At 71.3% G+C, this 56,362-nt stretch carries 47 protein-coding genes and 1 pseudogene (2 of these 48 cut by a window edge); 19 read left to right on the top strand and 29 right to left on the bottom strand.

The window, feature by feature from the left end:
• Positions 1-691, top strand: partial view of a phosphate regulon transcriptional regulator PhoB gene (gene phoB, locus V3T34_RS28240; protein WP_060847928.1) — the 3' portion only. 11 nt of this gene lie to the left of the window's left edge; 691 of the gene's 702 nt are visible here — the last part of the coding sequence; its start codon lies off the left edge, out of view; its stop codon occupies positions 689-691.
• Positions 692-718: 27 nt separating this feature from the next.
• Here phoB and V3T34_RS28235 read toward each other — a convergent pair whose 3' ends face one another.
• From V3T34_RS28235 to V3T34_RS28205, 7 genes are all read right to left on the bottom strand, one after another.
• Entirely contained in the window at positions 719-1,741 is a 1,023-nt protein-coding gene (locus V3T34_RS28235; protein ID WP_305078333.1) for a hypothetical protein, read from the bottom strand.
• 325 nt (positions 1,742-2,066) lie between these two features.
• Positions 2,067-2,333, bottom strand: a complete 267-nt coding sequence (locus V3T34_RS28230) for a hypothetical protein (protein WP_305078332.1) — start codon at positions 2,331-2,333, stop codon at positions 2,067-2,069.
• Between the two features lie 182 nt (positions 2,334-2,515).
• On the bottom strand, positions 2,516-3,904 hold the full coding sequence (gene lpdA, locus V3T34_RS28225; protein ID WP_091882152.1) for a dihydrolipoyl dehydrogenase: 1,389 nt from the start codon (positions 3,902-3,904) through the stop codon (positions 2,516-2,518).
• A 3-nt stretch (positions 3,905-3,907) separates the two neighbouring features.
• Positions 3,908-5,314, bottom strand: a complete 1,407-nt coding sequence (locus V3T34_RS28220; protein ID WP_305078331.1) for a dihydrolipoamide acetyltransferase family protein — start codon at positions 5,312-5,314, stop codon at positions 3,908-3,910.
• Positions 5,315-5,317: 3 nt separating this feature from the next.
• Positions 5,318-6,331 (bottom strand): alpha-ketoacid dehydrogenase subunit beta, encoded by a 1,014-nt coding sequence (locus V3T34_RS28215; protein ID WP_091882158.1) that lies wholly within the window; start codon positions 6,329-6,331, stop codon positions 5,318-5,320.
• A 1-nt stretch (position 6,332) separates the two neighbouring features.
• On the bottom strand, positions 6,333-7,595 hold the full coding sequence (locus tag V3T34_RS28210) for a 3-methyl-2-oxobutanoate dehydrogenase (2-methylpropanoyl-transferring) subunit alpha (protein WP_091882160.1): 1,263 nt from the start codon (positions 7,593-7,595) through the stop codon (positions 6,333-6,335).
• A gap of 48 nt (positions 7,596-7,643) precedes the next feature.
• Positions 7,644-7,892 carry a hypothetical protein gene (locus V3T34_RS28205; protein ID WP_305078330.1) on the bottom strand — a complete coding sequence of 83 codons (249 nt, stop codon included), beginning with the start codon at positions 7,890-7,892 and terminating at the stop codon, positions 7,644-7,646.
• 102 nt (positions 7,893-7,994) lie between these two features.
• On the opposite strand from V3T34_RS28205, the gene V3T34_RS28200 reads away from it, so the two are divergent.
• Positions 7,995-8,549 carry an Lrp/AsnC family transcriptional regulator gene (locus V3T34_RS28200; RefSeq protein WP_305078329.1) on the top strand — a complete coding sequence of 185 codons (555 nt, stop codon included), beginning with the start codon at positions 7,995-7,997 and terminating at the stop codon, positions 8,547-8,549.
• 268 nt (positions 8,550-8,817) lie between these two features.
• Here V3T34_RS28200 and V3T34_RS28195 read toward each other — a convergent pair whose 3' ends face one another.
• Together V3T34_RS28195 and V3T34_RS28190 are read right to left on the bottom strand one after the other, a co-directional pair.
• A complete protein-coding gene (locus tag V3T34_RS28195) occupies positions 8,818-9,672 on the bottom strand; it encodes a prephenate dehydratase (RefSeq protein ID WP_305078328.1) in 855 nt (284 codons plus the stop codon).
• A 19-nt stretch (positions 9,673-9,691) separates the two neighbouring features.
• Complete coding sequence (locus V3T34_RS28190) at positions 9,692-10,435, bottom strand: 3-deoxy-manno-octulosonate cytidylyltransferase (protein ID WP_060847918.1); 744 nt, start codon at positions 10,433-10,435, stop codon at positions 9,692-9,694.
• Positions 10,436-10,722: 287 nt separating this feature from the next.
• Between V3T34_RS28190 and V3T34_RS28185 the strand changes: the two genes are divergently transcribed.
• The 4 genes from V3T34_RS28185 to V3T34_RS28170 all read left to right on the top strand — a co-directional run bounded on the left by V3T34_RS28185 (position 10,723) and on the right by V3T34_RS28170 (position 16,318).
• Positions 10,723-11,262, top strand: a complete 540-nt coding sequence (locus V3T34_RS28185) for a c-type cytochrome (RefSeq protein WP_060847917.1) — start codon at positions 10,723-10,725, stop codon at positions 11,260-11,262.
• A 169-nt stretch (positions 11,263-11,431) separates the two neighbouring features.
• A complete protein-coding gene (locus V3T34_RS28180) occupies positions 11,432-13,354 on the top strand; it encodes an extracellular solute-binding protein (protein ID WP_305078327.1) in 1,923 nt (640 codons plus the stop codon).
• Positions 13,354-15,207 (top strand): extracellular solute-binding protein, encoded by a 1,854-nt coding sequence (locus V3T34_RS28175; protein ID WP_305078326.1) that lies wholly within the window; start codon positions 13,354-13,356, stop codon positions 15,205-15,207. The genes V3T34_RS28180 and V3T34_RS28175 overlap by 1 nt, the downstream gene beginning before the upstream one ends.
• Before the next feature lie 4 nt (positions 15,208-15,211).
• On the top strand, positions 15,212-16,318 hold the full coding sequence (locus V3T34_RS28170) for a microcin C ABC transporter permease YejB (protein ID WP_060847915.1): 1,107 nt from the start codon (positions 15,212-15,214) through the stop codon (positions 16,316-16,318).
• A 341-nt stretch (positions 16,319-16,659) separates the two neighbouring features.
• Here the strand turns inward: V3T34_RS28170 and V3T34_RS28165 are convergent, their stop codons facing one another.
• The gene (locus V3T34_RS28165) at positions 16,660-17,295 is read right to left on the bottom strand and encodes a TetR/AcrR family transcriptional regulator (RefSeq protein ID WP_060847914.1); all 636 of its coding nucleotides are present in this window, start codon (positions 17,293-17,295) and stop codon (positions 16,660-16,662) included.
• Positions 17,296-17,401: 106 nt separating this feature from the next.
• Entirely contained in the window at positions 17,402-17,599 is a 198-nt protein-coding gene (locus tag V3T34_RS28160) for a hypothetical protein (RefSeq protein ID WP_060847913.1), read from the bottom strand.
• 167 nt (positions 17,600-17,766) lie between these two features.
• Here V3T34_RS28160 and V3T34_RS28155 point away from each other — a divergent pair, with 167 nt between their 5' ends.
• A complete protein-coding gene (locus V3T34_RS28155) occupies positions 17,767-18,333 on the top strand; it encodes a glutathione peroxidase (RefSeq protein WP_060847912.1) in 567 nt (188 codons plus the stop codon).
• 231 nt (positions 18,334-18,564) lie between these two features.
• Here the strand turns inward: V3T34_RS28155 and V3T34_RS28150 are convergent, their stop codons facing one another.
• The 3 genes from V3T34_RS28150 to V3T34_RS28140 form a co-directional block, all read right to left on the bottom strand.
• Entirely contained in the window at positions 18,565-20,379 is a 1,815-nt protein-coding gene (locus tag V3T34_RS28150) for an NADPH-dependent assimilatory sulfite reductase hemoprotein subunit (protein ID WP_060847911.1), read from the bottom strand.
• Positions 20,380-20,592: 213 nt separating this feature from the next.
• A complete protein-coding gene (locus tag V3T34_RS28145; RefSeq protein ID WP_305078325.1) occupies positions 20,593-22,365 on the bottom strand; it encodes a diflavin oxidoreductase in 1,773 nt (590 codons plus the stop codon).
• Between the two features lie 108 nt (positions 22,366-22,473).
• Complete coding sequence (locus V3T34_RS28140; RefSeq protein ID WP_060847909.1) at positions 22,474-22,965, bottom strand: Lrp/AsnC family transcriptional regulator; 492 nt, start codon at positions 22,963-22,965, stop codon at positions 22,474-22,476.
• 223 nt (positions 22,966-23,188) lie between these two features.
• On the opposite strand from V3T34_RS28140, the gene V3T34_RS28135 reads away from it, so the two are divergent.
• From V3T34_RS28135 to V3T34_RS28105, 7 genes and pseudogenes are all read left to right on the top strand, one after another.
• On the top strand, positions 23,189-24,022 hold the full coding sequence (locus tag V3T34_RS28135; RefSeq protein WP_305078324.1) for a phosphoadenylyl-sulfate reductase: 834 nt from the start codon (positions 23,189-23,191) through the stop codon (positions 24,020-24,022).
• Complete coding sequence (cysD, locus tag V3T34_RS28130; protein ID WP_060847907.1) at positions 24,019-24,954, top strand: sulfate adenylyltransferase subunit CysD; 936 nt, start codon at positions 24,019-24,021, stop codon at positions 24,952-24,954. The genes V3T34_RS28135 and cysD overlap by 4 nt, the downstream gene beginning before the upstream one ends.
• A pseudogene (gene cysN, locus V3T34_RS28125) lies at positions 24,954-26,262 on the top strand (sulfate adenylyltransferase subunit CysN); the annotation flags it as partial. The gene cysD and the pseudogene cysN, both read left to right, overlap by 1 nt.
• A gap of 137 nt (positions 26,263-26,399) precedes the next feature.
• Complete coding sequence (locus V3T34_RS28120; protein ID WP_236012759.1) at positions 26,400-27,374, top strand: sulfate ABC transporter substrate-binding protein; 975 nt, start codon at positions 26,400-26,402, stop codon at positions 27,372-27,374.
• On the top strand, positions 27,371-28,246 hold the full coding sequence (cysT, locus tag V3T34_RS28115; protein ID WP_091882189.1) for a sulfate ABC transporter permease subunit CysT: 876 nt from the start codon (positions 27,371-27,373) through the stop codon (positions 28,244-28,246). Before V3T34_RS28120 ends, cysT begins: the two co-directional genes overlap by 4 nt.
• On the top strand, positions 28,239-29,135 hold the full coding sequence (gene cysW / locus V3T34_RS28110) for a sulfate ABC transporter permease subunit CysW (protein ID WP_060847904.1): 897 nt from the start codon (positions 28,239-28,241) through the stop codon (positions 29,133-29,135). Before cysT ends, cysW begins: the two co-directional genes overlap by 8 nt.
• Position 29,136: 1 nt before the next feature.
• Positions 29,137-30,273 (top strand): sulfate/molybdate ABC transporter ATP-binding protein, encoded by a 1,137-nt coding sequence (locus V3T34_RS28105; protein ID WP_305078322.1) that lies wholly within the window; start codon positions 29,137-29,139, stop codon positions 30,271-30,273.
• A 135-nt stretch (positions 30,274-30,408) separates the two neighbouring features.
• On the opposite strand, the gene V3T34_RS28100 is transcribed toward V3T34_RS28105, so the two are convergent.
• From V3T34_RS28100 to V3T34_RS28065, 8 genes are all read right to left on the bottom strand, one after another.
• On the bottom strand, positions 30,409-31,503 hold the full coding sequence (locus V3T34_RS28100) for a protein-glutamate methylesterase/protein-glutamine glutaminase (protein ID WP_305078321.1): 1,095 nt from the start codon (positions 31,501-31,503) through the stop codon (positions 30,409-30,411).
• Positions 31,500-32,363 (bottom strand): CheR family methyltransferase, encoded by an 864-nt coding sequence (locus V3T34_RS28095; RefSeq protein ID WP_060847901.1) that lies wholly within the window; start codon positions 32,361-32,363, stop codon positions 31,500-31,502. Before V3T34_RS28095 ends, V3T34_RS28100 begins: the two co-directional genes overlap by 4 nt.
• Positions 32,353-32,820, bottom strand: coding sequence for a chemotaxis protein CheW (locus V3T34_RS28090; protein ID WP_305078320.1), 468 nt, complete (start codon positions 32,818-32,820; stop codon positions 32,353-32,355). The genes V3T34_RS28095 and V3T34_RS28090 overlap by 11 nt, the downstream gene beginning before the upstream one ends.
• 87 nt (positions 32,821-32,907) lie before the next feature.
• Positions 32,908-35,112 (bottom strand): methyl-accepting chemotaxis protein, encoded by a 2,205-nt coding sequence (locus V3T34_RS28085; RefSeq protein ID WP_305078319.1) that lies wholly within the window; start codon positions 35,110-35,112, stop codon positions 32,908-32,910.
• A 38-nt stretch (positions 35,113-35,150) separates the two neighbouring features.
• On the bottom strand, positions 35,151-35,648 hold the full coding sequence (locus V3T34_RS28080) for a chemotaxis protein CheW (protein WP_082742581.1): 498 nt from the start codon (positions 35,646-35,648) through the stop codon (positions 35,151-35,153).
• Positions 35,648-37,723 (bottom strand): chemotaxis protein CheA, encoded by a 2,076-nt coding sequence (locus V3T34_RS28075; RefSeq protein WP_091882210.1) that lies wholly within the window; start codon positions 37,721-37,723, stop codon positions 35,648-35,650. Before V3T34_RS28075 ends, V3T34_RS28080 begins: the two co-directional genes overlap by 1 nt.
• Before the next feature lie 464 nt (positions 37,724-38,187).
• A complete protein-coding gene (locus V3T34_RS28070) occupies positions 38,188-38,553 on the bottom strand; it encodes a response regulator (RefSeq protein ID WP_060847895.1) in 366 nt (121 codons plus the stop codon).
• Between the two features lie 17 nt (positions 38,554-38,570).
• Positions 38,571-38,861: an STAS domain-containing protein gene (locus V3T34_RS28065; RefSeq protein WP_060847894.1), complete on the bottom strand. Its 291-nt coding sequence runs from the start codon at positions 38,859-38,861 to the stop codon at positions 38,571-38,573.
• Between the two features lie 349 nt (positions 38,862-39,210).
• On the opposite strand from V3T34_RS28065, the gene V3T34_RS28060 reads away from it, so the two are divergent.
• A complete protein-coding gene (locus V3T34_RS28060; protein WP_139234868.1) occupies positions 39,211-40,293 on the top strand; it encodes a methyl-accepting chemotaxis protein in 1,083 nt (360 codons plus the stop codon).
• Positions 40,294-40,383: 90 nt separating this feature from the next.
• Here V3T34_RS28060 and V3T34_RS28055 read toward each other — a convergent pair whose 3' ends face one another.
• Positions 40,384-41,103, bottom strand: a complete 720-nt coding sequence (locus tag V3T34_RS28055; RefSeq protein WP_091882216.1) for a GntR family transcriptional regulator — start codon at positions 41,101-41,103, stop codon at positions 40,384-40,386.
• A 145-nt stretch (positions 41,104-41,248) separates the two neighbouring features.
• On the opposite strand from V3T34_RS28055, the gene V3T34_RS28050 reads away from it, so the two are divergent.
• The 3 genes from V3T34_RS28050 to V3T34_RS28040 all read left to right on the top strand — a co-directional run bounded on the left by V3T34_RS28050 (position 41,249) and on the right by V3T34_RS28040 (position 46,080).
• The gene (locus V3T34_RS28050; RefSeq protein ID WP_305078318.1) at positions 41,249-42,301 is read left to right on the top strand and encodes a TRAP transporter substrate-binding protein; all 1,053 of its coding nucleotides are present in this window, start codon (positions 41,249-41,251) and stop codon (positions 42,299-42,301) included.
• A gap of 269 nt (positions 42,302-42,570) precedes the next feature.
• Positions 42,571-44,133: a class I adenylate-forming enzyme family protein gene (locus tag V3T34_RS28045; protein WP_305078317.1), complete on the top strand. Its 1,563-nt coding sequence runs from the start codon at positions 42,571-42,573 to the stop codon at positions 44,131-44,133.
• A 210-nt stretch (positions 44,134-44,343) separates the two neighbouring features.
• Positions 44,344-46,080 carry a thiamine pyrophosphate-binding protein gene (locus V3T34_RS28040; protein ID WP_305078316.1) on the top strand — a complete coding sequence of 579 codons (1,737 nt, stop codon included), beginning with the start codon at positions 44,344-44,346 and terminating at the stop codon, positions 46,078-46,080.
• Between the two features lie 9 nt (positions 46,081-46,089).
• Here the strand turns inward: V3T34_RS28040 and V3T34_RS28035 are convergent, their stop codons facing one another.
• From V3T34_RS28035 to V3T34_RS28025, 3 genes are all read right to left on the bottom strand, one after another.
• Positions 46,090-47,322: a hypothetical protein gene (locus V3T34_RS28035; RefSeq protein ID WP_091882229.1), complete on the bottom strand. Its 1,233-nt coding sequence runs from the start codon at positions 47,320-47,322 to the stop codon at positions 46,090-46,092.
• A 5-nt stretch (positions 47,323-47,327) separates the two neighbouring features.
• Positions 47,328-49,349 carry a GumC family protein gene (locus V3T34_RS28030; protein WP_091882232.1) on the bottom strand — a complete coding sequence of 674 codons (2,022 nt, stop codon included), beginning with the start codon at positions 49,347-49,349 and terminating at the stop codon, positions 47,328-47,330.
• A gap of 383 nt (positions 49,350-49,732) precedes the next feature.
• A complete protein-coding gene (locus tag V3T34_RS28025) occupies positions 49,733-50,938 on the bottom strand; it encodes an acyltransferase family protein (RefSeq protein ID WP_305078315.1) in 1,206 nt (401 codons plus the stop codon).
• A 199-nt stretch (positions 50,939-51,137) separates the two neighbouring features.
• Between V3T34_RS28025 and V3T34_RS28020 the strand changes: the two genes are divergently transcribed.
• Complete coding sequence (locus V3T34_RS28020; protein WP_060847885.1) at positions 51,138-51,392, top strand: acyl carrier protein; 255 nt, start codon at positions 51,138-51,140, stop codon at positions 51,390-51,392.
• A gap of 209 nt (positions 51,393-51,601) precedes the next feature.
• Here V3T34_RS28020 and V3T34_RS28015 read toward each other — a convergent pair whose 3' ends face one another.
• The 3 genes in view from V3T34_RS28015 to V3T34_RS28005 are tightly spaced (at most 25 nt apart) and all read right to left on the bottom strand, a layout consistent with a single transcriptional unit that may run on beyond the window.
• Positions 51,602-51,979: a hypothetical protein gene (locus V3T34_RS28015; protein ID WP_236012545.1), complete on the bottom strand. Its 378-nt coding sequence runs from the start codon at positions 51,977-51,979 to the stop codon at positions 51,602-51,604.
• 25 nt (positions 51,980-52,004) lie between these two features.
• Positions 52,005-55,142 (bottom strand): efflux RND transporter permease subunit, encoded by a 3,138-nt coding sequence (locus V3T34_RS28010; RefSeq protein ID WP_305077731.1) that lies wholly within the window; start codon positions 55,140-55,142, stop codon positions 52,005-52,007.
• A 14-nt stretch (positions 55,143-55,156) separates the two neighbouring features.
• A protein-coding gene (locus tag V3T34_RS28005; protein WP_305077730.1) for an HlyD family efflux transporter periplasmic adaptor subunit crosses the window boundary here: on the bottom strand, positions 55,157-56,362 show its 3' portion. The gene runs 549 nt beyond the window's last position; the window shows 1,206 of its 1,755 coding nt (coding positions 550-1,755); its start codon lies off the right edge, out of view; its stop codon occupies positions 55,157-55,159.

Genomic DNA, 56,362 nt, shown 5'->3' with positions numbered 1-56,362 from the left:
CATCCTGATCGTCGAGGACGAGGAGGCCCTGACCCTCCTCCTGCGCTACAACCTCGAGGCCGAGGGCTTCGAGGTCGACGCCGTCGCCCGCGGCGACGAGGCGGATATCCGCCTGCGCGAGCAGGTCCCCGACCTCGTCCTCCTCGACTGGATGATGCCGGGTCTCTCCGGCATCGAGTTGTGCCGGCGCATCCGCGCCCGCCGCGAGACCGAGCGGCTGCCGGTGATCATGCTGACCGCGCGCGGCGAGGAGGGCGACCGGGTGCGGGGGCTCGCCACCGGCGCCGACGACTACATCGTCAAGCCGTTCTCGGTGCCCGAGCTCCTGGCCCGGGTGCGCGCGCTCCTGCGGCGCTCGAAGCCCGCCCACGTCGCCGACCTGCTCGTCGCCGGCGACATCGAGCTCGACCGGGTCAGCCACCGCGTGCGCCGCGACGGCCGCGAGCTGCATCTCGGCCCGACCGAGTTCAAGCTGCTCGAGTTCCTGATGCAGAGCCCCGGCCGGGTCTTCTCCCGCGAGCAGCTCCTCGACGGCGTCTGGGGCCACGACGTCTACATCGACGAGCGCACGGTCGACGTGCATATCGGCCGCCTGCGCAAGGCGATCAACCGCGGCCGCGACTCGGACCCGATCCGCACCGTGCGCGGCTCCGGCTACTCCTTCGACGAGATGTTCGCGCCCGAGCCGTGACGCCGGACGGCCGTCGGCCGGTCCGGGTCAGAACTCCATCCCGAACTTGACCCGCAGGCTGTGCCGTTCGAACTGGTTCAGCCCGAGGGACCGGCCGGCCAGGGCCGGGTCGGTGTCGCGGCCCCAGACCTGCCCGGCATAGGCCACGGTCAGCCAGACCTTCTCGGTGAACCGGTGATGCAGCGCGGGCCCCAGGGTGAGCGCCTCGCTCTCCAGCCGGTTCAGGAAGGCCCCTTCGTAGCCGCGCAGGTAGCGGACTTCCGGGCCGAGATAGGTGTTGTCTCCGACGCGCCCCACGAGAGCGTTCGACCACAGGAAGGTCGAGGAGCGATAGCCCGGGCCGCCCCGCTCGCGCCCGGCCGCCGGCTCGACGCTGAGGTTGCTGCCGTACCAGAGCTTGTCCGGCACCACCTGGACGTCGAGCTGGAGCAGGCTCTCGACGTCGAAGATGTCGGCGCCGCGGCCTTCGACCGGGAGGACGCGCGTGAAGCGAGGGCGCACCTCCAGGGCGAGACCGAAGGGCTGCTCCTTCGAGCCCTTCAGGAACTGGTACTTCACCTCGAGCGAAACGCCGTCGAAGGCGCCGTAGGACTTGTCGTCCAGATCGAGGATGTTGCGCTGGCGCCGCAGCGTGCCGAAGGCGCTGAGTTCGAGGCTTAGCCTGTCGATGGGGTTGAACTGGTAGGCAAGCCGCGTGTCGAGCACGCGGTAGGCCGACCGGCCGGGGCCGTCCCGGCGCTTGCCGATGCGCGAGACGGTGTCGACCACCGCTTCCCGCTCGCCCTTCTCGCCGGCATCGGCGCCTTCCGTGAAGCCGAACAGGTGCTCGGTATCGACGTCCTTCCCGTCGTCCGTCTTGCTGGACGAGTCCGATTCGCGGCTCCGGCCCTTGCCGCTCTCGCGCGCCCCACCTTGATCGGCTGCGGGCTCGCTCTTCGTCCCTGGCCCGCCGCCCGGCGCCGCCAGCACGGGGGCCGGAGCGGACAGGAGGAGGAGCAGGACGCCTGCCGCGGCCGACAGAGGCCCGACCGGCTCGGTGGTTCGGGTCATGATCGCGCGAGGGCCTCTGACGTGCCGTGCTCCAGCATGTCCGGTTAAAACGAAGCCGGAGGCGTTGGCTGCAGCAAAATGGCAACGCTTGTAAGACCTCCGCACGGGTCGGGATTAAGGACCGACATCGGCGCGTCGGGCGACGACCGACCGGACGCTGCGCATGCCCGATGCCACCGGGCCGCTCCCGGCGGCTCCGCGCGCGGTCGACAGGATTCGAGGTTTGCCGCGGAGCGAGCGCCGCGACGGGCCGGATCGGCGTGGATCGTCCCGGTCACGCCGATCCGGCCGCACCCCGGGCAATCCCGACGCCCGACACCAGGTCCTAGGCTCCAGCTTTCGTGGCGCGCGGAATTGAGCATTGCCGAACGACTTGCGCGTTCGTAAGGTAATCAAGTCTATAGGGGAGCAGTCCCGTGGAAAAAATCAGAAACATACTGATGATGTCGGCGCTCGTCTCGATCTCCGGTCTCGCGGCGGCGCCGGCCTCGGCATAGTCGCGGGCCGATCGCGAGAGATGCGCGGAGTCGGTCGGAATCCAGACCCACCACAACGGGCGGAACGTCTGGATCAGGAACAGGGTGCCGAGCAAGACTTACTACGCGTTCCTCCGCTGCACCGACGCTCTCGCCATGAAGCGCGCGGACGCCACGCCGGGTCGTCGCTGACCGGCGGCTGGCACCGGGGGCCACCTCGCGCCCCCATGTCTCCTGCGCCCATGTCTCGCACGCCGAGCGGCCGTCGCCGGACGGTTCCGTCCGGCGGGGCCTGCCTTCAGATGTGCAGCGCCTCGCCGAGCGCCCTGAGGTTCGCCTCGTGGAAGGCCTCGCCGAGGGTCGGGTGGGCGTGGATCGTGCCGGCGACGTCCTCCAGCCGGGCGCCCATCTCGAGCGCCAGGCCGAACCCCGCCGCCAGCTCCGAGACCCCGGCCCCCACCGCCTGGATACCGAGGATGAGGTGGTTGTCCGCCCGCGCGGTCACCCGCACGAAGCCGTCCTCGGCGCCCAGGGTCATGGCGCGGCCGTTGGCGGCGAAGGGGAAGAGGCCGGTGCGGATCTCGTGGCCGGCGGCGCGGGCCTCGTCCGGCGACAGGCCGGCCGAGACCACCTCCGGGTCGGTGAAGCAGACCGCCGGGATCGCCACCTTGTGGAAGGCACGGCGGCGCCCGGCCACGAGGTCGGCCACCATCTCGCCCTGCGCCATGGCGCGGTGGGCCAGCATCGGCTCGCCGGTGACGTCGCCGACCGCCCAGACGTTGCGCATCGAGGTGGCGCAGCGCTCGTCGATGCGGATGAACGGCCCGCTCATGTCGAGGTCGAGCCGCTCTAACCCGAGGTCGTGCGTCCGCGCCTTGCGGCCGACCGCGACCAGGATCACCTCGGCGGGGATCTTTCGGGGTTCACCGCCGACCTCGACGTCGAGCGCGTCGCCCGAGAGCCCGGTCGCCTTGGCGCCGAGCAGCACCTCGATCCCGAGCGCGCCGAGGCGTCGCGCTACCGGCCGGGTCAGCTCGGCATCGTAGGCCGGCAGGATCCGCTCGGCCATCTCGACCACCGTGACCTTGGCGCCGAGCTTGGCGAAGGCGGTACCGAGCTCGAGCCCGATATAGCCCGCCCCCACCACCGCCAGGGTGGCGGGGACCTTCGGCAGCGACAGCGCCTCGGTCGAGGAGATCACCCGCCCGCCGAAGGGCAGGTGGGGGAGCGCCGCCGGAACCGAGCCGGTGGCCAGGATCACGTGCTCGGCCCGTACCCGCTCGGGTCCGGTATCGGTCTCGACGAGGCAGGTCTTGCCGTCGACCATCTGCCCGCGCCCGCGCAGGATCTTGACCCCGCCGCGCTTCAGGAGCGACGCGACCCCGGTGTTGAGCCGCCCGACGATGCCGTCCTTCCAGGCCACCGTGCGGGAAAAATCGAGGCTCGGGGGGCCGGCCGAGAGACCGAAGGGCGAGGCGTCGCCGGCCTGCAGCACGGCGGCGTGATAGGCCTCGGCGGCGTGGATCATCGCCTTCGAGGGGATGCAGCCGACGTTGAGGCAGGTGCCGCCCAGCCGGTTCTCCTCGACCAGCACGGTGTCGATGCCGTGCTGGCCGGCGCGGATCGCCGCGACGTAGCCGCCCGGGCCGCCGCCGAGCACCAGGAGCTTGGTGGTGATCTCGCCCACGGGTCAGGCCTCCATGAACAACGTCGCGGGCGTCTCGAGCAGGCCTTTCAGCGCCTGCACGAACAGGGCGGCGTCGTAGCCGTCGACCACCCGGTGGTCGAAGGACGCCGAGAGGTTCATCGTCAGGCGCGGCACGAAGGCGCCGTCGCGCCAGACCGGGCGCATCACCTGCTTGTTGACGCCGATGATCGCCACTTCCGGCCGGTTGATCACCGGGGTCGTCACGATGCCGCCGAGCGCGCCCAGCGACGTGATCGTGATGGTCGAGCCCGAGAGTTCGTCGCGGGCGGCCAGGCCGTTGCGGGCGGCGTCCGCCAGGCGGCGCACCTCGGCCGCAGCGTTCCACACGTCGCGGGTCTCGGCGTGGCGGAGCACCGGCACCATCAGTCCGGACGGGGTCTGGGTGGCGATGCCGACATGGATGCCGGCATGGCGGTGGATCACCTCCGCCTCGTCGTCGTAATGCGCGTTCATCTGCGGGAAGTCCGGCAGGGCGCGCACCAGGGCCTGGACCAGGAACGGGATCAGGGTCAGCTTCGGCCGGCTTCCGCCGTAGCGCTGGTTGAGGGCGGCGCGCAGCTCCTCGACCGCCGTCACGTCGACCTCCTCGACGTAGGAGAAGTGGGCGACGCGGCGCTTGGCATCGGCCATGCGCTGGGCGATGCGCCGACGCAGGCCGATGACCTTGATCTCCTCCACGCCGGTGCGGGCGACGCGGCCGGCAGGCGCGGGCGCGGCCTCCTCGGGCGGCGCGTCGAGGTAGGCGTCGAGATCGTCGTGGCCGATCCGGCCGGCCGGGCCGGTGCCACGGACCTGGCGCAGGTCGATGCCGGCCTCCAGCGCCCGCCGGCGCACGGCCGGCGAGGCAACGGGCTTCTCGCCCGCCGGGCGTGGCGGGCCGGAGGAGGGAGCAGTCGCCGCGGGGCGCGGGGCAGGGGCCGACGGCTTTGCCGGAGCGGGCTTTGTCGGCTCGGCGGGCTTGGGTGCCGCGGCGGGCTTGGGTGCCGCGGCGGATTGCGGGGCGGGCGCGGGCTGCGCCGGCTCCAGACCGTCCGCGGCCGGGACCAGGGCGGAGGCGGGCTGGCCTGCGGCCGCGTCCTGCGCCTTCGCGACCTCGGGCGCCACCGCGACGCCGGAGTCCGGGGCTGAGGCGGGCGCGGCATCCCCGCCCTCGATCTCCAGCCGCACCAGTTCGGCGCCGACCGCCAGCATCTGGCCGGCCTCGGCGCCGAGCGCCGCCACGGTGCCGCTCACCGGCGAGGGGATCTCGACGGTGGCCTTGTCGGTCATCACGTCGGCGAGAGGCTGGTCCTCGCGGACCACGTCGCCGACCTTGACGTGCCAGGCCGAGACCTCGGCCTCGGCCACGCCCTCGCCGATGTCGGGGAGCTTGACGATGCGAAAGCCCATGGCTCAGCCCTCCAGCGCGGCGCGAAGGGCCCGGCCGACGCGCTCGGGACCCGGGAAGTAGGCCCATTCCTGGGCGTGCGGGTAGGGCGTGTCCCAGCCCGCCACCCGGACGATCGGCGCCTCCAGGTGGTAGAAGCAGGATTCCTGCACGAGCGCCGCCAGCTCGGCGCCGAAGCCCGAGGTCAGGGTCGCCTCGTGGGCGATGACGCAGCGCCCGGTCTTGCGCACCGAGGCCTCGATCGTCTCCATGTCGAGGGGGAGCAGCGTGCGCAGGTCGATGACCTCGGCGTCGATTCCCGTCTCGGCCGCGGCGGCTTCCGCGACGTGCACGATGGTGCCGTAGGCCAGAACCGTGACGGCCGCGCCCTCGCGCCGGATCGCCGCCTTGCCCAGCGGCACGGTGTAGTGCCCGTCCGGCACCTCGCCGAGGTCGTGGCGGGCCCACGGGGTCACCGGCCGGTCGTGGTGGCCGTCGAAGGGGCCGTTATAGAGGCGCTTGGGCTCCAGGAAGATCACCGGGTCGGGATCCTCGATCGCGGCGATCAGGAGGCCCTTGGCGTCGTAGGGGTTCGACGGCACCACGGTCTTGAGGCCGGCGACATGGGTGAACAGGGCCTCGGGGCTCTGGCTGTGGGTCTGGCCGCCGAAGATGCCCCCGCCGGTGGGCATCCGCACCACCATCGGGGCGGTGAACTGGCCGCCCGAGCGGTAGCGCAGGCGCGCGGCCTCGGACACGATCTGGTCGTAGGCCGGGTACATGTAGTCGGCGAACTGGATCTCGATGCAGGGCTTCAAGCCATAGGCCGCCATGCCGACGGCGGCGCCGACGATGCCGAGCTCGCTGATCGGCGCGTCGAAGCAGCGGCTCTTGCCGAAGCGGGCCTGCAAGCCTTGGGTGCAGCGGAAGACGCCGCCGAAATAGCCGACGTCCTCCCCGAACACGACCACGTCGTCGTCGCGCTCCATCGATACGGCCATCGCGTCGCGGATGGCCTCGATCATCGTGCGGCGCGGCATGTCAGTACCCCGCCTGCTGGCGCTGGCGGCGCAGGTGGGGGGGCATCTCGGAAAACACTCCTTCGAACATGTCGCGCGGGGAGGGCTTGCCGCCGGCATGCAGCGTGCCGTGGGTCTCGGCCTCGCGCTGGGCAGCCACGACCTCGTCGAGGATCTCGGCCTCGCCCTGGCGGTGGCGCTCCTCCGACCAGGCCCCGCGGGCGATGAGGTGATCCTTCAGGCGCTTGACCGGATCGCCGAGGGGCCAGGCGTCGAACTCGGTCTTCGGCCGGTAGGCGGAGGGGTCGTCGGAGGTCGAATGCGCGCCGGCCCGGTAGGTGACGTACTCGACGATGGTCGGCCCGAGGTTGCGCCGCGCCCGCTCGGTCGCCCATTTCGCCACCGCGTGGACGGCGAGGTAGTCGTTGCCGTCCACGCGCAGGGACGGGATCCCGAAGCCGTGGCCGCGCGCCGCGAAGGTCGAGGAGCCGCCCCGCGCAAAGCCCTGGAAGGTCGAGATCGCCCACTGGTTGTTGACGACGTTGAGCACCACCGGCGCCCGGTAGGTCGAGGCGAAGACCAGAGCCGCGTGGAAATCCGATTCCGCGGTCGAGCCGTCGCCGATCCAGGCGGCGGCGATCCTGGTGTCGTTCTTGATCGCCGAGGCCATCGCCCAGCCGACCGCCTGGACGTATTGCGTCGCGAGGTTGCCGGAGATCGAGAAGAATCCGTGCTCCTTCGACGAATACATCACCGGAAGCTGCCGGCCGTGCAGCGGATCGTTCTCGTTCGAGTAGATCTGGCACATCATGTCGACGAGCGGGTAGCCGCCGGCGATCAGCAGCCCCGCCTGCCGGTAGGTCGGGAAGTTCATGTCCCCGGGTTCGAGCGCGCGGCGGAAGGCGGTGCTCACCGCCTCCTCGCCGAGATGCTGCATGTAGAACGAGGTCTTGCCCTGGCGCTGCGCCATCAGCATGCGGGCATCGAAGGCGCGCAGCTTCATCATGTCGCGAAGGCCGGCGAGCAGTTCCTCGTCGGTGAGCGAGCCGGCCCAGGGACCGACCGCCTTGCCCTCGGAATCGAGCACCCGGATCAGCGTGTAGGCGAGGTCTCGGATGTCGGCCGCCGCCACGTCCACCTCGGGCCGGCGCACCGCACCAGCCTCCGGGATGTCGAGATCGGAGAAGCTCGGGTTGCCGCCCGGGCGGACGGCCGGCTCGGGGACGTGGAGGCTCAAGGGTGCGTGGGGATTGGGAGCGTGGGGGCTCGGGGCGTCTGGCGGCATGGGGAGGCCCTTACGGGGAGGGTGTCGCGGACGATGCGGGATGGAGTGTCAGGACGGCGCGCCGACCTGCGCCTCGACCACCATTGGATGGCGCGACAGGCGATCGGCGAGGACGGACGGGTCCGTCCCGTCGGGGACCAGGATCGAGAGGGTGACGGCGGAGGAGGTGGCGTCGAGCGTGAGGTGTCTCAGTCTGTCGCCGGCGCGTTCGACTTCGCCGAGCGGGCGCGTGACGCCGTCGAAGACGTGGAGGATCCGCGCCCGGACCTCCACCGCATGCTCTTGTTCAAGAGCCATCTGCGCCCTCCCGCGACGCTTGATTTCCCCGACTGTAGACCGGTCCGGCCGGATGGTCCTCGCCGATTTTCGCGGCTAAAGCGGGCGATCGGAGAACGCAGCATGGCATTGAAGGGCGAAACGCCGAACAAGCGTTCCGTGCGGGCGCAAGCGCAGCGGAAGGTCGCCGAGCCGCACCGGCTCGACGAGATCGACCGCAGGATCCTGGGCGCCCTGCGGGCGGACGGGCGGCTGACGATCGCAGGCCTCGCCGAGCGGGTCGGGCTGTCGCAATCCCCCTGCTGGACTCGGCTGCGGCGCCTGGAGGAGGCCGGGCTGATCCGCGATTACGTCGCCCTGCTCGACCACCGGGCGCTCGGCATCCCGGACGTGGTCTTCATCGAGGTGACCCTCGACAAGCACGACGACGCGGTGCTGGAGGCCTTCGGCACCGAGATCCTGCGCATCCCCGAGGTGCTGGAGGTGCACCTGGTGACCGGCGAGTACGATTACATGATCAAGGTCGCGGTCAGCGGCACCGCGCATTACGAGCGGTTCCTGCGCGAAAAGCTCTATCGCATCCGCGGCATCCGCCAGTCGCGCTCGGTCTTCGCCCTGAGGACCCTGAAGCAGGAGGTCTCGGTCGATCCCGTGGCGATCGCCCGGCAGGCGCCCTGACGCGGGTACGCGGGAACCGGTCGTCCCGGCGGCGGCGTCACGGGGGCATCCCGGGGCCGCGTCGCGGACGGCGCGGAAACCGCGGCGCGGGGTGTCCCGGATACCGGCTCTCACGGGACGTTCGGCAGGCTCGAAGGTCCCGAGCGCCGTCCGCCTGCGACGCGATCGGGCGAGGCTCCGAGGACCGCCCGCCCGGATCCCGGGCTCCCTTCGCGGTCCCGGAGGGACACGGACAGCGACCGGGCGTCGCCTCCGCGTCCCGGTCCCGTCACTCCGCCGGCGGCCGGGCGCTCTCGCGGAACGGGTGGGCCGGATAGGTGCCGATGATCCGGATCGCGCTCGAGAAGTAGGCGAGCTCATCGAGCGCCCGGCGCAGGGACGGCTCCTCCGGGTGGCCGTCGACCTCGGCGTAGAACTGAGTCGCGGTGAACTGGCCCTCGACCATGTAGCTCTCGAGCTTGGTCATGTTGACGCCGTTCGTGGCGAAGCCGCCCAGCGCCTTGTAGAGCGCCGCCGGGATGTTGCGGACCCGGAACATGAAGCTCGTCACCGTCGGGCCGGAACCCGCCGGGGGCACCACCGGCTCGCGGGAGAGCACCACGAAGCGGGTGGTGTTGTGCTCCTCGTCCTCGACGTTCTCGGCCAGGATCGACAGGCCGTAGATCTCGGCGGCGAGCCGGGGCGACAGCGAGGCGCGGGTGCGGTCGCCGGCCTCGGCGACCTGGCGGGCGGCGCCGGCGGTGTCGGGCGCGACCACCGCCTTGAGGCCGAGCCGCCGGATGATCTTGCGGCACTGGCCGAGCGCGTGGACGTGGCTGTGCACGGTGCGGATCTCGTCGAGCGCCACGCCCGGCAGGGCCATGAGCTGGAAGCGGATCGGCAGGAACTGCTCGCCGATGATGTGGAGGCCCGAGGCCGGCAGCATATGGTGGATGTCGGCGACGCGGCCCGCGATCGAGTTCTCGATCGGGATCATGCCCAGCGCCGCCGAGCCGTCCTGCACCGCCGTCAGCGCGTCCTCGAAGGTGGCGCAGGGCAGCGGCGTCCAGTCCGGATAGGCCTCGTTGATGATGATGTGCGAGTTGGCGCCGGGCTCGCCCTGGTAGGAGATCGTCTGGTTCATCGCGCAAGCTCTTCGGGGATCAGTTCAGGCGCCGGGCGGCCAGGACGGCGCGGGCGCGCTCGAGGTCGTGGGGGGTGTCGACGCCGAGCGGCACGTCGTCCACCACCACGGCGTCGATCCGCATTCCGGCCTCGAGCGCCCGCAGCTGCTCGAGCTTCTCGCGCAGCTCGAGCGGGCTCGGCGGCAGCGCCACGAAGCGGGCGAGCGCCCGGCGGCGATAGGCGTAGAGCCCGATATGGTGGAGGAGGGGGCCGTCGCCGTAGGGCGCGGTGGCGCGGGTGAAGTAGAGCGCCCGCAGCCGCCCCGGCGCGATCTCGGAGCCGACGAGCTTGACGACGCTCGGCTCGGTCCGCTCCTCGGGCCGGGTGATGACGGCGCACAGCGTCGCGATGTCCACCCCTCGGTCGGCCAGCGGCACCACGGAGGCGGCGATCGCCCTGGGGTCGATGGTCGGCAGGTCGCCCTGCACGTTCACCACCACGTCGTGGCGCCCCTCCGGATCGATCACCTCCAGGGCCTCGGCGAGGCGGTCGGAGCCCGACGGGTGATCGGGCCGGGTCATCACCGCCAGTCCCCCCACCGCCTCGACCGCCTGCACGATGGCGGGCGTGTCGGTGCAGACCACCACCGGCCCGAGGCCGGCCTCGATCGCGCGGCGCCAGACATGCACGATCATCGGCTCGCCGGCGATGTCGGCCAGCGGCTTCTCGGGCAGGCGGGTCGCGGCGAGGCGGGCGGGGATCAGGACGAGCGGGTCGGACATGCGGGGGGCTTCGCATCCTGCGGGGCGTCGGTTGCCCGGCGAGCCGCGGCTCTTAGCAGTGCGGGCGGGGCTTGTCATGACGGCCGGCTTCGGCGGGGCCCCTGATCGCGGCGGACGCCAACCGTGGCGCCGTCCACACGCCGGCGCTCTGCGACGAACCGACGATGTTTAGAGCCATTGTCAACGGTGTCGCAGAACGGCTAAGCACCGGCGGACTATCACTGCGGCGTGGCGCCGGGCCGCGCCTCGAATCGCCCCTGCTCACCGGAGCATCGGAGCTGCCGAGAATGGATTCCTTCGAGCTTAACAAGGTCGCCGGCGCAGTGCTCGGCGCCCTTCTCCTCGCGATGGGGACGGGCTTCGTGGCCGAGCTGATCTACAAGCCGAAGCCGGCGGGTGATCGCGGCTATGCCCTGCCCGCCGCCGAGGAGAATGCCGGCGCCGCCGCGCCCGCCGCCGCCAAGGAGGAGCCGCTGCCCGTGCGCCTCGCCAGCGCCGACGCCACCAAGGGCCAGGCCGCCGCCAAGAAGTGCATGGCCTGCCACAGCTTCGAGAAGGGCGGCCCGAACAAGGTCGGTCCCGACCTCTACGGCGTCGTCGAGCGGCCGAAGGGCAGCCACGAGGGCTTCGGCTACTCCGCCGCCATGAAGGCCAAGGGCGGCAACTGGACCTACGAGGACCTGGACCACTTCCTGCACGCCCCCAAGCAGTACGTGCAGGGCACCATCATGGCCTTCGCGGGCGTGCCCTCGGGCGCCGAGCGGGCCGACATCCTGGCCTACCTCAAGACCCTCTCCGACAAGCCGGTCGACTTCCCCAAGCCCTGACGGGCGGATGGGCGACCGCAGGACGAAGCATCGCGTGAACGCAAGGCCGGGCGAGAGCCCGGCCTTTCTCGTCCCGGGCCCCCTGCGCGGACGCGCCCGGGTTGGCGGAGCCGCACCCCGCGACCTAGAACGGGGGTGAAACCCGTTTCCAGCCGGAGGATCGCCCCGCGTGATCGCACGCCCCCTTACCCGCCGCGCCGCCCTCGCCCTCCTGGGAGCCGCCGCCCTGCCGGCGCAGGCCCCGGCCCAGACGCCGGGGACCGCCCCGGCAGGCAGTGCGGCCCCGGCCGGGACGGCCCCTCCCGACGGGGGCTGGCGCCACGGCCTGTCGCTCCTCGGCGAGCCGAAATACCCGCCGGGCTTCACGCATTTCGACTACGCCAACCCCGACGCGCCGAAGGGCGGGCTGGTGCGGTTCGGCTCCCAGGGCTCGTTCGACAACTTCAACATGATCGTGGCCGGGGTGAAGGGCGACCTCGAGAGCCAGATCCCGCTGATCTACGACACCCTGCTGGCCCAGGCGCAGGACGAGGCCTCGACCTATTACGGCCTGCTCGCCGACGGGGTGCGCCCGGCCGAGGACATCGGCAGCGTCGTCTACCGCCTGCGGCCGGAGGCGCGCTGGCACGACGGCAAGCCGGTGACCACCGACGACGTGGTCTTCTCCTTCGAGGTCCTGAAGGAGAACAGCCCGCAATACGCCGCCTACTACCACAACGTGACGAAGGCCGAGGCGACTGGCCCGCGCGAGGTCACCTTCACCTTCGCCGAGAAGGGCAACCGCGAGTTGCCCCAGATCGTCGGCCAGCTGCCGGTGCTGCCCAAGCACTGGTGGCAAGGCAAGGACGCCAGCGGCAAGACCCGCAACCCGACCGAGACGACGCTCGAGATCCCGCTCGGATCGGGCCCCTACCGCCTCGCCCGGTTCGACGCCGGCCGCACCGCCACCTACGAGCGGGTTCCGGATTACTGGGGCCGCGACCTTCCGGTAAACCGCGGCGCCAACAACTTCGACACCCAGCGCGCCGAGTATTTTCGCGATGCGACGGTGATGATCGAGGCGTTCAAGGCCGACCAGTTCGACTGGCGCACCGAGAACATCGCCCGCAACTGGGCCACCGCCTATGACGGCTTCCCGGCCGTGCGCGAGGGCCGGATCCTCAAGGAGGAGTTTCCGCAGGCCGGCATGGGCATCATGCAGGCCTTCACCCTCAACCTGCGGCGCAAGAAGTTTTCCGACGAGCGGGTGCGCCGGGCCTTCAACCTCGCCTTCGACTTCGAGGAGATGAACCGCACCCTGTTCTACGGGCTCTACAAGCGTGTCGACTCGTTCTTCTTCGGCACCGAGCTGGCCTCGTCCGGCCTGCCCGAGGGCCGCGAGCGGGCGATCCTGGAGAGCGTCAAGGACAAGGTGCCGGCCTCGGTCTTCACCGCGCCCTACAAGAACCCCGTCAACGGCAGCGCGGAAGCCGTGCGGGCGAACCTGCGCGAGGCCGTGCGCCTGTTCCAGGAGGCCGGGTACGAGATCCGCGGCAACCAGATGGTCGAGAAGGCCAGCGGCCAGCCCTTCACGGTCGAGTTCCTCGGCTACGACAACTCGGCCGAGCGGGTGGTGCTGCCCTACCGCGCGGCGCTCGAGCGCGTCGGCCTCAAGGTGAGCCTGCGGGTCGTCGATCCGGCCCAGTACCAGAACCTGGTGCGCGGCTTCGACTTCGACGCGCTGGCCCTGAGCAACTGGGCCGAATCGCTCTCGCCCGGCAACGAGCAGCGCGACTTCTGGGGCTCGGCCGCCGCCGACCGGCCGGGCTCGCGCAATTACGCGGGCATCAAGGATCCGGGCGTCGACGCGCTCATCGACAAGGTGATCTACGCCGGCGACCGCGAGGAGCTGGTGGCCGCGACCCGGGCGCTGGACCGGGTGCTGCTCGCCCATAACTACGTCGTGCCGCAATGGTCCTCGAACGTGTCGCGGACCCTGCGCTGGAACCGGTTCGCCCATCCGGCGGTGCTGCCGAAATACGGCGCCTCGGGCTTCCCGACGACCTGGTGGTACGACAAGGATCTCGCGGCCAAGACCGGGGCGGCGCGCTGATGCGGCGGCGCACCTTCCTCGCCGGAAGCGGGGCGGCCCTGCTCGCCGCCCGCGTGCCCGTCCCGGGCCCCGCCTTGGCGGAGGAGACCGAGCGCCACGGCCTGTCCGGCTTCGGCGACCTGAAATACCCGGTCGACTTCCCGCGCTTCGCCTATGTCGACCCGATGGCGCCGAAGGGCGGGACGTTCTCGGCCACGCTTTCGACCACCACCGGCAACCAGGCCTTCGAGACCTTCAACACCCTCAACATCTACGTGCTGAAGGGCGACGGCGCCGCCGGCATGGACCTGACCTTCGACAGCCTGATGGTCCGGGCCCTCGACGAGCCGGACGCCCTCTACGGCCTCGTCGCCCGCAGCGTGTCGGTGAGCGCGGACGGGCTGGCCTACCGCTTCGCGTTGCGCCCGCAGGCGCGCTTCCACGACGGCTCGCGGCTCACCGCCCGCGACGTCGCCTTCTCGATCCTGACGCTCAAGGAGAAGGGCCACCCGCAGATCGCCGCGGTCCTGCGCGACGTCGCCGGGGCGAGCGCGGACGGCGACGACGCCGTGGTGGTGCGCTTCGCCCCAGGCCGCAGCCGCGACCTGCCGCTCCTCGTCGCCGAGCTGCCGATCTTCTCGGAGGCGTATTACCGGCGCCGCGACTTCGAGGCCTCGACGCTCGAGCCGCCGCTCGGCTCCGGCGCCTACCGGGTCTCTCGCTTCGAGGTCGGCCGCTTCATCGCCTTCGAGCGCGTCGCCGATTACTGGGGCGCCGACCTGCCGGTGACCGTCGGCCAGAACAACTTTTCCGAGATCCGCTACGAGTATTTCCGCGATCGCGACGTGGCGTTCGAGGCGTTCAAGGCCGGCACCTTCACCTGGCGCGAGGAGTTCACCTCCCGGGTCTGGGCCACCGGCTACGATTTTCCGGCCGTCCAGGAGGGACGGGTCAAGCGCGAGACGGTGCCGGACCACACGCCCTCGGCCACTCAAGGGTGGTTCCTCAACACCCGCCGGCCGGTCTTTCGCGATCCCCGCATCCGCGAGGCGATCGGGCTCGCCTTCGACTTCGAATGGTCGAACCAGAACCTGATGTACGGCGCTTACACGCGCACCGCCTCGTTCTTCGAAAAATCCGACCTGAAGGCCGAGGGGATGCCGGCGCCCGAGGAGCTGGCGCTGCTCGAGCCGTTCCGCGGAAAGGTGCCCGACGAGGTCTTCGGCGAGCCGTGGTCGCCGCCGCGCTCGGACGGGTCGGGCCAGGACCGGGCGCTCCTGCGCCGCGCCGACGGGCTCCTGCGCCAGGCCGGCTGCACCCGCGAGGGCGGGGTGATGAAGCTGCCGGACGGCCAGCCGCTCGCCTTCGAGTTCCTGGATTCCTCGCCGGTCTTCCAGCCGCTGCTGCAATCCTACATCAAGAACCTGGCCCTGCTCGGCATCCGGGCGAGCTCGCGCCTCGTCGACGCGGCGCAGTACCAGGCGCGGCTCAAGGATTTCGACTTCGACGTGATCTCGACGCGGTTCGGCGGCTCGCCGACGCCGGGCGCCGGCTTGCGCGAAGTCTACGGCAGCCGGGCCGCCAAGGTGCCGGGGTCGCAGAACCTCGCCGGAATCGAGAACCCGGCCGCCGACGCGATGCTCGACCGCATCGCCGACGCGACCTCGCGGGCGGACCTCACCACCGCCTGCCGGGCGCTCGACCGGGTGCTGCGGGCCGGCCGCTACTGGGTGCCGATGTGGTACTCCGGCACCCATCGCCTGGCGCTGTGGGACCTGTACGGCCGCCCGCGCGACCTGCCCCGCTACGGCCTCGGCGTGCCCGCCCTGTGGTGGCACGATGCCGACAAGGCCCGAAAGATCGGACGGACCTGACCTCATGGCCGCCTACATCCTGCGCCGGCTCCTCCTGATGATCCCGACGATCCTCGGGATCATGCTGATCTCCTTCGTCATCGTGCAGTTCGCCCCCGGCGGGCCGGTGGAACGGGTGCTGGCCCAGCTCCAGGGCCAGAACACCGCGATGTCCCGGGTCACCGGCGGCGGCGGCGACCTCGCCGGGCGCGGCGGCACCTCCCAGGCCGGGGGAGGGGAATCCAATTCCCGCTACCGCGGCGCGCAAGGCCTCGACCCGGCTTTCATCAAGCGCCTGGAGCAGCAATTCGGCTTCGACAAGCCGGCGCCCGAGCGCTTCGCGAAGATGCTGTGGGACTACGCCCGCTTCGATTTCGGCAAGAGCTACTTTCGCGACGTCTCGGTGCTGCAGCTGATCCGCGAGAAGCTGCCGGTCTCGATCAGCCTCGGCCTGTGGATGACGCTGATCTCCTACGCGATCTCGATTCCGCTCGGCATCCGCAAGGCGGTGCGGGACGGCTCGCCCTTCGACGTCTGGACGTCGGGCGTCGTCATCGTCGGCTACGCCATCCCCGGCTTCCTGTTCGCGATCCTGCTGATCGTGCTGTTTGCCGGCGGATCGTTCTTCCAGGTCTTCCCGCTGCGCGGGCTCACCAGCGAGGGCTGGTCGCAATTCCCGCTCTGGCAGAAGGTGACGGACTACCTCTGGCACCTCACGCTGCCGATCGTCGCCATGGCGATCGGGGCCTTCGCCACCTCGACGCTTCTGACCAAGAACTCGTTCCTCGACGAGATCCGCAAGCAATACGTGCTGACCGCCCGGATGAAGGGTCTGTCCGAGCGCCAGGTGCTCTACGGCCACGTCTTCCGCAACGCGATGCTGATCGTGGTGGCGGGATTTCCCGGGGCGTTCATCTCGGCGTTCTTCGCCGGCTCGCTCCTGATCGAGACCATCTTCAGCCTCGACGGGCTCGGGCTGCTCTCGTTCGAGTCGATCGTGAACCGCGACTACCCGGTGGTGTTCGCCAACCTCTACATCTTCTCGCTGCTGGGCCTGGTGGTGAACCTGCTCTCCGACCTGACCTACAGCTGGATCGACCCGCGGATCGACTTCGAATCCCGGGCGGCGTGATACGATTTCCGCATCGCGAAGCGATCAACCGGAAATCGTCGGAGCCGTCCCGGGACGTTTCGGAGCCTGTTCGACCGATCGGCATACTGTATCCCACCGGCAACCTCATCCTGAGGCGTTGGCGAGCGGAGATCGCACGCGATCGATGATCGCCGGCATCTCAGGATGAGGTGAAGGGAAGGATAGGAAATCCCCTCGCGATCGTGACGTCGCAAGGCAAACAGGCTCGCATACGGAAGATCCTGCCGGGCGCATCCGCGGGTGCAAACGGGAGAGGCGGCGAACGGCCGGCGGGCCGGACCCGCGCACCACCGGGGCCGGCCGAACCGCCTTGCGGGGGCTCAGTGCGCCGGTGCCGCCCGCCCCGCCTTCAGCGCGCCGATCAGGAACGCGATCATCGCGTCGAGGTCCGGGACGAAATCGTCCGGGCACTGCACCACCAGCACCGGGTGGCAGTAGCGCACGATCGCCGCATGGACGCAGCGCGCCGCCACCGCAGGATCCTCGACCGCGAACTCGCCCCGCGCCGCGCCGTCGGCGATGACGCGCTCCAGCACCGCGGTGATCCGGTCGACGTGGTGGCGGCAGACATCCCAGCTCTCGGACATCGCCGCCTCGACCATCTCGTGCATCCGGGGATGGCCGGTGAAGCGGCCGACGGCGTCGCGGTGCAGGAAGACGATGACCTCGCGCATACGTGCCTCGGCGGTGAGCCCGGGCCGATCGGCGAGGGCGGCGATGCGCGCCTCGACCTCGCCGATGAGACGCGCCACCACCGCCTCGTTGATCGCCTTCTTCGAATCGAAGAACCGATAGACGTTGGCGGGGCTCATCCGAAGGGTCTTGGCGATGTCGGCCACCGTGGTCTTCTGGTAGCCGATCTCACGGAAGAAGCGTTCGGCCGTCGCCAGGATGCGGCAGCGGGTATCGGGCGGCGATTCCTCGACCGGCGAGGGGACGGACAGGGCAGGGATCATCCACGAAGCCTATCGTGCCGGTCGCATCGGGGTCAAAAGGCCCAGGCAACCTCGGAGCCGAGTGTGGCATCTGCGTCACCCGGCTCCGGCTGTCAGGGGCCGCGCGTCAGGACCCGAACTGCGAGCCGAGCCGTTCCAGGTACTCGGCGAGATCGATCCCGCCGACCTTCTTGCCGTAGTCGAACCGCGCGCCGGGCCGGATCGCCACGCTCTCGCGGGCGGTGGTCAGGGTCACGGGCCGGGTGCAGACCCAGGCGCCATCGCGGCGATGCTCGAAGTAATTCAGGATCTCGTGCCGGTCCACGTCTGACCTCCCGACCAATGTGATCGGACAACGTGACAGTCGGTTGGAAGTTCATCGAGAGACGATCCGACCACACGACCTTGTGCAAGCGTGGCCGTACGTCGGCGCTTGCGCCGGCCGGGACAGCGCGACACAGTCGGGCGAGGTCATCAAGGAGATGTTTCGCCATGCCGCTCGCCCGACGCGAGGCCCTGGTCCTGATCGGAAGCGCGCTGGTGCTGCCGGCCCGCGCCGCATCGCAGCAGAGCGCCGTCACCGCCTCGGCCTTCGGCTTCGCCAAGCCCGAGGGCGGCAGCCTCGCGCTGGCCGGCCTTGCCGGCAAGCCGATCCTGGTCGTCAACACGGCGACCGCCTGCGGCTACGCCCCGCAATTCTCAGGGCTGCAGCAGCTCTGGACCCGGTTCGGCTCCCGCGGGCTGACGGTGATCGCGGTGCCCTCGCCGGATTTCGGCCGTCAGGAACCCCTCGACGGGATGGCGATCGCCGAGGCCGCGCGCAAGAACCACGGCGTCACCTTCCCGGTGGTGGGCAAGACCAGCGTGACGGGGCCTCAGGCACACCCGTTCTACCGCTGGGCCGCCGCCGAGAAGCCGGCCGAGACCCCGCGCTGGAACTTCCACAAGTACCTGGTCGGCCGCGACGGCCACCTGGCGGCGGCCTTCGCCACGCCGGTCGAGCCGACGGACACGCGGGTGATCGCGGCGATCGTCAAGGAACTGGACGCGGCGGGGTGAGGGCTTCCGGTTCGCGAGAGGGAAAGCCAGAGGCCTCTCACGCGATCCCACCCGCAGCCTCATCCTGAGGTGTTAGCCGATCAACGATCGGCTGACCTCGAAGGAGGGCACCAGGGATCGCCGAGACATCCGGAGCCCTCCTTCGAGGTCAGTCCATTACAATGGACTGACACCTCAGGATGAGGTCGAGAATGAGTTCGGCGACCCTTTTTCGATCTTTCGCAGCCCCGCTCAGGCCACCGCCTTCTGCGCGCCGGTCTGGACGTGGAAGTCCGGCCCGTTGCCGGTCTTCGCCACGTAGCCGGCCCGGATCACGAAGTCGCCGAAGCGCTCGCCCTTCGTCCGGTCCTTGGCGTAGGCCGCGAAGAGCGGATCGAGCTTGGGGCGGATGTCGGCGGCCGTGACGTCCTCGGCGTAGAGCTTGCTCAGCCGCGAGCCGTCGAAGGCGGCGCCGAGATAGAGGTTGTAGCGCTCGGGGCCGCGGCCGACGAGGCCGATCTCGGCGATGAACGGCCGGGCGCAGCCGTTCGGGCAGCCGGTCATCCGGATGGTGATGTCGTCCTCGGCCAGGCCGTGCGAGGCCAGGCTCTCCTCCAGCTCGTCGATCAGGCTCGGCAGGTAGCGCTCGCTCTCGGCGAGAGCCAGGCCGCAGGTCGGCAGCGCCACGCAGGCGAGGCTGTTGCGGCGCAAGGCCCCTGCACCGGTGGTGAGGCCGTATTCCTGCACCAGCGCGTCGATCTCCGCCTTCTTGTCCGCCGGGACGTTGGCGATGATGACGTTCTGGTTGCCGGTAAGGCGGAAATCGCCCTGGTGCACCTCGGCGATGCGGCGCAGGCCGGCCAGGAATTGCGGCCCGCCCTCGACGTCCTTGATCCGGCCCGACGGCACGTAGAGCGTCAGGTGGTGCTTGCCGTCGTCGCCCGCGACCCAGCCGTAGCGGTCGCCGTTGCCCGTGAAGGTGAACGGCTTCGGATCCTGGAAGGCGCGGCCGACCCGCTTCTCGACCTCGGCCCGGAAGGCCTTCAGGCCGTAGCGCTCGATCGTGTACTTCAGGCGGGCGTTCTTGCGGACGTTGCGGTTGCCCCAGTCGCGCTGGACGGTCATCACCGCCTCGGCGACCTTGAGGGCGTATTCCGGCTCGGAAAAGAGCATCACGTCGGCGGTGCGCGGGAAGGTGTCGGTCTCGCCGTGGGTCATGCCCATGCCGCCGCCGACGGTGACGTTCCAGCCCGTCACCTCGCCCTTCTTGTCGAGGATCGCGATGAAGCCGAGGTCGTGGGCGTAGACGTCGACCTCGTTGGAGGGCGGCACCGCCACGATGGTCTTGAACTTCCGCGGCAGGTAGGTCTTGCCGTAGACCGGCTCGACCTCGCTCGCATCCTCGCCCCCGACCACGCGCTCGCCGTCGAGCCAGATCTCGCGCCAGGCATTGGTCTTCGGCAGGAGGCTGTCGGAGATGTCCTTGGCCAGCTTGTAGGCCGCCTCGTGGGCGCCCTTCTGGGCCGGGTTCGTCGCCGCCATCACGTTGCGGTTGACGTCGCCGCAGGCCGCGATTGTGTCGAGCAAAGCCGCATCGATCGCCGCCATCGTGCGCTTGAGGTTCGACTTGATGACGCCGTGATACTGGAAGGTCTGGCGCGTCGTCGCCCGCAGGGTGCCGTTGGCGTAGGTGCGGGCGATCTCGTCGAGGATCAGCCACTGCTTCGGGGTCACGACGCCGCCGGCGATGCGCAGGCGGATCATGAACGAGTAGGCCTTGTCGAGCTTCTTCTTGGTGCGCTCGGCCCGCAGGTCGCGGTCGTCCTGCAGGTACATCCCGTGGAACTTCACGAGCTGCCCGTCATCGTCGGAGATCGCGCCGGTGGCATTCTTCAAGAGCCCCTCGGCGAGGGTGCCGCGCAGGTAGCCGCTGGCGATCTTGATGTGCTCGTTGGCCGAGAGCTTGGCGGCGCGCGCCGCTTCCGCCTCGGTGATCGGGCGCTCGGTCGGCGGCGTCTCGTAGACGCGCTCGGCGGGGGAGAGGTCGGCGGTCTTGTGGTCGGCCATGGGGTGTGTCCGTTCGGTCGCCGGGTATGGCGCATCATCTACCAGCGTCTCCGACGCCTGACAGCAGCGAACGAGACGCAGGAACCCCTCTCGGACGTGAGTAGGGGCAGGGGTGAGGGTGTGACACCTCGGAACTGGTTGCCGGAGCCAGGCTCCCTTCACCTCTCCCCGCCGGGCGGGGAGAGGGGACATGCGCACCCGGCGATGCGGATCCTAGTAGACGTCCTGCTGGTAGCGGTGGCTGCGCTCCAGGCCGGCCACGGCAGCCTCGGCGGCAGCCGCATCCAGACCCTTCACATCCGCGAAAGCCTTCACGAGAGCCGCCCGCACGTCCTTGGCCATCGCCTTGGCGTCGCCGCAGACGTAGAAATGGGCGCCGCCGTCGAGCCAGGACACCAGCTCGCGCCGCTGCTCCCAGATCCGGTCCTGGACGTAGACCTTCTCGGGCTGGTCGCGCGAGAAGGCGACGTCGATGCGGGCGAGCGACCCGTCCTCCAGGGCTTCCTGCCATTCGAGCTGGTATAGGAAGTCGTGGGTGAAGTGGCGATCGCCGAAGAACAGCCAGTTGCGGCCCGGAGCCTCGGTGGCGCGGCGCTCCTGCACGAAGGCGCGGAACGGCGCGACGCCGGTACCGGGGCCGACCATGATCACGTCGGTGCCCGGATCCTTCGGCAGGCGGAAATGCTTGTTGGGCTTCACCCGCACCTTGAGCTTGGCGCCGTTGCGGATGCGGTCCGCGACGTGGACCGAGGCGACGCCGGTGCGTGCCCGGTCGTGGGTGGTGTAGCGCACCGCCGCAATGGTCAGGTGGGCCTCGTCGCCGACCTCGGCCCGCGAGGAGGCGATCGAGTAGGCCCGCGGCGGCAGCGGCCGGGTGATGTCGGTGAGGTGTTGCGCCGACAGCTTGGCCGGATAGGTCTCGATCAGGTCGATGAGGTGCCGGCCCTCGATCCAGGCCCGGACCTCGTTCGATTCCATCAGGCGGCGCGCCTCCTCGTGGCCGGTGGCCTTGACGAAGCGCTCGACCGTGGCGGCCGACAGGGTGGTGATGTCGCGCTCGGCGAGCAGCGCCTGGCGCAGCACCGAATCGCCCTCGAGACCCGCGGCCTTGAGGATCTGGTCGACCAGCGTCGGGTCGTTCTCGGGATAGAGCTCGAGGGAGTCGCCGGGCTCGTAGGCCGGGGCGCCGTCCTCGAAGGCGAGCGCGAGGTGGATCGTCTCCTTGTCGGAGCGCGACGAGTTCAGGTTGACGTGCTCGATCACCTCGACGGTGACCGGCTCGCGGCTGACCTCGACCTCCTCGTCGGCGCCGGCCGCGCGGGCGAAGTCGACCGCCACGACGTTGCCGGCGGGCTCGGCAGGCGCGAGCGCCTTGAGGGCGTCCTTGATCCAGGCGGCGGCCGGCTTGTCGAAGTCGAGGTCGCAATCGATCCGCGGCAGCACGCGCTTGGCGCCCAGCGCCTCGAAGCGCTCGTCGAGGCGCTTACCCGTAGCGCAGAACTCGGCATACGAGGTGTCGCCCAGCGCCAGCACGCCGAACTCGACCCCGTCGAGGCGCGGCGCGCCCTCGCCCATGATCTCGCCGTAGGCGCGCACGGCCCGGGCCGGCGGCTCGCCCTCGCCCCAGGTGGCGGCGATGACGATGACGCGCTTCTCCTTGGAAAGCGCCGCCACGTCGAGGTCGGCGAAATCGACGACCTTCGGCTTGAAGCCGGACTTGCGCGCGAGCTTGGAGACGTCGCCGGCGAGCTTCTCCGAGTTGCCCGACTCGCTGGCGAACAGGATCGTCAGCGGCTCGGCGGCCCGCGGCGGCGCGGCCGGGGCCGGCGCCTCGGCGGCGGCGGCGCCTGCGGCGTCGAGCCCGGCGAGGAAGCCGGCGAGCCACGCCCGCTGCAGGGCGGTGGTGGAGCCGAGGGCGGCATCGAGATGGGCCCGCTCGGCGTCGCCGAAGGGAGCCGTGCGGGGAAGAAGCGCGGGGCGAGACATGCCCGCACAGATGTGCCCGCGCCGCCCCGGAGTCAACCGAAATGTTCTTTTTGAAGAACGCGTCCGCGGGAGATCGTCGTTATCGTCCGCAGGCGCTGAAAGAGAATATTATTTTCCACCCGCCGCGACCGGCTGTACGAACGGCGCCGTCGGCAGCGGCAGGGCGGTGGTGCTCTTCACCTTCTCCATGGCGAACCGGGAGGTGACGTTCTTCAGGGGCAGCCCGGCGATCAGGCGCTTGTAGAAGGCGTCGTAGGCCTGCATGTCCGCCACCACGACGCGGAGCATGTAATCCACGTCGCCGGCCATCCGGTAGAATTCCAGCACCTCGGGCATCCCCGCGACGGTGGCGGCGAAGCGCTCCAGCCACTCGCGCGAGTGGTCGCTGGTCTCGATCGAGACGAAGACCGTGAGGCCCAGGCCGAGCTTGACCGGGTCGAGCACCGCCACCCGGCGGTCGATCACCCCGTCCGCCTCGAGGCGCTGGATGCGCTTCCAGCACGGGGTCTGCGACAGGCCGACGCGCTCCCCGATCTGGGCGATCGACAGCGTCGCGTCGTTCTGGAGCAGGGCGAGGATCTTCAGATCGATGGCATCCACTGCGCGGCTCCGGTTTTGGAGAAGAATCTTTCAAGACTGACCCGAGGGAAGGGAACGGATTTTCCGCCGGGATCGTTGCCGAGGCTGCAATATCGGCCGGATGCGGTGGTGAGGGATCGAAATTCCCCGAAAAACACCGGGACCGCATCCCAGCCATGCCTTGACAGTGTTCGGTATAGCGAACAGTTACCCCCTCACACAAGCAGCCAATCCCGGGCTCTCCATGACCCTCTCCCTCGACCACGCGGCGCAAAACGCCCTGGCGGACGACCTGGCGGCGCGCCTGCGTCCCCTCGCCTTGTCGGAGCGCCTCGCGCTGATCGACGCGACGGTGGGCGGCCGCCTGGTCTTCACCACGAGCTTCGGCCTGGAGGACCAGGCGCTGACCCACGGCTTGCGCATGGCGAAGTCCCGCGCCGAGATCGTCACCCTCGATACCGGCCGGCTCTTCCCCGAGACCTACGACACCTGGGCCGAGACGGAAGCCGCCTACGGCTTCCGCATCCGCGCCTACGTGCCGGAGCGCGAGGCGGAGGAAAGCTTCGTCGCGGAATCCGGCATCAACGGCTTTCGCCACTCGGTCGCGGCGCGCCAGGCTTGCTGCGGCTTCCGCAAGGTCGAGCCGCTGGGCCGCGCGCTCGCCGGCGCCGCCGGCTGGCTCACCGGCCTGCGCGCCGGCCAGTCGGCCAACCGGGCCGAGACGCCGCTGGCGGAGGCCGACCCCGTCCGCGGCCTGGTCAAGCTGAACCCGATCGCCGACTGGACCCGCGAGGCGCTGGCCGAGCTGATCCGGCAGAACTACGTGCCCTACAACGTGCTGCACGACCGCGGCTTCCCGTCGATCGGCTGCGCGCCCTGTACCCGCGCGGTGAAGGTCGGCGAGCCCGAGCGCGCCGGCCGCTGGTGGTGGGAGCAGGCGGGCAAGCAGGAATGCGGCCTCCACGTCGCGGGTGCGCCCGGCAGCGAGATCAAGCCCGGTCGAGAGCCCGCCGCCTTCGAGCCGGCACAGTCTTCAGATACGTCTTCGAAAACATCCAACCCGGAGCTGGCCGCATGAGCGCCGCCCTCAAAGTCCGCACCGACGGGCTCGACCGCCTGACCCACCTCCAGCGCCTGGAGGCCGAGAGCATCCACATCATGCGGGAGACGGTCGCCGAGACCGAGAACCCGGTGATGCTGTACTCGATCGGCAAGGATTCCTCGGTCCTGCTGCACCTCGCGCTCAAGGCCTTCGCGCCCGGCCGCCTGCCGTTCCCGCTGCTGCACGTCGACACGACCTGGAAGTTCCGCGAGATGATCGCGTTCCGCGATCGTCGCGCCGAGGAGCTCGGGCTGGATCTCATCGTCCACACCAACCCGGACGGGCTCGCCCGCGGCATCGGGCCGGTGAGCCACGGCTCCGAGGTCCATACCGACGTGATGAAGACCCAGGCCCTGCGCCAGGCCCTCGACAAGCACAAGTTCGACGCGGCCTTCGGCGGCGCGCGGCGCGACGAGGAGGCCTCGCGGGCCAAGGAGCGCATCGTCTCGTTGCGCACCGCGCAGCACCGCTGGGACCCCAAGCGCCAGCGCGCCGAGCCCTGGCACCTCTACAACATGAAGAAGCAGCGCGGGGAGTCGTTGCGGGTCTTCCCGCTGTCGAACTGGACCGAGCTCGATATCTGGCTCTACATCGAGCAGGAGAACATCCCGATCGTCCCGCTCTACTATGCGGCCGAGCGCCCGGTGGTGAGCCGCGACGGTCAGCTGATCATGGTCGACGACGAGCGGCTGCCGCTGAACCCCGGCGAGACGCCGGAGATGCGGCTCGTGCGCTTCCGCACGCTCGGCTGCTACCCGCTGACCGGGGCGGTGGAGAGCGACGCCGCGACCCTGCCGGAGATCATCGGCGAGACGCTGGCCGCCCGCACCTCCGAGCGGCAGGGCCGGGTGATCGACAAGGACGGCGCCGGCGCCATGGAGCGCAAGAAGCAGGAAGGCTACTTCTGATGACCGTGCACCAATCCACCCGCGCCTTCGGCTACGAGGCCTTCCTCGCCGCCCACCAGCGCAAGGAAGTGCTGCGGTTCATCACCTGCGGCTCCGTCGACGACGGCAAGTCGACCCTGATCGGGCGGCTCCTGCACGACACCAAGCAGATCTTCGACGATCAGGTGAGCGCGCTGGAGCGCGATTCGCGCCGCCACGGCACGCGGGGCGGTGAGCTCGACCTCGCGCTCCTCGTCGACGGCCTCCAGGCCGAGCGCGAGCAGGGCATCACCATCGACGTCGCCTACCGGTTCTTCTCGACCGAGCGGCGCTCCTTCATCGTCGCCGACACCCCCGGCCACGTCCAGTACACCCGCAACATGGCGACCGGCGCCTCGACCGCCGAGGTCGCGGTGCTGCTGGTCGATGCCCGCAAGGGGCTGAGCCCGCAGACGAAGCGCCACGCGCTCCTGGTCTCGATGCTCGGCATCCGCCGCGTCGTGCTCGCCGTCAACAAGATGGACCTGATCGGCTGGTCGCAAGACCGGTTCGAGGCGATCGTCGCCGAGTTCCAGGCCTTCGCAAAGGACCTGCGCTTCACCGACGTCACCGGCATCCCGCTCTCGGCGGCGAACGGCGACAACGTCGTGCTGCCGGGCACCGCCGCCCCCTGGTACACCGGCGCGCCGCTGCTCCAGTACCTCGAAGAGGTGCCCGCGCACGTCGAGGAGGAGGCCGCCCCGTTCCGCATGGCGGTGCAGTGGGTCAACCGCCCGAATTCCGACTTCCGCGGCTTCTCCGGCCTGATCGCCTCGGGTGCGGTCGCGGTCGGCGACAAGGTGGTGGTGGCGCCCGCCGGCACCCCGTCCACGGTGGCCCGCATCTACACCTACGACGGCGACCTGGAGCGGGCCATCGCCGGCCAGTCGGTGACCCTGGTGCTCGCCGACGAGGTCGACGCCTCCCGCGGCAGCGTCATCACGGCGGCCGCGCAGCCGCCGATCGTCAGCGACCGGCTCGAGGTCCGGCTGTTCTGGGCCAACGAGGCCGAGCTGACGCCGGGCGCCACCTACCTCGCCAAGGTCGGCACCGTGACGGCGAATGCCGTGGTCGAGGCCGTGCGCGCGCGCATCGACACCGAGACCGGGCAGGGCGTGCCGGCCGAGTCGTTGAATGCCAACGACATCGGCGACGTGACGCTCAGCCTCGACCGCAAGGTCGCGGTCGACGCCTATCGCCAGAACCGCGACACCGGCAGCCTGATCCTGATCGACCGGGCCACCACCGACACCGCGGCCCTCGGCCTCGTCCAGGCGCTGCCGGCCGCTCCGCAGGGCGGCGCGAGGACCGACGCCAACAAGACCGAGCCGAAGACCGGGGCGGCGCCCGCCGGCGGCGGCCTGCTCAGCTCCCTGAAGCGGCTGTTCCGGGGCTCGTCGCTCGCGCTCGTCGCCGGGGCCTCGCTCCTGGCGTTCGCCGGGGCGCCCGCCCCGGTGAAGGCGCAGACGCTGCTCAACGTCTCCTACGACCCGACCCGGGAGCTGTACCGGGCGATCGACGCGGCCTTCGCCAAGGAGTGGAAGGCCAAGACCGGCGAGACCGTGACGGTGCGTGCCTCGCATGGCGGCTCCGGTGCCCAGGCCCGCTCGGTCATCGACGGGCTGCCGGCCGACGTGGTGACGCTGGCGCTCGCCAGCGACATCGACGCCATCGCGGCCCGCTCGAAGAAGCTGCCGGCCGACTGGCAGACGCGCCTGCCCAACAACTCGACGCCCTACACCTCGACCATCGTGTTCCTGGTCCGCAAGGGCAACCCGAAGGGCGTCAAGGACTGGGACGACCTGGTGAAGCCGGGAATCCAGGTCATCACCCCGAACCCGAAGACCTCGGGCGGCGCGCGCTGGAACTACCTCGGCGCCTACGCCTACGCGCTCGCCAAGAACGGCAACGACGACGCCAAGGCGAAGGACTTCGTCACCGCCCTGTTCAAGAACGTGCCGGTGCTCGACACGGGTGCGCGCGGCGCCACCACCACCTTCGTGCAGCGGGGCCTCGGCGACGTGCTGATCGCCTGGGAGAACGAGGCGTTCCTGGCCGACGAGGAATTCGGCAAGGGCAAGTTCGACATCGTCGTGCCGTCGATCTCTATCCTGGCCGAGCCGCCGGTGGCCTTGATCGATGCCAACGTCGACCAGAAGGGCACCCGCAAGCAGGCCGAGGCCTACCTGCAGTTCCTCTACACGCCGGAAGCGCAGAAGATCATCGCCAAGAACTTCTACCGCCCGCGCGACGAGGCGGCGGCGGACAAGGCCGACCTCGCCCGCTTCCCCAAGCTGAAGCTCGTCACCATCGACGACACCTTCGGCGGCTGGGCCAAGGCCCAGAAGACCCACTTCGACGACGGCGGCGTGTTCGACGCCATCCTGAAGTCCCGCCAATGAGCGGCGCCGCGGCCCTGCCCGCGGGCCGGGCCGCGGCCCGGCCCCGCTTCCGGCGCCCGACTGCGATCCCGGGCTTCCGCCTGACCTTCGGGATCACGCTCACCTACCTGACCCTGCTGGTGCTCCTGCCGCTGGCGGTGCTGCTGCTGCGCGCCGCCAGCGTCGGCCCCGCCGGCCTGTGGGCCTTGATCACCGATGCCCGCAACCTCGCGGCGCTCAAGACCTCGTTCGGCCTGTCGCTCGCCGCCGCCGCGATCGACGCGGTGTTCGGGCTCCTGATCGCCTGGGTGCTGACCCGCTACCGGTTTCCCGGCCGCCGCCTGATCGACGCGCTCGTCGACCTGCCCTTCGCGCTGCCCACCGCCGTGGCCGGCATCGCGCTCGCCAGCCTCTATGCGCCGAACGGCTGGCTCGGCGAGCCGCTGATGACTCTCGGCATCAAGGTCGCCTACACGCCGCTCGGCATCCTGGTGGCGCTGGTCTTCGTCGGCCTGCCGTTCTGCGTCCGCACGGTGCAGCCGCTGGTCGCCGAGATCGACAAGTCGAGCGAGGAGGCGGCTGCGATCCTCGGCGCCTCGCGGTTCCGGGCGCTGGTCACGGTGATCCTGCCGCCCCTGATCCCCGCGATGCTGACGGGCTTCGCGCTGGCCTTCGCCCGGGCCGTCGGCGAGTACGGCTCGGTGATCTTCGTCGCCGGCAACCTGCCCTACGTCTCGGAGATCGCGCCGCTCCTGATCGTGATCAAGCTCGAAGAGTTCAACTACGCGGGCGCCACCGCCATCGCCGCCGTGATGCTGCTGATGTCGTTCACGGCGCTCCTCGCCATCAACCTCTTGCAGGATTTCAGCCGCCGCAGGTTCGGGCATGTCTGAGACCACCGTTCCCTCAATCGGCCCGCCGGCCCGCCCCGCCGCCCGCGGGGCCCACGCCGCGTTGACCGAGCCGCGCCCGGTCCGCATCGCGCTGACGCTGCTGGCGGTCGCGTTCCTGGCCCTCTTCCTGCTGCTGCCGCTCGCCGTCGTCTTCGTCGAGGCGCTGAGCAAGGGGGTGGGGGCCTATCTCGACACCTTCGCGGAGCCCGACGCGCTGGCGGCGATCCGCCTGACGCTCCTCGTCGCGGTGATCGCGGTGCCGCTCAACGTGGTGTTCGGCCTGTGCGCCTCCTGGGCCATCGCCAAGTTCGACTTCCGCGGCCGCAACCTGCTGATCACCCTCATCGACCTGCCGTTCTCGGTCTCCCCGGTGGTGGCGGGCCTGATCTACGTCCTGATCTTCGGGGCGCAGGGGCTGTTCGGCCCGTTCCTGCAGCGACACGGGATCGAGATCATCTTCGCGGTGCCGGGCATCGTGCTCGCCACGGTGTTCGTCACCTTCCCGTTCGTGGCCCGCGAGCTGATCCCCTTGATGCAGGACCAGGGCACCACCGACGAGGAAGCCGCGTTGACCCTCGGCGCCAGCCCGTGGCGGGTCTTCCGCACCGTGACGCTGCCCAACGTGCGCTGGGCGCTGCTCTATGGCGTGCTGCTCTGCAACGCCCGGGCGATGGGCGAGTTCGGGGCCGTGTCGGTCGTGTCGGGTCGCATCCGGGGGCTCACCAACACCATGCCGCTGCACGTCGAGATCCTGTACAACGAGTACAATTACGTGGCGGCGTTCGGGATCGCCTCGCTGCTGGCGCTCCTCGCGCTCGTCACCCTGGCGGGCAAGTCTTTCCTCGAATGGCGCCACGCCGATGCGCTGGCCGGACGCGGAGCCCACTGAGATGACCGCAGGTTTCGCGCCCACCACCCTGTCCCTGCGCCGCGAGGTGCAGAGCCGCCCGGTCGAGACGGCATCCGCCGAGCGCCTGCGCCAGGCCGGCACGGCGGTCCGGGTCGACGGCATCGTCAAGCGCTACGGCGGCCCGGGGCCCGCCGCCCTCGAAGGCGTCAGCCTGGCGATCGAGCCGGGCGAGCTCTTGGCGCTGCTCGGTCCCTCGGGCTCGGGGAAGACGACGCTCTTGCGCGTCATCGCCGGGCTCGAGATCCCGGACGGCGGAAAGGTGTTCTTCGGCCCGCAGGACACCACCGACATCCCGGTCCAGCGCCGCGGCGTCGGCTTCGTGTTCCAGCACTACGCCCTGTTCCGCCACCTGACGGTGTTCGAGAACATCGCCTACGGCCTGCGCTCGCGCCCCCGGGCGCAGCGCCCGCGGGAGGACGAGATCCGCCACCGGGTCGAGCGCCTGCTCGAGCTCGTCCAGCTCCCCGATCTCGCCAAGCGCTTCCCGGGCCAGCTGTCGGGCGGCCAGCGCCAGCGGGTCGCGCTCGCCCGCGCGCTCGCCGTCGAGCCCTCGGTGCTGCTCCTCGACGAGCCGTTCGGGGCGCTGGACGCCCAGGTGCGCAAGGACCTGCGCCGCTGGCTGCGGGAGATCCACCGCGAGACCGGCCAGACCACGATCTTCGTCACCCACGACCAGGACGAGGCGCTGGAACTCGCCGACCGGATCGCGATCCTCAACAAGGGCCGCATCGAGCAGGTCGGCGCGCCCCACGAGGTCCAGGACCATCCGGCCTCGCGCTTCGTGATGTCCTTCGTCGGCGAGACCGCCCGCCTGCCGGCGGAGGTCGTCGACGGCCAGGTCCGCGTCGCCGGGCACCCGGTGATCGCCGCGCAGGCCGGCTGGCCGCACGGCCCGGTCGATCTCTGCCTGCGGCCCTGGGACCTCACGGTCGGGCAGGGCGCCGGCACGCTGCCCGGCACCGTGCGCGAGTGGCGCCGCACCGGGCGGGGCACCGTGGCGGAGATCCAGCTCGACGGCGCCGAGGCCCCGGTCGAGGTCAAGGTGACGGACGTCTACGCCCCGGGCGACCGGGTGGCGCTGGCGGTGGGCGCCGCGCGGGTGTTTCCGCGCGGCTAGAGAGCCTCACGATCGCGCTGCAATCGCGAAGCTCTCCAAGTCTTTGTTTTGGCGCATTTTCTGCGACGAACCGGTTTCCACTTCGTCGGAAAATGCTCTCGGTCGAGGCCGGGCCGCGGCGGACGCGGCCCGCCGTCACCCGGCCTCGCCGCCCCGCGCGACGAGGCCGAAGCGCAGGATCTCGCCGGCGACGTGGTCGAGGCCGACGACCTTCTCGGCCGCGCCGCGCTCGATCGCCTCTTTCGGCATCCCGAACACCACCGAGCTCGCCTCGTCCTGCGCGATCGTCCGGGCGCCGGCCCGGCGCATCTCGAGAAGCCCGGCGGCGCCGTCGTCGCCCATGCCGGTCATGATGATGCCGAGCGCGTTGCCGCCCGCGGCCTGCGCGGCGGAGCGAAACAGCACGTCGACCGAGGGACGGTGGCGCGAGACCGGCGGGCCATCCTTGATCGCGACGTGGTAGCGGCCGCCCGAGCGCTGGAGCAGCATGTGGCGGGCGCCCGGCGCGATCAGCGCGAGGCCCGGCCGCACCACGTCGCCGTCCTCGGCCTCCTTGACGGCGATGGCGCAGAGCCCGTCGAGCCGGCGCGCGAAGGCGGCGGTGAAGTGCTCGGGCATGTGCTGGACGATCAGGATGCCGGGGCAGTCCGGCGGCAGCGGCTCGAGCACGTTGCGCAGGGATTCCGTACCGCCGGTCGAGACGCCGATGCAGACGACCGGCTCGGTCGCCACCACCGGACGGCGGCCGGCCACCGGGGGCAGCATCGCGTCGGCGGTGAGCTTGGCCTCGACCGAGCGGGGCCGCCCCGCGCTCCGGGGCTTGGCCCGGGCGGCGGCCCGCACGGCGTCGCAGACGCGCCGGGAGGAATCGATCAGCGCCTGGCGGGTATCGACCCGGGGTTTCGGCAGGACCGCGACCGCGCCGGCCTCCATCACCTCGGCGACGAGCTGCGAGCCCGGCTCGGCCAGCCCCGAGCAGACGATCACGGGGATCGGCTTCTGCGCCATGATCTTGCGCAGGAAGGTGAGCCCGTCCATCCGCGGCATCTCGAGGTCGAGCAGGATCACGTCCGGCAGGTCGTCGCGGATGCGCCGCGCCGCCGCGAACGGATCGGCGGCGGTGGCGAGCACCGCGATGTCCGGCGCCTCGTCCAGGATGCCGGCGAGCGTCTGGCGCACCGAGGCCGAATCGTCGACGATCAGGACCCGGATCGGGTCGCGGGCGCTCACCGGCCGCTGCCTTCGGGACGGCGGAAGATCGAGGAGGTCTCCTGGACGAGCCCGGCGGCGCCGACCCCCGCCATCGATTCCGAATGGCCGACCACCAGGAAGCCCCCAGGGGCGAGGTGCCTGGCCAGGTGCTCGACGACCTTCTTCTGCGTCGGCTTGTCGAAGTAGATCAGCACGTTGCGGCAGAAGATGACGTGCACGCCCGAATCGACCGGATAGCGGTCGTCCATCAGGTTGAGGTGCTGGAACCGGACCTGGCGGCGCAACTCGGGGACGATGCGGCCCTCGCGGCGGGCCGGGTCGCGGGCCTCCATGACGTAGCGGCGGCGGAACTCGGGCGGCACCGGCGCCAGCATGTCGGTGGCGTAGATCCCCCGCGCCGCGACGGCGAGCACCTGGGTCGAGATGTCGGTACCCAGGATGCCGTAGGTCATCTCGTGGCCGGCCCGCACCATGTCGTCGAGGACCATCGCCAGGGTGTAGGCCTCGGCCCCGATCGAGGCCGCGGCGCTCCACACCTTCAGCCGCAGCGGCCGGCCGCGGCCGCGCGCGGCGAGCCGCGGCACCGCCTCGTCGCGCAGGAAGTCGAAGTGGCTCGGCTCGCGGAAGAAGTCGGTCTTGTTGGTCGTCACGCAGTCGATCAGGTGCGTGAGCTCCTGGGAGAGGAAGCCCTCCTCGAACAGCAGCCGCCCATAGGCGTCGAGACCGTCGAGGTCGAGGGCGCGCACGCGCTTGCGCAGGCGGCCCTCGACCATCGTGCGCTTCACCGCGGGAAGCTGGATGCCGACCCGCTCCTCGATCAGCGCGGCGATCGAGCGGTAATGGCCGTCCTGCAGTACGGAGCCGATCTCAGGCTGCATCGCGGAGCGCCGGGGCGTCGCCCGCCATCAGGCGCGCGAGATCGAACACAACCACGAAGGCCTCGCCCTTGCGGCCGATGCCGGCGATGTAGTCGGCGCGCCAGCGCCCGCCGACCTCCGGCGCCTCCTCCATCCGGCCCGGATCGAGGGCGGTGACCTCGAACACCCGGTCGGCGACGACGCCGATCCCGGTCGGGCGGCCGTTCACGACGACGTCGAGCAGGATGATCCGCGTCGCCGCGGTCGGCTCCACGGGGGCGAGCCCGAGCTTGGTGCGCAGGTCGATCACCGGATAGCTGCGGCCGCGCACGTCGATCATGCCGAGGAGGAAGGCCGGGGCCTGCGGCAGGGCCGAGACCGGCCGGTGGTCGAGGATCTCCTGCACGTGGGCGATCGGGATCCCGAAGGTCTCGCGGTCGAGCCCGAGGGTGAGGTACTGCGCGGTGGCGTGGGACATCCGGGGCCGCTCCGGCGGGAAGGGGACGGAGCCGTCGACGGGCCCCGTGATGGGAAGGAAAGGGGGCCGGCATCGGCCCCCTCGGGGTCAGGCGCTGCGCTTGAAGGCGGCGTCGTCCTCGTCCTCGCCCATGTCGAAGGCGAAGCCGCCGCTGCGCGGCTGGGCCGAGCGACCGGCGGGCGCCTTGGCCACCGGCTTGGATGCGACCTTCGGGGCGGCCTTCGCGGCCACCTTGACCGGAGCCGCCATCCGGGCCGCCGTGCGTCGCAGCTGGCCGACCCCCGCCTCCAACTCCGCACTGCCTTCGCCGATGCGGAAATACGCGATCGTCGCCTGCAGCTGCTCGGCCTGCGCCGCCAGCTCCTCCGACGTCGCCGACACCTGCTCGGACGCCGACGCGTTCTGCTGCGTCACCTTGTCGAGCTGCTGGATCGCCTGGTTGATCTGCGCCGACCCCACGTCCTGCTCGCGGCACGCCGCCGTGATCTCCTCGACCAGGCCCGCCGTCCGCTTGATGTCGGGCACCAGACGCCCCAGCATCTCGCCCGCGTCCCGCGCCACCCGCACGCTGTCGGCCGACAGCGTCCCGATCTCGGCCGCCGCCGTCTGGCTGCGCTCGGCGAGCTTCCTCACCTCGCTCGCCACCACCGCAAAGCCCCGGCCATGCTCGCCGGCCCGCGCCGCCTCGACGGCGGCGTTGAGCGCGAGCAGGTCGGTCTGGCGGGCGATCTCCTGCACGATGGTGATCTTCTGGGCGATCGTCTGCATCGCCTCGACGGCACGCCCCACCGCCGCGCCGCTGGCCTCGGCATCACGGGCGGATTGCCGGGCGATGGTCTCGGTCTGGCTGGCGTTCTGGGCGTTCTGGCGCACGTTGGCGGCCATCTCCTCCATCGAGGCCGAGGCCTCCTCGGTGGAGGAAGCCTGCTCGGTCGAGCCCTGGGAGAGCTGCTCGGCGGAGGCCGACAGCTCCTGGCTGCCCGCCGACACGTTGCCGGCGGCGCCGAGCGCCTCCGACACGACGCTGCGCAGGCGCTCCAGCATGGTCTTGAGGGCGAGGCCGAGGGCATCGCGGTCGGAGAGGGGCTTGGCCTCGACGGTGAGGTCGCCGGCGGCGATCGCCTCGGCCACGGACGCGTTCGCCTTCAGATTCGCCGTCATGGCGTTGAGCGAGGCGACGAGGGCGCCGATCTCGTCCTGCGAGCGCACCGTCAGGGTCCGGGACAGGTCGCCCTCCGCCACCGCGTCGGCGAGGCCGACCGCCTCGGATAGACCGCGGCTGATCGCCAGCGCGATCCAGGTCGACGCGCCGATGCCGATCGCGAGCGATCCGAGCAGGATCACGATCAGCATCATCTTGGCGCTGTCGGCATTCGCCGCGCCCTGCACGGCCGCCTGCGTCATCTCCTGCTTGATGAACGCCGCGACCTCGTCATAGGCCTTCATGGCGGCGGCGAGCTGCTCCCGGCCCTCGCCCATGGTGAGCGTCGCGGCGCGCAGGTTGCCGCCCTCCGCGGCGATCGCGAGCGCGCGCTTCATCAGCGGGGCGGCGGCCTCGTACCGGGAGGCGAGATCGACGGCGCCCTCGCCGAGGCCCGGGGCGGCGGCCTTCGTGCGGGCGAGCTCGGCCCGGAACGCGGCCTCGAGGGCATCCGCCTCCTTGACCGCGCCGTCGAGCTCCGCGAGCGAGCCCGTCGACAGCATGAGGGCGAAGGAGCGGGTGTAGCGCAGCCAGTCGGCACGCAGGCGCTCGAAGGCGAGGGCGCCGCGCAGAGCCTCCTCGCCCCCTTCCTTGGCGAGCCGGTCGCGGAGCGCGTCGGAGGCTGCCGTCAGTTGCCGGACCTGCGGCAGGATCTCGGCCTGGTAGAACTGCGAGGCGCGGAAGTTCGAGTTGAGCGAACCCCACTTCGCCGTCTCGGCCTGGGTCCGGCCCGCCGCGGCGAGCTTGTCGGCCGCCGTCGCGAGGAGGCGCTGCTCGTCGCCGGTCGCACCGCGCTCGAGCTCGGCGCGCAGGCGGGCGAGCTCGGCGTTCTGATGGGCGAGGAGCTGGCCGAACTCGGCGATCCGCTTCGGGTCGCTCTCGAGCACGATGTTCTTCTCGGTCCGGCCGGCGGCGCCGAGGGCGTTCTGCAGGTCGGAGATCGTCCCGACCCGCTGGCCGCGCGCCGCCAGCACCTGCTGGCTCGCCGCCAGTTCGCTCAGGCGCCAGTAGCTCAGGCCGCCGGCCGCCGCGGCGAGCAGCAGCACCAGGCCTGAGGACGCCGCGAGCTTGGCCTTCACCGAGAGCTTCATCGTCTGAACTTTCCGTCGTAATCGCGAGGGCCGGGATTTCAGGCCAGGATGGCTTCGAGGTCGGGCACGATCACGAACTGGTCGTTCCACTTGATCAGGGTGCGCACGAAGTCGGGGCGGATCGCGAGGCCGACCCGCGGCATCGGCCGGGCATCCGAGAACTGGATCTCGGTGACCTCGTGGACCTTGTCGGCGGTGAGACCGACGCAGACCGGGTCGCCGTCGATCGCGAGCTCGACCACCACGATGCGGGTGTCGGGGCTCGCCGCCCGGGGCGGCAGGCCGAACCGCACCCGCAGGTCGGCGAGCGGGATGATGGCGCCGCGCACGTTGACGACGCTCGGCAGGTGGGGCCGGGCCCCCGCCACCCGGGTGGGGGGCAGGGGATCGATGATCTCGCGCACGAGCCCCGCATCGATCGCGAAGATCTCGTCGGCGATGCCGACCATCAGCGCCTGCACGCGGGTGCCCTCCTGCGCGGCGGCGCCCGGGACGGCGGGGGCTTGCGGGCTCTCGGCCCGGGCGGCGAGGGACATCAGGCGGCCTCGGTCAGGTTGGAGCCGTGCAGGTCGATCCCGGCCCGGGCCTGGCCGGCGGCCAGGAGCTGGGGCACGTCGAGGATCAGGGCGGCGCTGCCGTCGCCCAGGATGGTGGCGCCGGAGAACATCGTGACGTCGGCGTGCAGCTTCGACAGCGACTTGATCACCGTCTGGTGGCTGCCGACGATCTGGTCGGCGACGAAGCCGACCCGCTCGCCGGCGAGCGCCGTGATGATCACCATCTGGTGCGGCTCGGACGGGACGTCGCAGCCGAACAGCTCGCGCAGGCGCAGGTACGGCACCAGCTCGCCGCGGATGTTGAGCAGGCTGCGGCCCCGCGCCTCGCGGTCGGCCTCGGGCAGCTCGACGCATTCCTCCACCGCCGAGAGCGGGATGACGTAGTGCCCGTCGCCGACCCGGATCAGCAGGCCCTCGATGATCGCGAGGGTCAGCGGCAGCCGCAGGGTGAAGGCCGAGCCGGCGCCCTGCTGGGTCGCGAGGTCGATCGAGCCGCGCAGGGACTCGATGGTCTTCTTCACCACGTCCATGCCGACGCCGCGGCCCGACAGGGCCGAGACCTCCCGGGCGGTGGAGAAGCCCGGCGCGAACAGGAACTGGTGGACCTCGTGGTCGCTCAGCGGGGTGCCGGGGGACAGGAGGCCGTTCTCCTCGGCCTTGGCGCGGATGCGGGCGGTGTCGAGCCCGGCGCCGTCGTCGCGCACGGTGATCAGCACCTGGGCGCCGGCATGCTCGGCCTTGAGCAGGATGCGCCCGGTCGGGGCCTTGCCGCCGGCGGCGCGGCGCTCGGGCGCCTCGATGCCGTGGTCGATGGCGTTGCGGATCAGGTGGACGAGGGGGTCAGCCAGGCGCTCGATCACGGTCTTGTCGAGCTCGGTGTCCTCGCCCTCGGTGACGAAGGCGACCGGCTTGCCGAGGTCGCGCGAGAGGTCGTGCACGAGGCGGCGGAAGCGGCCGAAGAGCGAGCCGATCGGCACCATGCGGATGCCCATCGTGGTGTCGCGCAGCGCCGCGGCCAGGCGCTCGATCTCCTCCGCCACCGCCTTCACGGCGGGGTCCGAGCGCAGGGCGGCGATCTGGTTCAGCCGCGCCTGGGCGATGACGAGCTCGCCGACCCGGTCCATCAGCGCGTCGAGGCGCTCGGCCTGGACCCGCACGGTGGTCACCGCCTGGTCGTCGGTGCGTCGGGCGGCGGCGGGCGGGGTGCGGGCCTCGGCCTCGGACGGGGCGGCAGGCGAGGCGGCGGGCATCGGCTCGTCCGCCGCGGGCTGGACGGGGGCCGGGGCCGACGCGGCCGAACCCGCCGTCTCGAGCGATCCGGTCGCCTCGACCGATCCGGTCGCCTCGACCGGCAGCATGGTGAGCGTCATCTCGTCCGAGACGAACAGGAAGACGTCCTCGATCGCCTCGCGGGTGACGCTGCCGGGCATCACCACGTCCCAGCCGAGATGGAGCCGCGCGGGGTCGAGGGCGGCGAGGTCCGGCACCGCGTCGGTGCGGGCGGTGACCGACCGGGCGCCGAGATCGCGCAACTCGTCGAGGAGCGCCAGCGGGTTGGTGCCGTTGCGCAGGATGTCGGGGTCGAAGGCGAGGCCGAGATGCCAGTCCGGCCGGTCGGCCGCCGTCTCCGGACACGGCGCCTCGGCGGGGACCGGCACCTGCGGCGCGTCCGCCCCGGCACCGGGCCGGACCAGGCGCTGCAGCTCGTCGAGGATCGCCGCGCCGATCACCGCGTCGGTGCCGTCCGGGTTCTCGATCAGGAGGCGGATGTAGTCCTTGGCCGAGAGCGACACGTCGATCAGGGGGCGGCTCACGCTGACCTCGCCCTGGCGCACGAGGTCGAACGCGGTCTCGAAATCGTGGGTGAAAGTCGCGACCTGGGCGAAGCCGAACATCGCCCCCGAGCCCTTGATGGTGTGGAGCGCGCGGAACGCGGTGTCGATCAGCGCCCGGTCCTGCGGCCGGTCGCCGAGGTCGAGGAGCGTCGATTCCAGCCGGTCGAGGAGCTCGGTGGCCTCCGTCAGGAAGACCTCGGCGGGATCGATGTGGGTCATGGCGGCACCGGATCACGCGGGCGGCGCGGGGGTGGCGCGCACCCCGCCGACGAAGCGGGACCGCCACCCCGGCGCGCCGTCTGTCGCAGGGTTCATGACCGCAACCTGGCGCCGACGTCGATAAATTTCTGTAAATCAGATGCAAGTTTAGCGAAATCGGGATGGAACCGTTCAGCCCGATGCCCAATGTAGACGGAGCGTTAACCGCGATTCCCCCGACGCGCTCGACAGGGGTAGGGAGGGCGGGAGACGGCGTCCTTCCGCGCATCCTGGCGCCGCGGGCGGCGAGACGGCGGACGAGACCTGTGTGCGGTCTTCGCCGGTGCTGCGGCGCGAGCGATCGACGGGCGTTCCGCCACGCATTGATCCCGGCGCGCCGCTCGGGCGCCCCGGGATGGGCAACGCGGATGCAATGGGGGGAGCCGGGGCCCCGGAGGGCGCGGAGGGCGAACCGCCGCGCCGGCTCAGCGCCGCACGAGCTTCGTCACCACCGAGACCAGCTGCTCGGGCTTGAACGGCTTGGTGATCCAGCCGGTCGCGCCGGCGGCCTTGGCCTGCTGCTTCACGCCGTCGTTCGACTCGGTGCTCAGAAAGACGATCGGCAGGCCCGACAGCGCCGGAACGCCGCGCAGCCGGCGGATCAGCTCGAGCCCGTCCATGACCGGCATGTTCAGGTCGGTGATGACGAGGTCGACCGGCTCGGCCTGGGCCTTCCTCAGGCCCTCGGCGCCGTCGCCGGCCTCGAGGATGGTGTGCCCGGCCGGGCTCAGCGCGACCCGGATCATCTGCCGGATGCTGGGGGAATCGTCGACCGTCAGGATGGTGGCCATGGTGCTGCTCGAGCGCTTCAGTGTCCGGACAGGGGAGGGGCGAGGTCGGACAGGGACACGCCCGCCCGATCGAAGGCGGCGCTCGCGGCCGCCGAGAGGCCGGTGACGCGCAGCGACCCGCCCGACCGGCGCGCGGTGCCGACCGCGGCGAGCACGACCTGCACGAAGGTCACGTCGACCCGCACCACGCCCTCGCCGTCGACATCGACCGGTCCGGCCGCCAGGGCGGCGCCGAGCCGCGCCTGGATCTCGGCCGCGGTGCGGATGTCGCAATCGTCCGGCAAGGTCAGTGTGTAGCGATCGGACATTCCACGCTCCGACAACCCGGCAACGTCGACACGGGAGAACGTGTCCTCTTCCGCGAGATACGCGCTCCAGGCGTAAAGATTCGATGTACGTAGACCGCGTCGACCGGGGAGGACGGCAAGGCACCGGCAGTCGCCGATGTACCGACGTCCGCGGACAACACTTCTCGATCGTGCGCCGCACGGGCCCGCTACTGCAACTAACGCACCGCAAGCGAGGGATTTTTCGTCCGCTGTCACGCGCGACATAACCCTTCGTTCAGCTCAAGGAGGCTAGTCATCGACGGTACGAGGACGACGCGAAGCGAGACGGCGGCCCGCGCCCTCTCGCCGTCATAGGATGATGCCGACGATGCAGACCCAGCTTCCCCGGCACCGGGCCGCGGAGCGCCCGCCGATCCTTTCGCCGGAGAACGCGGCCTTCCTCCAGGACTGGCTCGGCCTCTCGGCGGTGCAGCGCCGCGCCCTCGACGCCCTCGTCGGCGAGATCGACGGGGTGACGGCCCATACCGAGAGCCACGTCCAGGACCTGTCCGGGCGCTTCCAGCGCATCGCCGCGGCGAGCCGCGAGCAGGAGGGCATCATCGCCGGGCTCGCCGACGCCGTCCGCTCCGTCACCATCGACGAACGCAAGCTGTCGCTGTCCGAGGTCTCGGCGGGGTTCGAGGCGACGTTCTCGTCGCTCTCCACCAAGGTCGCCGCCCTGTCGGAGCGGGGCGAGGCGATGGTCTCGACCCTCGACGGGCTCTTGGGCACGCTCGGCCGGATCGAGTCGAGCGTGGTCGAGATCGACAAGATCAACCGTCAGACCAACCTGCTCGCGCTCAACGCCAAGATCGAGGCGGCGCGGGCGGGTGACGCCGGCCGCGCCTTCGCGGTGGTCGCCGACGAGGTGCGCGACCTCGCCAAGTCGATCAGCGCGGTCTCGAGCGGGGTGCGCGAGCAGATCGGCGCCATCGCCGGGGGCCTGCGCGGCAGCCACGCCGCCATGCGGGAGATCGCCTCGGTGGACGTCTCCGACGAGAGCCGCGCCGCCACCGCGCGGTTCCGCACCGTGATGGAGACCCTGGCGCAGCAGGGCGACCGCTTCGCGGCGATCCTCGACGGCACCGCCCGCACCACCGGCGAGATCACCGCCGACGTCTCGGCCGCGCTGGTGGCGATGCAGTTCCAGGACCTCGCCAAGCAGCGCCTCGACAACATCGCCCGCTGCCTCGCCGCCCTGTCGGCGGCCCTGGCCGAGCAGGAGGGGCGCACCCCGCTCGCGGCCGATCCGGACGAGGCCCCGGACGCCGCCTGGGCCGAGCGGATGATCGCCGCCGTGACCCTCTACGAGATCCGCGAGCGCCTCGGCCAGCGGATCCTCGGCCGGCCGGCCGGGCAGGAGCCGGCCGCCGCGAGCGGCGCGGACGACGACGGGATCGAGCTTTTCTGACGGCGCGGGCGCCCGGTCCCCGACCGGGCCGCCGGCCGAGTCCGTCCCGGATGGAACGACGAACCGGAAGCCGCGTCGTCGGACAACGGCCTACCGCGCCACCCGCCGGTTGCGGGCCTCCTCGACGCTCGCCACCTCCTGCGCCCTCAGGCGGTCGACGAAGACCGTGGCGGCCCGGGCGATGTGCTGGCGCGAGAGCCGGTCGGCGGCCTCGCCGTCTCCGGCCGCGATGGCGGAGAGGATCGCCGCGTGCTCGTCCCAGATCCGGGCCGGCATCGCCTCGTCCTCGCGCAGCACCTCGCCCATGATCCGCTTCAGGTGGTTGAAGTGCGGCGCCGCCGTCTCGACGATGATCGGGTTCTCGGCGATCTCGCCGAGGAAGCGGTGGAAGGCGATGTCGGCGGCGATGAGGTCGGCGACCGAGCCGCCTTTCGCCGCCGCCTGCCCGGCGGCGACCAGCGGCGCGCCCTCCCGGCCGGCGCGGGCCGGGTTGCGCTCGGCCGCGAGCCGGGCCGTCAGGCCTTCGAGCACGCCGCGGACCTCGTACAGGTTCTGCACGAACGACGCCTCGAGGGGCGCCACCACGAGGCCGCGCCGCGGCGCGTCGCGCACGATGCCGTGGTTGCGCAAGAGCAGCAGCGCCTGCTGCACCGGCTGGCGCGACACCCCGTAGGCCTCCGCCAGCTCGTCCTGGATCAGCCGGGTGTTGGGCGCCAGCCGCCCCTCGGTGATCTCGCTGAAGATCGCCCCGTAGACCTGCTCGACCAGCCGGTGGCGCGTCAGGCTGCGGGCATCCGTCTCGACGGCCATGGCCGGATTCCTCACGCGGGTACGCTCCGCGAACCGTGTTGCGCAAACCGGGCGCCCGTGCAATACCGAATTCCAAATTCGAATTCCGAATTCAATAACGCCGCGACGCCATCGCGAGCATCGGGATTCCCGAGGGAGAGACGCCATGACCGACAAGAGGCCGACCGATCCGCGCCCGACCGGCCTGCACCGCCGCCGCCTGCTGGCCACCGGGCTGGGAGCGGTCGCCCTCGCGGCCGGCGGTTTCCCCCGGCCCGCCCTGGCGCAGGGCCGGACGCTCGCCTTCAAGCTCGGCACCGACCTGCCGGTGCCGCATCCGGTCAACGTCCGGCTCAAGGAGGCGATCGCGGCGATCGCCGGCGAGACCAACGGCGCGGTCGAGATCAGCCTGTTTCCGTCGAACCAGCTCGGGAGCGACTCGGACATGCTGTCCCAGATCCGCTCGGGGGCGCTCGAACTCGCGACCTTCCCGGGCACCGTGGTCTCGACCCTGGTGCCGGCGACCTCGCTCACCGGCATCGGCTTCGCCTTCACGCGCTACGACACGGTCTGGGCGGCGATGGACGGCGAGGTCGGCGGCTACATCCGCCGCGCGATCGAGAAGGCGAACCTGGTGCCGTTCGAGGCGACCTGGGACAACGGCTTTCGCCAGATCACCACCAGCACCAAGCCGATCCGCACGCCCGAAGACCTCAAGAACTTCAAGATCCGCGTGCCGGTGGTGCCGCTCTGGGTCTCGATGTTCTCCGCGCTCGGCGCCGCGCCGGTGAGCATCCCGCTGAGCGAGGCGTATTCGGCGCTCCAGACCCGGATCGCCGACGGCCAGGAGAATCCGCTGGCGCTGATCAACTTCGCCAAGTTCTACGAGGTGCAGAAATACTGCTCGCTCACCAACCACGCCTGGGACGGGTTCTGGATGATGGCGAGCGGCCGCGTCTGGAAGGGCGTGCCGGCCGACGTGCGGGCGATCATGGAGAAGCACCTCAACGCCGCGGCCCTGCGCGAGCGCGACGACATCGCGAAGGCCAACCGCGACGTGCAGAAGGAGCTGGAGGGGCGGGGGCTCATGTTCAACACAACCGACCCGAACGCCTTCCAGTCGGCGCTCAAGGCGACGAAGTTCTACGGCCAGTGGCGGGAAAAGTTCGGGCCGGAGGCCTGGGCGCTGGTGCAGAAATACGCCGGCGATATCGGATAACTGCTCGCCACTGATTGCTCAGTGGCAATCTTGACGATCACCATTCCTCCAATCTCCAAACCTCATCCTGAGGTGTTGGCGATCGCAGATCGCACGCGATCGAAGATCGACTGACCTCGAAGGAGGGCTCCAGTGATCGCAGAGGCCTCTGGAGCCATCCTTCGAGGCTCGTTTCACTCGCACCTCAGGATGAGGTTCCGGGTGGGACGAGCCATACGGCGACCGACCGAACCCATCTCGCGCCGAGAGACCAGACGAGGACGACCACGATGAGGGATGTGCTCACGCCCGGGCAGATGCTCGCCGTCCAGGCGCGCCTGCAGCCCGACCGGATCGGCGCGCGCGACCTCGAACGCGCGATGACGTTCCGGCAGTGGAACGCCCGCGCCTGCCGCCTCGCCAACGCGCTCCTGGGCCTCGGCCTGGGCAAGGGCGAACGGGTGGCGGTGCTGGCCTACAATTGCGTCGAGTGGCTGGAGATCTACGCCGCGATGGCGAAGGCCGGCCTCGTCGCGGTGCCGATCAACTTCCGGCTGGTCGGGCAGGAGGTGCGCTACATCCTGGAGGATGCCGAGGTCTCGGCCCTCATCCTGCAGGACGAGCTCGCCGGCACGATCGAGGAGATCCGCGCCGACCTGCCGGTGTCGGACTCCCGCGTGGTGTGGTTCGGGGCCGCACCCTGCCCGGCCGGCTTCTCGGCTTACGAGGACCTGATCGCGCGGGCCCGCGAGGACGAGCCCGGCATCGCCGTCGATCCGGCCGATCCGTGGATGCTGATGTACACCTCGGGCACCACCGGCAAGCCGAAGGGGGCGATCCGCTCGCATCGCGGCGCCGCGATGCTGTCGCTGATCACCGAGATCGAGCTCGGCATCCACCGGCGCGATTCGGCGCTCCTGGTCATGCCCATGTGCCACGCCAACTCGCTCTACTTCTTCGGCGCCTTCAGCTATTGCGGCGGCGTCACCAGCGTATACTCGCGAAAAAGCTTCGATCCCGAGCATTGCGTGCGGGCGCTCGCCGAGGGGGGTGCGAGCTTCACCTCCCTGGTGCCGACCCACTACGCGATGATGCTGGGCCTGAGCCGGGAGGCCAAGGCGCGCCACGACCTCACCCGCATCACCCGGCTGATGATCTCCTCGGCGCCGGCCCGGCCCGACACCAAGCGGGCGGTGATGGAGTTCTTTCCCAATTCCGGGCTCTACGAGCTCTACGGCGCCACCGAGGTCGGCTGGGCGACGATGCTGCACCCGCCCGAGCAGTTCACCAAGCTCGGCTCGGTCGGGCGCGAATGCGTCGGCTCGGCGCCGATCAGGCTCCTCGACGAATCCGGCCGCGAGGTGCCGGACGGCGAGGCGGGCGAACTGTTCTGCTCCAACCCCTACCTGTTCGACGGCTACTGGAAGCTGCCGGAGAAGACCCGGGAAGCGTTCCGCGGCGAGTACTGCACCGTCGGCGACATGGCCCGGCGCGACGCGGACGGCTTCATCCATCTCGTCGACCGCAAGAGCAACATGATCATCTCGGGCGGCGAGAACATCTACCCCTCCGAGGTCGAGGCCCTGCTCGGCGGCCACCCGGCGGTGCACGACGTCGCGGTGGTGGGGCTTCCCGACGAGACCTGGGGCGAGCGCGTCCACGCGGTGATCGTGCCGCGCGACGGCGCTTCGGTCACCGAGGCCGAGATCCTCGGCTGGTGCAAGGATCGGCTCGCCGGCTTCAAGCGCCCGCGTACGGTCTCGTTCCTGGAGGACGCGGCGATGCCCCGCACGGCGACGGGCAAGACCCTGCACCGCAAGCTGAAGGAGCGGCTGGTGCGGGGGGAGGGGTGATCGCTGCCGTGTCCGTGCCCGCTCGGAGAACAAAGCGCGGGCGTCCCCTCTCCCCGCGGGCGGGGAGAGGGGAAGGACGCCCGATCTCGGTGCCGGCAGCGGATCCGGACTTCGTGGATCTGCAAAGATGCCGACCTCACCCGGACCGACTTCCTGGGTGAGCACGACGCGCCCAGGGCGCGAACGACGACGTAACGGGAGGAAAAACCCATGAGCCAGCAGGCCACCGTCCAGGACCTCAACGCCGACGCGCAATCCTGCGCCGCCTGGATCGCCCGGTTCCTGAAGGCACGGGGCGTCGACCGGGTGTTCGGGCTCCAGGGCGGCCACATCCAGCCGATCTGGGACCATTGCGCCCGCCTCGGCATCCGCATCGTCGACGTGCGCGACGAGGGCGCCGCGGTCCACATGGCCCACGCGCATGCCGAGCTGACCGGGGAGCTCGGGGTCTGCATGGCGACCGCTGGGCCCGGCGTCACCAACTGCGTCACCGGCATCGCCAACGCCTCGCTCGCCCGCGTGCCGGTGCTGCTGATCGGCGGCTGCACCTCGCGGGCCCAGGCCAATCTCGGGCCGCTCCAGGACATCCCGCACGTCGACATCCTGCGCCCCGTGACCCGCCAGTCGCGCACCGCCCGGGTCGCCGACCAGGTGATCCGCGAGCTCGACGAGGCGGTGGCCCGGGCCATGGGCGATCTGGCCGAGCCGGGCCCGGTCTACATCGAGATCCCCACCGACGTGCTGCGCGCCCACGTGCCGCCGCAGCTCGTCCTCGACGACTGGATGCGGCCGAAGGCGCCGCGCGTCCTGCCGCCCGATCCGGCGGGCGTGGCGCAGGCCGTCGACGCGCTGTGGGGCGCGCGTCGCCCGCTCGTGGTGAGCGGGCGCGGGGCCAAGCAGGCGGGGCCCGAGCTGGTCCGCCTCCTCGACGCGCTCGGCGCGGTCTACCTCGACACGCAGGAGAGCCGCGGCCTCGTGCCGGCCGACCATCCCGCGACCGTCGGCGCGATGCGGGCCGCGGCGATGACCGAGGCCGACGTGGTCCTGGTGGTCGGCCGCAAGCTCGACTACCAGCTCGGCTACGGCTCGCCGGCGGTGTTTCCCAACGCCCGCTTCGTGCGGATCGCCGACACCGCCGGCGAACTCGTCGACAACCGCCGCGGCGAGCCGGAGCTGCTCGCGACCCCGAGCCTGGCGCTCGCGGCGATCGTCGAGGCCGCCGGCAACCGGGCGCCCGCCCTCGATGCGGACTGGGCGCAAGGCCTGCGGGCGCGCCACGTCGCGCGCTCGACCGGCGCCACGGTCCCGCAGACCGGGGGGGACGGCCGGGTCCATCCGGCGGCGATCTTCGCGGCGATCCGCGAGGTCGCGGATCCCGATTACATCGCGGTGGCCGACGGCGGCGACCTCCTGAGCTTCGCCCGGGTCGGCCTCGAGGCGCGGACCTACCTCGATGCCGGCGCCTTCGGCTGCCTCGGCATCGGCGTGCCCTACGCCACCGCGGCCTCGCTCGCCCATCCGGAGCGGCAGGTGATCTGCGTCACCGGCGACGGAGCGTTCGGCATCAACGCGATGGAGATTGACACCGCGGTCCGCCACGGCGCCAGGCCGGTGATCATCGTGTCGAACAACGCCGCCTGGAACATCGAGCGCTACGACCAGGAGTTCAATTACGGCGGCCGGGTCGTCGGCACGCTGCTCGCCGATTCCGACTATGCGGGGCTCGCCCGGGCGCTCGGCGCCCACGGCGAGCGGGTAACGCGGCCGGAGGACCTGGCCCCGGCGATCGCACGGGCGCTCGCCAACGCCCCGGCGCTCATCGACGTCACGACCTCGCAGGTCGCGGTGTCGTCGGACGCCCGCAAGGGCCTCGGCTTCGTGCCCGACTACCAGCCGCTCACCGCCTGGGACGACGCCGAGCGGCGCCGGCGCGGCGAGAGCGTGTGAGGGCAGGGCTCACCGTGGTGCGCCGGGGGCCTCCTCCGGCGCGCCGTCGGCGGCGCCGAGCATGAACCAGACCACGGCCGCCGTCTTGATCGAGAACGGCGAGTCGCTGATCACCAGGAGCAGGCAGGTATAGATCGCCATGGCGCAGCGCAGGCGCCAGGCGTCCCGGTTGCGCGCCGGCATGAGCACGAACAGGCCCCAGGCCACGAGCGCGCCGGGCACCCCGACCTGGGTCAGCGCGTAGGCGTAACCGGAATCCGACAGGAAGAGCTTGTCGGGCAGGATGCCGAACACGCCCTCGGGCGGCAGGGAGGTGATCAGCAGCGCGGCCCAGAGCAGGCGGCCGGCCATGTCATTCTGCCAGGTCACCTGCATGCTCTCGAAGCCGTAGACGGCGAGCGCGAGCAGGACGGCGAAGGGCAGGGCGAACCAGAGCAGGCGCGGCAGGCGCCAGCCCACCCACATCGCCCCCGTGATGGCGACGCAGACATAGGCGCCGAAGCGCGCATCGGCCAGGATGATGGTGAGGGCGGCGCAGAGGAACAGCCAGGCCCGCCCCCGCATGGTGCGGCGGTAGAGCGCCCAGGCGAACAGCACGGCGCCGAAATTGCCGGCCGAGACCGGCTCGAGGAAGACCGACGAGACCCGGTGCGGCCCGAGGAAGGGCAGGATAGTGCGCGAATCCGGCCGGATGCCGCTGGTGAACAGCGAGCCGGTCAGCTCGTTGATCTCCGACGGAGACATGCTGCCGCGGGCCACGTAGTAGCGCACGATGTTGAAGTATTTCTGGTAGACGTCGAACAGGCCGTACTCGAACAGGCCCATCGCCACCACGATCACGCCGCAGGTCAGCACCGCCCGGTCGGCGTCGCGCAGGTCGGGATTGCGCCTCCCGAGATTGTAGAACACGACCGGGATCAGGAAGTCGCGCACGCCCTTCACGTCGGTCGAGCCGCGCAAAGCCAGGAGCAGCAGCCCGTAGGAGACGAGCCCGGCGAGGATCAGCCAGGGGCCGGCCCGCTCGTCGAGGGCAAAGCCCAGGGTGAGCGCGATGATCGCCACCTCGGCACCGATCACCGTGCCGCCGGAGACCGGGAAGCCCGCGGTGTTGAGGAAGCACAGGGCGGCGTTGAAGACGAGCGCGGCGACCAGCAGGGCGTGCGCGGCCCGGGCCTGGTAGGGCGCGCGCCCGTCCGCGGCGGGCAGCGCGAGGACGGCGCCCCCCTGGTACGCGGGCCCCATGCGGCTCACGCCGCCCGGACCCGGCCGGGGCGGCCTTGCCCCTGGCCGGGCTGGAGGCCGGGCAGCGCCGGCGCCCGGCGGAGCGCGGCGGGACGCCGCCGCGCCTCGACCGCGACGAGGCCGAGGAGCCCCTGCGCCCGGAAGCGGCCGGCGCCGTCGAGGGTGGCGAGCAGGCGCTCGAGGCGGCTCCGCGTCATCCGGCCGGGGGCGACGACGAGGAGGATCGCGTCGGAGGTCTCGGGGATCGACAGCCAGCCGTCGCCGTGGCCGACGTCCCGCTCGGCCACGATGATCTCCGGCCGGGTCATCCGCTCGACCCCGCGAGCGGGATCGAGCACGGCGAGCCGGCCGCGCACCGGCGCGTCGCCGGAGGGGCCGTCGCCGAAGCCGAGGCGGGCATGAGCCTGCTCGGGCACCAGCAGGGCCGGCTCGCCGAGGCGGAGCAGGAGGTCGGTGAGCACCTCGGCCGCGTGCAGGCGCTCGGGGCCGAGCCCCTCTGACACCACCGTGACGACGACCGCCTGGGCCCGGCCGGACAGCCGCGTGCGCAGCTCGCGGGCGGCGGTGACGAGGGCCTCCTCGGCGCTGGCCCCCCGGCCGGCCCGGCCCGGCCGCGCCAGCCGGGCCCAGACCGGCGCCCCGGCGGCGCCGAGGGCCGCGACCGTCGTGATGTTGCCGCGCCACAGGTCGTACAGGAAGCCGAGGATCAGCCCGAGGACCGCCCCGAACAGGCCGGCCGCCACCACGACGATCGGGGCCGGCGTGTCCGAGGGCTTGAGCGGCACGGTGGCGCGCGAGACGATCTGCGAGTTGCTCGGGTTGATCGATTGCTGCTGCTCGAGGTCCTTCGTCCGGTCGAGGACGAGGTTGTAGGTGCGCCGGATCGCCTCCGCCTCGCTCTCGAGCTGGCGCAGGCGGATGCCCTCCTGGTTGCTGCTGGTCTGGGTCTGGATCAGCCGCTCGGCCCGGGCGCGCAGCTGGCGCAGCGATTCCTCGCCGCGGCGCAGGTCCTCCTCGATGGTGCGGCGGATCCGGTCGGCCTCGGCCGCGATCAGCCGGGCGGTGGCGGCGCGCTGGGCCGACAGCGCGATCATCTGCGGGTGGTTCGGCCCGAGGCTGCGGGAGAGCTGGGCGATCTCCTGGAGGTTCTGGGCGTACTGGGTGCGCAGGGACACCATCACCTGGGAGGTGTCGGATTCCGGCACCGCCTGGCCCTGCCCGTCGGGGGTGCGCAGCTGGCGCACCACCTCGCGCCGGGCCGAGAGCCGGGCGAGGTTGGTCTCGGCGGCGGTGATCTGGGTGTAGAGGTCCTTGAGCTGCTGCGAGACCAGGAGGCCGGCATCGCCCGAGGCGATCAGGCCCTTCTCGGCCCGGTAGCGCTCCACCGCCACGTCGGCCCGGTTGAGCTGCAGGCGCAGGTCGGCGGCCTGGGTCAGCAGCCCCTCGTTGGCCCGGCGCACCGCCGAGACCCGGTCGCGGGCGCCGATCTCGAAGAACTGCGCCGCGATGGTGTTGGCGATCTCGGCGGCGCGCCGGGCATCCGGGTAGCCGACGGTGAGCTGGAAGTTGAACGAGTTCTCGACCCGGCGCACCACGATGCGCTTGCGCAGCGCCTCCAGCGCCACGACCGCCGGATCGGCGCCGGGGGGCGCCCCGCGGGTGAGGACCGGATCGTGGTCGAGGTCGAGCTGCGCCACGACCGCGTCGAGGAGCTTGGTCGAGAGCAGGATCAGGGACTGGCTCTCGAGGTTGGCGAAATCGAGCTGGGCGGGGGCGTCCTGGCGCGACAGGCCGCGCCCGACGATCTGGAGGGCCTGCGGGTCGATCAGCAGCTCGACGGTGGCGCGGTAGGTCGGCACCTGGCGCAGGGCGAAGAGGCCGCCGAGCAGTCCCATCGCGCAGGCGCCCGCGACGATCCACAGCGCGCGCCGGCGCGCCGAGCCCCACAGGTCCGCGAGGGTGCCGCCGGTCCGGCGGGGGAGCGCCGCGGCGGGCTCTGCCGTCGCCATCTCGTAGCCCTGGCTCATGCGATGTCCGATCGATGGCTCCGCGACGCGCGACACCGGTTTCCGTCTCGGGGCGACGATCGCCGCCGCCCCCACTTGCCGAGATCCCACTTGTCGAGATCCCGCCGAATCAAAGGCCGGACCCGATCACTTCAGGACCGGTCGAGACCTCGTTTGATCCCGATGCCGGATCGGAACGATCCGATCCCGCGCATGTCCGGATCGACGATATCTTGCCCATGACCGGTCAAACACCGACCCGCCCCGGCCATCCACCGGCGAAGAGGCCTTCTTCGACCGCCTCGCACCCGGTGGGGTGTGGCAGACAACTTAGTCGCGGTTCGGTTACCGATCCGGCCGCCGATCCGGCGCCCGGACCATGCCAATCTGAGACATCCCGGCGGTCAGGGCGTCAGCGCCGCGGGCGCCCCCGCCGCGAGGCGCCCCACGGGCCCGGCCTCGGCGAGGCGCGCGTCGTTGCGCCGGAACCAGGCGAGGGCCGGGCGCTCGATCAGGCGGTGGGCCAGGGCCGCGAGCGGGACCGTGGCGGCGACGAGGCCGGCCGCGACCGCGAGGTTCGCCGCCCCGGATCCGAAATCGAGGTAGCGGTCGTGCCCGATGACGACCGTCCGGGGCAGGCCGGTGCGCGCCTCGAGGGCGTGCATCGCGGTGGTGAAGACCTGGATCAGCGGGACGTGCAGCAGGTAGACCGAGAACGACCACAGGCCGAGGCGCTGGGGCAGCCCGGCGCGGGCGAGGCCCGACACCGCGCCGCGCTGGTGCGAGAACAGCGCGATGGAAGCGGCGAAGACGAGGCTCGCCCCGTAGGCGAGGGGGCCGGCCGGCATCGTCGCCACGAGGAGCGCCACGGCGAGGACGGCCCCCGTCTCGGCCGCCGTCGCGGCGGGGCGGGGGAGCCGGACGGCGTCGCGCAGGGTGTAGGCGAGGCAGCCGAGGAACATGTCGAACAGGCAGCGCACGATGCCCCAGTTCTGGATCACGAACAGCGTGCGCGGGCTCAGCCACCACAGCGCCATCGCGCTCGCGCCCGCCAGGGCCGCGAAGACGAGACGCGCCCTCGGTCCGGCCGCCATCACGGTCAGGGCGAGGAGCAGCGAGGCGTAGAACTCGACCGCGATGCTCCAGGACGGGAAGTTCCAGCTGTAATCGCCGAAGGTGCGGAAGTTGTGCAGGAAGGCCAGGTGGGTCAGGATCTCGACCGGCCGGTGCCCGGCCCCGAAGGGCGGCGTCGCCACCGGCAGGCCGGCATGGTGCGAGAGGTAGACGTGGCGCGCGCCCTCGAGCGCGACCATCAGGGCGAGCGTCGCGGCGTGCAGCGGCCAGAGCCGGCCGAAGCGCAGCAGCCCGAAGCGCAGCAGCCTGTGGCGCCACACCTGGCGGCCCGTCGCCAGACGGTCGCCGTAGGCGTGCAGCAGCACGAAGCCCGACAGCACGAAGAAGATGTCGACGCAGGCTTGCAGGTTCGGGAACCAGGCCTGCCCCTGCAGCGGGTGGGCGAGCGGCATGTGGAAGAACACCACGCCGAGCGCGCAGACGCCCCGCACCCCGTCCAGCGCCTCGAACCGATCTGAGCCGTCACGCCCGCGCATCGCCCACCATCCGTCCCGTTTCCGCACGACCCCGACCGATTCCGGGAATCCGGGTACGGGGCATCGCGCCGGACCCGCAGGATCGGTGCCGACGGCGAGATCATCCGCCCCGTGAAACGGCTTAACCAGATCGATATAAGGGATTTGATTTCCGGACTGTAACTCTCTAGTCTGCCGCACCAGTCGATGAGGACCGGTCATGGTTTCTGCGCAGGACATACGGACGATTCTGGCGCGCCACGGCACCCTCGGGATCACCCTCGACCGTCTTTCCGAGGACGACGACCTGTTCGACAACGGCCTCGATTCGTTCGGGGCGGTCCAGGTGATGATGGACCTGGAAGAACATTTCGAAGTCGAGTTCCCGGAAGACCTCTTGAACCGCGACGTCTTCTCCACGATCCGCTCGCTGCGGGACCTCGTGTCGTCGCAGGTGCAGCGCAAGGCGGCGTGACTGCGCGCGAGCCTGCACGCCGCCGCCGCGGCAGTCCGGCGCGCAGCCGTCACCTTGTAGAGGGACCGCCGACGCAGAGGGCGTCGATCATGCCTCTTCCCTCGCGGAACAAGCCTTCCGGCTCAGATCCTGCCTGATCCGCTCCCGCCGTCTCGCCCCACCCTCAGGCCGAGGGCGGGACAAGACCCGGCCCGGGCCGGGCAGGCGCGTCAGTTGAACTTGCCGCTCGCCGCCGCGCCGTCCGGCCCGGTGATCTGGACGACGCCCTTCGGGCTCGCGCCGAGCGCCACCTCGGCCTCGCCGGCGAGGCCGGCCCCGGACGGGGCCAGGACGACGCGGGCGGGCTTGCCGCCGACCACCAGGATCGCCGTGCCCTTGAAGCCGGCCGGGGCCACCGCCTTCTCCTTCGCGTCGTAGATCGTGACCTCGACCCGCCGGTCCCTGGTCACGAGCTCGATGTGATAAGGGCCCGCATCGGCGATGCGCCCGCCGTTGTGGCCGGTTCCCTCGTGGGCGCAGGCGTGGTGGGCGCAGAAGGGCAGGGCGACGGCCAGGGTGCCGGCGGTGAGGAATCGGCGGATCAGCATCGTGTCTCTCTCCGTATAGGGGGAATCAGTAGAGGTCGGCCGGCGCGGCGCCCGCCGGCGCGTGCGCCGGCGTGGCATCGCGCGCCGCCATCAGGCGCTCCAGCGGGCGGCGGCCGAAGCGCAGGATCAGCACCGGCGTCAGCAGCGCGTCGAGGAGGGTGGCGCTGACGAGCCCGCCGAAGATCGTCACCGCGACCGGATGCAGGATCTCCTTGCCGGGGCTCGCCGCGTCGGTGAGGAGCGGCACCAGGGCGACGCCGGCCGAGAGCGCGGTCATCAGCACCGGGGTCAGCCGCTCCAGGCTCGCGCGCACCACGAGGCCGGGGCCGAACGGCACGCCCTCGTGCAGCGCCAGGTTCAGGGTGTGGCTGACCTTGAGGATGCCGTTGCGGGCCGCGATGCCGGTGAGCGTGATGAAGCCGATCATCGAGGCGACCGAGAGCGGCTGGTCGGCGAGCCACAGGGCCGCCACCGACCCGACCAGCGCCAGCGGCACGCTGCCGAGGATGATCAGCGCCAGCGCGGCCGAGCGGTAGCGGCTGTAGAGCAGCGCGAAGATCAGCCCCAGCGAGACCAGCGACAGGGCCCCGATGGTGCGGCTCGCCTCCTCCTGGGCCTGGAAGGTGCCCTCCAGGCTGGTGAACACCCCCGGCGGCAGGGTCTCGGCGGCCACGGCCTTGCGGATCGCCGGCACGATGTCGGCCATGTCGGACCCGGGCACGGTGTTCGCCATCACGACGAGGCGCCGGCGGCCGTTCTCGCGCAGGATCTGGTTCGGGCCGTCGGTCTCGCGGATGTCGGCGACCTGGCGCGCCGGCACCCAGCCGGACGGCGTCTCGACCAGGAGGTCGCTCAAGGTCGCGGTGGTGCGCTGCGTCTCGGGCAGGCGGATGACCACGTCGAACCGGCGATAGCCGTCGACCACCGTCGAGACCAGGCGGCCGTTGGAGAGCCGGCTGATCTGCTCGACCAAGGCCGCCGGCTGCACCCCGTAGAGCGCCGCCCGGCCGTAATCGACCCGGATCTCGAGCTGCGGAATCCGGGTCTGCTTCTCGATCTGCAGGTCGGCGAGGCCGGGAATCGCCCGCATCCGCTCCTGCAGCGAGGCCGCGACGCGCCTCAGGGAATCCAGGTCCTCGCCGAAGATCTTCAACGCGATCTCGGCCCGGACGCCGGACAGCATGTGGTCGAGCCGGTGCGAGATCGGCTGGCCGACATTGACCGAGACCGGCAGCACCGCCAGCCGCCGGCGGATCTCCGCCACCAGCTCGGCCTTCGGCCGGCCGCCGCCCTTCAACGCCACTTCGAGGTCCGAGGAATGGACGCCCTCGGCATGCTCGTCGAGCTCGGCCCGGCCAGTGCGCCGGCCGACCGCCGCGACCTCCGGGATCTCCATCAGCAGCCGCTCGGCGATCGCTCCGACCCGGCTGCTCTCGGTGAGCGAGATGCCCGGCGTGAACGCCATGGTGACGGTGAACGAGCCCTCGTTGAACGGCGGCAGGAAGGCCCGCGGCAGCTGCGAGGCGGCGAGCCCTGCCGCCACGACGAGGCCCGCGACGGTGCCGACGAGCAGGCGCTGGTGGCGAAACACCACCTCCAAGGCCGCCGCGTTGAGGCGCTTGAGCGCCCGGATGAAGCGGCTCTCGTGCTCCTCCAGGCTCTTGAGACCCGGCAGCAGCCAGGAGGCGAGGACCGGCGTCAGGGTGATCGAGACGACGAGGCTCGCCAGGATCGACACGATGTAGGCCTGTCCCAGCGGCGCGAAGAGCCGCCCCTCGATGCCAGAGAGGGCAAAGAGCGGCACGAAGACCAGCACGATGATCGCCGTGGCGTAGACGATGCCGGACCGCACCTCGTTCGAGGCCGCCACCACCACCGCGAAGACCGAGCGCGGGTTGCCGGCGGCCCGGTTCTCGCGCAGGCGCCGAAAGATGTTCTCGACGTCGACCACCGCGTCGTCGACGAGTTCGCCGATCGCGATGGCGAGCCCGCCCAGCGTCATCGTGTTGATCGACAGCCCGAGGAGGTGGAACACGAGCGCCGTCGTCAGGATCGAGACGGGAATCGCGGTGAGCGAGATCAGGGTGGTGCGGACGTTCAGCAGGAACGCGAACAGCACCAGCGCCACGACGGCGATCGCCTCGACCAGCACCCGCTCGACGTTGCCGATCGAGGTCTCGATGAAGTCGGCCTGGCGAAACAGGATCTTGTCGGCCGAGATGCCGGCGGGCAGCGAGGGGGCGAGGTCCTTCAACGCCGCCTCGACGGTGCGGGTCAGCGCCACGGTGTCGACGTCGGGCTGCTTCTCGACCGAGACGATGACCGCCGGCTTGCCCTGGTAGCCGCCCTCGCCGCGCTTGGCCTTCGCCGCGAAGGAGACGTCGGCCACTTGGCGCAGGCGCACCGGGGCGTTGCCGGCAGCACCCACCACAAGGTCGCCCAGGTCCTCCAGGCTCATCGTGCGGCCGATGTTCCGGATCAGGTACTCGCGCGAATACTGGTCGGTGAAGCCGCCGCCGGCATTGGTGCCGAATTGCTGGAGCGCCGCATCGAGCTGGGCGTTGGTGAGCCCGAGCGCCCGCATCGCCGCCGGGTTCGGGGCGACGCGGAACTGGCGCACCTCGCCGCCGATCGGGATCACCTGCGCCACGCCCGGCACGGTGAGGAGGCGGGGACGGAGCACGAAATCGGCGGTCTCGCGCAGCGCCATCGGGCTCACCGATTCGCCCGTGACCGCGATCAGCAGCACCTGGCCCATGATCGAGGAGACCGGGCCCATCTGGGGCGTGACCCCGCGGGGCAGCTGGTCCTGGACCAGGGCCAGCCGCTCGGCGACCTGCTGGCGGTTGCGGTAGATGTCGGTGCCCCAGGCGAACTCGACGTAGACCACCGCGAGGCCGACGCCGGAGACCGAGCGCACCCGCGTCACCCCGGGCAGGCCGTTGAGCCGGGTCTCGATCGGATAGGTCACCATCTGCTCGACCTCCGGGGGCGCGTAGCCCTCGGCCTCGACCATGATGGTGACGGTCGGCCGGTTGAGGTCGGGAAAGACGTCGACCGGGAGCCGCGTGAGGCTGAAGGCCCCGTAGAGCACCAGCACGAGGGCCAGCGCCAGGACGAGCAGGCGGTTGCGCAGGGACTGCGTGACGAGGAACGAGAACATGTGCCGCGTTCCCCTTACCGGACCTGGTCCAGGAGCTCGGCGCCCTGGACCACCACGCGGGTGCCGGGCACGATTCCGGCCTCGACCAGGACCCGGGTGCCGTCGAGGGGCGCGATGCGCACCGGCTTCGCCTCGTAGCGCTCGGCGGCGCTATGGGCGTAGACCACGTCCTGGCCGTTGGCGGTGCGCACCACGCTCGCCCGCGGCAGGGCGAGGCCGTGCCGCTCGGCGTCGGTGGCGGCCAGCACGGTGACGAACTGGCCGACCCGCAGGCCCTGCGAGCCGCCTTCGATCGCGAATTGCACGGGGATCGCCTGGTTGCGGTCGGCGAGCCCCGCGCCCTGGTAGGCGAGTGGTAGAATTCGCCCGTCGGCCATCCGCGCGGTGGCATCCGCCGCGGGCGTCAGGGCATCGAAGCTCAGCGCCTCGACCCAGAGCCGCTGCGGATCGACGATCTGGAACACCATCTGGCCGGGCGCGGCCATCTGGCCGGCGACCGCCGCGGCCTCGGCGATCACGCCGCCCACGGGAGCGACCAGCACCTCGGGCTCCTGGCGGATGCGGTCGAGGGCGGTACGGCGGTCCTTGAGGCCCTTCAGCTCGTCCTGCGCCTCGTCGAGCTGGACCTGCGAGACCGCGCCGCCAGGGCTGAGCTTGAGGTAGCGCTCGACCCGGCGCTGCACGATGGCGATCTGCTGGTCGAGCTCGCCCTGGCGCTGGCGCATGTCCGACAAATCGACCCGCTGCACCGGCGGGGTGACCAGCGCCAGCACCTCGCCCGTGCGGACCCTGGTGCCGAGCCGCGGGAAGGTGCCCGATGGCGGCGGCGCCAGGCGCCCGCCGACCGAGGACTGCACCACGCCGCTGGCGTTCGGGTCCGGGATGATCCGGCCGGGGAGGGCGATGGTGCGGCGGAACGCGCCCTCGGCCGCGACCTGGGTGCGCAGGGAGAGCAGGCGCTGGGTGGGTTTCGGCACGAACACCGCGCCGTCGGCGAGGCGCTGGGCGAGGTCGGCGGGCGGCGGGACGAGCGCCGTCCGGGTCTCGGGATGGTCCCCGTCATGCGCGAAGGCGGTGGCGCCGAGCACCAGGGTGGCGGCCAGCACCAGCACGGCGAGGACCGGCGCCCGGCGCCCGGCCCGCATCAGCGCCATGGCGGCGAGCCCGAGCACGAAGCCGCCGGCCGCGAAGAGGCCGGCGCCCGGATCGCGGGCGGCGAG

This window comes from Methylobacterium ajmalii (assembly GCF_036448855.1).
Classification (GTDB): domain Bacteria; phylum Pseudomonadota; class Alphaproteobacteria; order Rhizobiales; family Beijerinckiaceae; genus Methylobacterium; species Methylobacterium ajmalii.
This window is presented reverse-complemented; position numbering and strand designations above follow the sequence as displayed.

Excerpts from the sequence above, each read along its gene's own strand:
- V3T34_RS28235 (WP_305078333.1), bottom strand. The coding sequence starts at position 1,741 with ATGACCCGAACCACCGAGCCGGTCGGGCCTCTGTCGGCCGCGGCAGGC.
- V3T34_RS28220 (WP_305078331.1), bottom strand. The coding sequence starts at position 5,314 with ATGGGCTTTCGCATCGTCAAGCTCCCCGACATCGGCGAGGGCGTGGCC.
- V3T34_RS28215 (WP_091882158.1), bottom strand. The coding sequence starts at position 6,331 with ATGCCGCGCCGCACGATGATCGAGGCCATCCGCGACGCGATGGCCGTA.
- V3T34_RS28210 (WP_091882160.1), bottom strand. The coding sequence starts at position 7,595 with ATGCCGCCAGACGCCCCGAGCCCCCACGCTCCCAATCCCCACGCACCC.
- V3T34_RS28205 (WP_305078330.1), bottom strand. The coding sequence starts at position 7,892 with ATGGCTCTTGAACAAGAGCATGCGGTGGAGGTCCGGGCGCGGATCCTC.
- V3T34_RS28200 (WP_305078329.1), top strand. The coding sequence starts at position 7,995 with ATGGCATTGAAGGGCGAAACGCCGAACAAGCGTTCCGTGCGGGCGCAA.
- V3T34_RS28195 (WP_305078328.1), bottom strand. The coding sequence starts at position 9,672 with ATGAACCAGACGATCTCCTACCAGGGCGAGCCCGGCGCCAACTCGCAC.
- V3T34_RS28190 (WP_060847918.1), bottom strand. The coding sequence starts at position 10,435 with ATGTCCGACCCGCTCGTCCTGATCCCCGCCCGCCTCGCCGCGACCCGC.
- V3T34_RS28185 (WP_060847917.1), top strand. The coding sequence starts at position 10,723 with ATGGATTCCTTCGAGCTTAACAAGGTCGCCGGCGCAGTGCTCGGCGCC.
- V3T34_RS28175 (WP_305078326.1), top strand. The coding sequence starts at position 13,354 with ATGCGGCGGCGCACCTTCCTCGCCGGAAGCGGGGCGGCCCTGCTCGCC.
- V3T34_RS28170 (WP_060847915.1), top strand. The coding sequence starts at position 15,212 with ATGGCCGCCTACATCCTGCGCCGGCTCCTCCTGATGATCCCGACGATC.
- V3T34_RS28165 (WP_060847914.1), bottom strand. The coding sequence starts at position 17,295 with ATGATCCCTGCCCTGTCCGTCCCCTCGCCGGTCGAGGAATCGCCGCCC.
- V3T34_RS28155 (WP_060847912.1), top strand. The coding sequence starts at position 17,767 with ATGCCGCTCGCCCGACGCGAGGCCCTGGTCCTGATCGGAAGCGCGCTG.
- V3T34_RS28150 (WP_060847911.1), bottom strand. The coding sequence starts at position 20,379 with ATGGCCGACCACAAGACCGCCGACCTCTCCCCCGCCGAGCGCGTCTAC.
- V3T34_RS28145 (WP_305078325.1), bottom strand. The coding sequence starts at position 22,365 with ATGTCTCGCCCCGCGCTTCTTCCCCGCACGGCTCCCTTCGGCGACGCC.
- V3T34_RS28135 (WP_305078324.1), top strand. The coding sequence starts at position 23,189 with ATGACCCTCTCCCTCGACCACGCGGCGCAAAACGCCCTGGCGGACGAC.
- cysD (WP_060847907.1), top strand. The coding sequence starts at position 24,019 with ATGAGCGCCGCCCTCAAAGTCCGCACCGACGGGCTCGACCGCCTGACC.
- cysT (WP_091882189.1), top strand. The coding sequence starts at position 27,371 with ATGAGCGGCGCCGCGGCCCTGCCCGCGGGCCGGGCCGCGGCCCGGCCC.
- cysW (WP_060847904.1), top strand. The coding sequence starts at position 28,239 with ATGTCTGAGACCACCGTTCCCTCAATCGGCCCGCCGGCCCGCCCCGCC.
- V3T34_RS28105 (WP_305078322.1), top strand. The coding sequence starts at position 29,137 with ATGACCGCAGGTTTCGCGCCCACCACCCTGTCCCTGCGCCGCGAGGTG.
- V3T34_RS28095 (WP_060847901.1), bottom strand. The coding sequence starts at position 32,363 with ATGCAGCCTGAGATCGGCTCCGTACTGCAGGACGGCCATTACCGCTCG.
- V3T34_RS28090 (WP_305078320.1), bottom strand. The coding sequence starts at position 32,820 with ATGTCCCACGCCACCGCGCAGTACCTCACCCTCGGGCTCGACCGCGAG.
- V3T34_RS28085 (WP_305078319.1), bottom strand. The coding sequence starts at position 35,112 with ATGAAGCTCTCGGTGAAGGCCAAGCTCGCGGCGTCCTCAGGCCTGGTG.
- V3T34_RS28080 (WP_082742581.1), bottom strand. The coding sequence starts at position 35,648 with ATGTCCCTCGCCGCCCGGGCCGAGAGCCCGCAAGCCCCCGCCGTCCCG.
- V3T34_RS28075 (WP_091882210.1), bottom strand. The coding sequence starts at position 37,723 with ATGACCCACATCGATCCCGCCGAGGTCTTCCTGACGGAGGCCACCGAG.
- V3T34_RS28070 (WP_060847895.1), bottom strand. The coding sequence starts at position 38,553 with ATGGCCACCATCCTGACGGTCGACGATTCCCCCAGCATCCGGCAGATG.
- V3T34_RS28065 (WP_060847894.1), bottom strand. The coding sequence starts at position 38,861 with ATGTCCGATCGCTACACACTGACCTTGCCGGACGATTGCGACATCCGC.
- V3T34_RS28060 (WP_139234868.1), top strand. The coding sequence starts at position 39,211 with ATGCAGACCCAGCTTCCCCGGCACCGGGCCGCGGAGCGCCCGCCGATC.
- V3T34_RS28055 (WP_091882216.1), bottom strand. The coding sequence starts at position 41,103 with ATGGCCGTCGAGACGGATGCCCGCAGCCTGACGCGCCACCGGCTGGTC.
- V3T34_RS28050 (WP_305078318.1), top strand. The coding sequence starts at position 41,249 with ATGACCGACAAGAGGCCGACCGATCCGCGCCCGACCGGCCTGCACCGC.
- V3T34_RS28045 (WP_305078317.1), top strand. The coding sequence starts at position 42,571 with ATGAGGGATGTGCTCACGCCCGGGCAGATGCTCGCCGTCCAGGCGCGC.
- V3T34_RS28040 (WP_305078316.1), top strand. The coding sequence starts at position 44,344 with ATGAGCCAGCAGGCCACCGTCCAGGACCTCAACGCCGACGCGCAATCC.
- V3T34_RS28035 (WP_091882229.1), bottom strand. The coding sequence starts at position 47,322 with ATGGGGCCCGCGTACCAGGGGGGCGCCGTCCTCGCGCTGCCCGCCGCG.
- V3T34_RS28030 (WP_091882232.1), bottom strand. The coding sequence starts at position 49,349 with ATGAGCCAGGGCTACGAGATGGCGACGGCAGAGCCCGCCGCGGCGCTC.
- V3T34_RS28025 (WP_305078315.1), bottom strand. The coding sequence starts at position 50,938 with ATGCGCGGGCGTGACGGCTCAGATCGGTTCGAGGCGCTGGACGGGGTG.
- V3T34_RS28020 (WP_060847885.1), top strand. The coding sequence starts at position 51,138 with ATGGTTTCTGCGCAGGACATACGGACGATTCTGGCGCGCCACGGCACC.
- V3T34_RS28015 (WP_236012545.1), bottom strand. The coding sequence starts at position 51,979 with ATGCTGATCCGCCGATTCCTCACCGCCGGCACCCTGGCCGTCGCCCTG.
- V3T34_RS28010 (WP_305077731.1), bottom strand. The coding sequence starts at position 55,142 with ATGTTCTCGTTCCTCGTCACGCAGTCCCTGCGCAACCGCCTGCTCGTC.